Origin of the sequence: Photobacterium rosenbergii, assembly GCF_003026455.1 — a bacterium.
Taxonomy (GTDB): domain Bacteria; phylum Pseudomonadota; class Gammaproteobacteria; order Enterobacterales; family Vibrionaceae; genus Photobacterium; species Photobacterium rosenbergii.
In genome coordinates, this window is sequence record NZ_PYMB01000027.1 from 1 (window position 1) to 53,262 (window position 53,262).

The following is a 53,262-nucleotide window of genomic DNA, read 5'->3' on the forward strand; positions in this document are numbered from 1 at the left end:
AGGTCGTCGGTTCAAATCCGGCCCCCGCAACCAATTCTCTTTAGAGAATATGCGACACTAGCTCAGTTGGTAGAGCGCAACCTTGCCAAGGTTGAGGTCACGAGTTCGAACCTCGTGTGTCGCTCCAGTTTACAGTTCTCACGGTACTTTAACGGTGACACAATACGGACGCGGGGTGGAGCAGCTTGGTAGCTCGTCGGGCTCATAACCCGAAGGTCGTCGGTTCAAATCCGGCCCCCGCAACCAATTCTCTTTAGAGAATATGCGACACTAGCTCAGTTGGTAGAGCGCAACCTTGCCAAGGTTGAGGTCACGAGTTCGAACCTCGTGTGTCGCTCCAATTTCATTGCTGCCGCTGCTATAGGCAGGGGAACGGCAAAGCTACTACTGTGAAGTATTAGTTCAACTGCAACATTCCTGGGTTAATCGATTCTCGATAATCTTGTGTGTTGTCCCAATGTTCCATAACCGAAGTGTTATTGGGAACCATTATGAAGCGATCAGCTTCGAAAACATCATCGTAGATATTGCCCCTGCAGCCTTATGGCTGTTTATTTTTATCCTGCAATATCCAGATGCTCTGTTTAGTGTCAAAAGGCGACACAAGCTCTTTGAATGGTTTGATACGGGTAATGTAAATTGCCAGCAGGGAGCTGTGAATCGTATCTATCTTAATTTATCCCGACCAGCTTATGCCTGAATGCCTTGTCGTTCGTGGGTTTGAGCCTGTGGCGGATAGAAAATACTGAGATCGTGCACAGAGTTATCCACAAATATATCTTGTGGGTAAGTCGGTTGATTACGTGTGCCGATACCGTGTGAACAAGTCTGTATTTATCTTTTTATTCTTCAATAAAACAATAATCGATAAAAAAATACCCACAGTGTAAGGTGTTGTTTTTTATGGTCTTGGTTTGAGTTATTCAAGACTTATATACAACTTGATCCACTCTGTGGATGTTTGGATAACTTTTTTTGAATAGCTGGATTTGGGCTGTGTTTAATATTGGGAATAGCAGATAAAGAGACAAAAATGAAAATGTTTTCCACATTAGTGCAGAAGCCTGATCAAGCTCTCACTATGTGTGGATAACGTTGCAATATGCTAGCCGGGCTATTTTTCCAGCTAGGCATCGCGTGGTAGGCCTTTTTCCACGATTCGCACCAGCCGTTTGGTGCTAGCAGGTAGTACGCTGACAGCATCTTGTTGGCGCTTCTCGTGCTGTTTATCCTTCGCCCAGCAGATATGTTCATCCAACAAAGCACTTTCACCCTCTCTGGACTCCAATGCCTCGATAATGTCTGGGCTGTAAGGGGCATTTCCCATCGCAATCGTCAAATTTCGTAACCATTGGATGTGGCCGATACGGCGAATGGCAGAGCCTTCGGTATTTTTAAGGAAGGTTGCTTCTGTCCAAGCATAGAGTGTAGTCAAAGGCTGCAACTTTAAGCTGTCACGGCAGTGATAATCCGCTTCTTTTGTCACTTCTGAAGAGCGGTTAAACGGGCAAACGAGTTGGCAATCATCACAGCCATACACCCGGTTACCGATGGCTTCTCGGAATTCTTCAGGTATCACACCATCAAACTCAATGGTCAGATAAGAAATACACCTTCTGGCATCAACTACACCTTCCTCGACAATGGCTTTGGTGGGGCAGCTTGTCATGCAGGCAATACACTTGCCGCACTGATTTTCTTCAGGCTTGTCGATAGGTAGAGGTAGGTCAATAAGCAGCTCGCCAAGAAAGAACCACGAGCCTGCCTGCTGGTTAAGTAACAAGGAGTGCTTGCCTGTCCATCCCAGCCCGGCCTTTTCAGCCAGTGGACGCTCCAGAATAGGGGCGGAGTCGACAAATGGGCGGTAGCCGAAGGGACCGACTTCCTGCTCAATCAGCTGGCCGAGACGCTTTAGCCGGTTTCTAATCAGCTTGTGGTAGTCGCGGCCAAGGGCATATCGGCTGACATAGGCCGTTTCTGGATGGCTGAGGCTATAGGCAAAGCCTGCTTCGGGAGGTAAGTAGTCCATCCTTGCACTGATCACACGGACCGTGCCTGGGTGCAATTCAGCCGGTCTTGCGCGCATCATGCCATGGCGGGCCATCCAGTCCATGTCACCATGGTAGCCAGCCTCAAGCCAGCGCTGAAGTTGGGCTTCATGCTCGCTAAGATCGACATCGCTGATCCCAACCTGCTGGAAGCCGAGTTCTAGGCCCCATTGCTTGATTTTTTTGGTCAGATCGCGATAGTCGATAGTCATACTGGCTGTACCGGGCTTAATTGGGGGCGGAAGTTTACCACAACCACAGCAAATGTTGAGAGGATCATCATGAAGATCTTTACCTGATATTCGTGCACAGTAAGGTTATCGTTAAAATGGACAGTATTAGGAAGGCTAAAACTCAGCAGGCCAAGCGGCGAAGGGGGAGTATGTCATGAGTGCGGAACAATGGTCTGGCAAATTATACCGGGCTGAGCAGGTCCGTCTTGGAGAACGTCAGGCGGCGGCCCAGCAATCGCTAGCCATGTACCAGTTGATGGAACGTGCCGGTACGGCGGTCTTTCAAGAGCTTAAGCAGGATTTTACCTGCCCGTGCTCGGTGCTGGTATGCTGTGGGGGCGGGAATAATGGTGGCGATGGGTATGTTGTTGCTCGTCTAGCCCGGGATGCGGGCTACCAAGTGACGCTCTGGCAGATGGGGGATGCCGCAAAATTGCAAGGCGATGCGGCATTGGCGAGGGATGCCTGGCTGGCTACTGGTGGGCAGATATTGCCGCCGGCGGCGGTGATCCCGTCGTCGATCGATGTGGTCATTGATGCCCTGTTGGGAACAGGCCTCAGTGGCGAGGTGCGGCCAGAAGGGAAACAGCTGATCTCAATGATCAATCAGATCGCGCTTCCTGTTATTGCGATCGACATTCCCTCAGGGCTTTGTGCCGATACCGGAAAAGTCTTGGGTGAAGCGGTAAAAGCGCAATCGACCGTGACCTTTATTGGGTCCAAGCAGGGATTGTGGACCGCACAGGCGGCAGAATATGTAGGGCTGGTAAAGTTTGCCGGCCTGCAGGTCGCTGATGACTTTGAACAGATTGAACCACCTTCCGCCTGCTTGATCCAAGCCGGTGATGTTGCATCTTGCTTGCCCCCGAGATCCCGCAGTGCCCACAAAGGCGATCATGGTAGGATCATTTTGGCCGGCGGTGATCACGGTATGGGGGGCGCGATCCGGATGGCTTCAGAAGCCGCAGCACGATCCGGGGCGGGTTTGACGGCCGTATTAACGCAACCTGACAATGTGTTGTCAATTGTGACGGCGAGACCTGAAATAATGGCAACAGGTTGGCAGCAAACGGATAAGTCGGTATTGGTGCAGCGCCTAAAATGGGCTGATGTACTGGTTTTAGGACCGGGTCTGGGCCAATCCGATTGGAGTGAAGCGTTGTACCGCCAATTGGCTGACTCGGAAAAAAGCCTAGTCGTCGATGCCGATGGATTGAACTTATTGGCGCGTTCACCAGACTATAAAAATAATCGTATAATTACTCCTCACCCTGGAGAAGCCGCGAGGTTGCTTGCTTGCTCGGTACAAGAGGTGGAAGCCGATCGCTTTCGTGCCGTAAGGGCCCTTCAGCAAAAGTATGGCGGAGTCGCTGTACTTAAAGGGGCCGGGACTCTAGTCGATGATGGTAACCAGTGCTGGGTGTGTGCTGCTGGCAACCCTGGTATGGCGACTGGTGGTATGGGTGATGTGCTATCCGGCATCATCGGGGCTTTGCTAGGCCAAGGTTTGTCCCTGGCGGCTGCGGCCCGATGTGGTGTTTGGATCCATAGTACGGCAGCCGACCGCTGCGCTGCTGAGGGAGAGCGTGGTATGCTTGCCGGTGATTTGTTTCCTCATATTAGACAATTAGTAAATCCAAGATAAGAAGATAATGCATAGTATTGAAATCCTGCTTGCCGATGAGCAGGCGACGGTAGATCTAGGCTACAAACTGGCACATGCCTGCCAGCGTCAGACCACCATTTATTTGCACGGTGATTTGGGGGCAGGAAAAACCACATTCAGTCGTGGTTTTATACGTTCCCTCGGCCATCAGGGCAATGTGAAAAGCCCAACGTATACATTGGTCGAACCTTATGAGCTACCGCCTTGGCAGGTCTATCATTTTGATTTGTACCGCCTTGCCGATCCTGAGGAACTAGAGTTCATGGGGATCCGTGATTATTTTGCCGCAGATGCTATTTGTTTGGTGGAATGGCCAGAGAAAGGGGCGGGTCTGTTGCCAGAAGCCGATCTTGAACTGGACATGCGCTATCACGGTGAACAACGCAAAGTCACCCTGACCGCGAATAACCAATACGGTAGTGAACTCATTAAGCGCTTGGAGTTGTGTTGATAGGATGTCGTTACGGGCTTTTTTTCATGCTGTAGTTTTAGGGGCCAGTCTGTTTAGTTCACTGGCGATGGCAAATGAGCTGAAGGGTATCCGGGTTTGGCCGGCACCGGACGAAACTCGCGTGGTGCTGGACCTTTCCGAGGATGCTGTTTTTAGTTACTTCACCTTGACCAAGCCCGATCGCTTGGTGGTGGATCTCAAGCAGACAACATTGAAAACCAAGCTGCCTGTGGTGGTGAAGGACAGTGCAATCCTGACCAAAATCCGCAACAGCGGAGCACCGGAGAAAGGCACTTACCGCCTGGTACTGGAAATGAAATCGGGCATGACCCCGAATCTATTCAAACTGGCACCGACACCGGATGGGACTTATAGCCACCGTCTGGTGATGGACTTGCCACATGGCAAAGCTGCAGCAGTAAAGAAGCCTGAACCGGCATCAAAACCAAGTGTAACCAACCAACAGGCAATCTTGCCTTATGGTACCGATGACATCATTGTTGCTATCGATCCCGGCCATGGTGGTGAAGATCCGGGCTCCATTGGCCCAAGCCGCTTGTATGAAAAGAAAGTGACGTTGGATATTGCCAAGAAGGTGGCAGCACGGATCAATGCGACACCGGGCATGAAGGCGGTGATGACCCGTCAGGGGGATTACTTCGTCAACCTCAACCGACGGACAGAAATTGCCCGCCAGAAACGTGCCCATCTATTGGTATCGATTCACGCTGATGGTTTCCATAAGCCACAGCCGCGCGGGGCATCGGTTTGGGTACTCAATACCCGCCGTGCTAATAGCGAGATCGGCCGTTGGATTGAGCAGCATGAGAAGCAGTCTGAGTTGCTCGGCGGCGGTGATGTACTGTCCGGCGGCAATGATGACCAGTACTTGAGTATGGCGGTACTCGACCTACAGTTTAGCCACTCGCAGAAAGAAGGCTATGACGTGGCCAGCCGGGTGCTGAAAGAAATGAGTAAGGTGACCACCTTGCACAAGAGCAAGCCGGAACATGCCAGCTTGGCAGTGCTTAAGTCACCTGATATCCCATCGTTGCTGGTTGAAACCGGTTTTATTACCAACCCGACCGAAGAGCGGCTGCTAAACTCGAAGTCACACCAGAATAAATTGGCGGATGCGGTGTTCCGCGGGGTACTGTCGTACTTCAACGAGAAGCCGCCGGAAGGGACCTTGTTTGCTTCTCGCAATCAGGGTATCAAGCATAAAGTGACCAGCGGCCAGTCGCTGAGCGTGATTGCCAATCGCTACGGTACGTCAGTCGCGGCGATCAAGCAGGCCAATAACCTCAAGTCAAATACCTTGAAGGTAGGGCAAGTGCTGGTGATCCCAGGTCAAGCACCCGTTACGGCTCCGGCCGCTGCAGCTGTGGCGACCACCACCAAAACGGTGACCCACACTGTTAAGCGTGGTGATTTCCTTGGCAAGATCGCTAACCAGTATGGGGTGACTGTTGCCAGCATTCGGCGTGACAACAACTTACGCTCCGATGAACTGGCGATTGGCCAAAAACTGAAAGTATCAGTGGCGGCGCCGGTAACGAGACCGGCCCCAGCCGTTGCCTCGACGACCACCACCAAAACGGTGACCCACACTGTTAAGCGGGGTGAGTTCCTTGGCAAGATTGCGGGCCAATATGGTGTTACCGTGGCCAGCATACGCAGTGCCAACAAGTTGCGTTCTGATGAGTTGGCCGTGGGGCAAAAGCTGAAAATTACGGTGAAGGCGCCGGCCTCGGTGATCCATACCGTGCAGCGTGGTGAGTTTCTCGGTAAAATTGCTGCCCGCTATGGTGTGACCGTGAGTCGCCTGCGTGAGGCAAACCAGTTACGCACCGATAAACTGGCGGTTGGACAAAAACTTACTATCCCGAGTAGTTGATTATGCCTATTCAGATCTTGCCAGCTCGGTTGGCGAACCAAATTGCGGCTGGCGAGGTTGTCGAGCGACCCGCATCGGTAGTCAAGGAGCTGGTTGAAAACAGTCTTGATGCTGGGGCAACTCGAATCGATATTGATATCGACAAGGGCGGCAGCCGGACTATCCGTATCCGTGATAACGGTAAGGGGATACCGAAAGACGAGCTCGGCTTGGCTTTGAGCCGCCACGCAACCTCGAAGATTGCGACCCTTGACGATCTCGAAGCCATTGCCAGCCTTGGCTTTCGTGGTGAGGCGCTGGCCAGTATCAGCTCGGTCTCGCGCCTGACTCTTACCTCTCGTACCGCTGACCAGGAAGAAGCTTGGGCTGCCTACGCCGAAGGGCGGGACATGGAGGTACAGCTCAAACCTGCAGCCCACCCGGTCGGTACTACGCTGGAAGTGCTGGATCTGTTTTTCAACACCCCGGCCCGGCGCAAGTTCCTCCGTACCGAAAAAACCGAATTCGGCCATATCGATGAGCTGTTGAAGCGTATTGCGCTGAGCCGGATGGATGTCACCATCAACCTACGCCACAACGGCAAGGTGGTGCGTCAGTACCGTGCGGCTAATACCCAAATTCAGAAAGAACGCCGCTTGGCCGCAGTATGCGGGCAGGCGTTCTTGGATCATGCGCTGGCGGTTGAGTTGTCCCATGGCGATCTCAAGCTGGGCGGTTGGATTTGCAGCCCGCAAGGTGCCCGGGCGCAGAATGACATCCAGTACTGCTACGTCAACGGCAGGATGATGAAGGATAAGCTGATCAACCATGCTATCCGCCAGGCCTACGAGAGCAGCTTGGCGCCTGATCAGTATGCCGCTTATGTGCTGTTTATCGATGTCGACCCGCATCAGGTCGATGTTAACGTTCACCCGGCCAAGCATGAAGTGCGTTTCCATCAGGCTCGTTTGGTGCACGATTTTATCTGCCAGGGTTTGCAAAGCGCGTTGATTGAAGGGGCGGCGGATGATCCCGAGCAAGTTATGAATATCCCTGCGCCAAGGGCCAGTGCCCATGCGCCGCAGACCGCCTATGCATCTCCTGCATCAGGTGCTTCTTCATCACATGAACAGGGCATTGCTGAGCCAGATGCTGCCTTAGCTGCTATTGCACGCACGCCAGACTATCCAAACAAGGCCCCCGCGCGCGATTGGCTGTCCAGTGGCGGCTCGGCAGGAAATACCGAAAGCCAAGAACCTCGTCCTCAGCGAACCGAGCCATCAGGCACTTCGGCATACCGTGAGCGCTCTACGCCAACTCGCCCCCAATCCCAGGAACAGCATATTTATCGTGATAGCGATTATTCCTCAGGTGGATCTGGGAGCACGGGACGTGGTGGTAGCCGTGCACGTTATCAGGAAGATGGGCCGAGCCCGGAAGAGGTTGAGGCCTACCAGCAGTTGATGCGCACCGTGGAACCATCCCCTCAGCCTACTTCAGCTGCGCAGGTACCGGCTCAACAGCAAATGGCCCCGGCTATCTCCCAGCCAGAGACTCGGCAGGATGCTATCGATACCGCCAATGGGGTTGGTTTGGGCAAGGCGTTGTCACTGGTCGCAAAACAATATTTGCTGCTCAGCCGGGATGATGGTTTGGCACTCCTTTCTCTGGCCCGGGCACAGGGCCTGCGAACCAAAGGCCAATTGCGTTTAGCTCAGACTGAAGGGTTGAAGCCCCAGCCGCTGCTGATCCCGCATTCCATCCCCGTTGAGCCGAATATGGTAGACTGCGCCGAGCAACATGCGATGCTGCTCAAGCAACTCGGTATCCAGCTCAAGGCTAAGAACAAACAGCAGCTTATTGTCTTGTCGGTATGCCAGCCACTGCGCCAGCAAAATTTGCAGCAATTGATCCCGGCGCTCCTGGCTTACTTGGCTGCAGTAGCCGAAGATCCAGAGTCGCAGGGCTGGGATAAGCTACTGGACTGGCTTTCTGGCCACCTGACCGTGGCCACTGAGGCCTACACCTTATCGCAGGGTATCCAGTTGGTCACCGAGCTTGAACAGCTGTGGGGCCCACAACTCGAACACTATTTTCCAGACTTGTTGCGTCCGGTTGACGTGAGCGCAGCAATAGAAGCTTTTAATTATGACTAAGCCACTACCTCAGGCAATTTTCCTGATGGGCCCGACTGCATCGGGCAAGACCGATTTGGCGATCCGATTACGCCAACAACTACCTGTAGAGTTGATAAGCGTTGATTCAGCCCTTATCTATAAAGATATGGACATTGGCACCGCCAAACCGGATGCCGATGAACTGGCGCAGGCACCCCATCGATTGATCGATATTCGTGATCCAGCGCAAAGTTATTCAGCTGCGGACTTTCGCGCTGATGCACTGAAAGAAATGGCTGATATAGTTGCACAAGGGCGCATTCCTTTATTGGTTGGTGGTACTATGTTGTACTACAAAGCATTATTGGAAGGTTTATCACCGTTGCCAGCGGCTGACCCGGCGATCCGAGCTCAGATAGAGCAGGAAGCGGCGGACAAAGGCTGGCAGGCGATGCATGAGGAGTTGGTACGGATTGACCCGGTTTCCGGGGCGCGGATCCACCCCAATGATCCTCAGCGCCTTTCACGCGCATTGGAAGTTTTTCGTATTTCGGGTAAAACTTTAACTGAGCTTACGAAAACTCAAGGTGATGCCTTGCCTTACAGGGTTCACCAGTTTGCAATAACTCCCACGGATAGGGCTGTGCTACATCGGCGGATCGAGCAACGTTTTGAAAAGATGATCGAAGCAGGTTTTGAACAGGAAGTTCGTGCTTTGTATGAGCGAGGTGATCTGCACCCAGATCTGCCTTCAATACGTTGTGTAGGCTACCGTCAGATGTGGGAATATTTGGACGGGCAGTGCTCTTTGGATGAAGCGGTATTCCGCGGCATTTGTGCCACCCGTCAATTGGCGAAGCGTCAGATCACCTGGCTGAGAAGCTGGAAAGACCTGACGTGGTTGGATAGCAGTGACCCAGAATCTGCGTTACAAACCGTCACAAACTCAGTTAGATGTGATGTTTGATTAGCGTGTATACTGATTACTGTTTTGCGTATTTTTAATTTTGTTCGTTGCTAACTACAACTACAAACAAATAAGGAAAAGAAATAATGGCTAAGGGGCAATCTTTGCAAGACCCATTTTTGAACGCTTTGCGTCGTGAAAGAATCCCAGTTTCAATCTACCTGGTTAACGGTATCAAGCTACAGGGCCAGATTGAGTCTTTTGATCAGTTTGTGATCCTACTGAAGAACACTGTTAACCAGATGGTATACAAGCACGCGATTTCTACTGTCGTGCCTGCACGTCCAGTTAATCACCACCACACAGGTGACCGCCCAGCTTCGGCAGACCGTTCACAAGAAAAAACCGAAGAATAATATTCTTCATTAAGGAGTTGATTGCTTGTTTGACCGTTATGAAACCGGTGAGCAGGCAATTCTTGTTCATATCAACTTCACTCAAGAAGGGGAGTGGGAAGACCTAAGCGAATTTGAAATGCTGGTCTCCTCAGCGGGAGTTAATACGCTACGGGTAGTAACTGGTAGTCGTAAAACTCCCCACCCTAAGTTCTATGTGGGTGAAGGTAAAGCACAGGAAATTGCCGAAGCGGTTCGGGCTGAAGACGCCGAAATCGTCATATTCAACCATTCACTTTCTCCAGCGCAAGAGCGTAACCTGGAGCAAATTTGCAAATGTAGGGTACTGGACCGCACCGGTCTGATCCTCGATATCTTTGCACAGCGCGCGCGTACCCATGAGGGTAAGCTACAGGTAGAACTGGCGCAGCTACGTCACATCTCAACCCGCTTGATCCGCGGTTGGACCCACCTTGAACGACAGAAAGGCGGGATCGGCTTGCGTGGACCGGGTGAAACCCAGTTGGAAACGGACCGCCGTTTGCTTCGCGACCGAATCAAGACGATATTGCGCCGTCTTGAGAAAGTAGCCAAGCAGCGCGATCAGGGACGCCGGGCACGTAACCGTGCTGAAATCCCAACGATTTCACTGGTTGGTTATACCAACGCCGGTAAGTCGACGTTGTTTAACCGGGTCACCGATGCCGGCGTTTATGCCGCTGACCAGCTGTTTGCCACCCTAGATCCAACCCTGCGTAAGATTGACGTGGCCGATGTCGGTACTTCAATCTTGGCCGACACGGTAGGTTTTATTCGTCACCTGCCTCACGACTTAGTTGCAGCCTTCAAAGCAACCCTGAAAGAAACCCAGGACGCCAGTTTGCTGTTGCATGTCGTCGATGCCAGCGATGATCGTTTCCGTGAAAATATCGAAGCGGTTGATGCGGTACTCGAAGAAATCGACGCCAACGAGGTACCAACCTTGGTGGTGATGAATAAGATCGATAATCTGGAAGGGGCTTCGCCGCGTATTGAACGTGATGATACCGGTGTACCCCAGAGAGTGTGGGTTTCGGCGATGGAAGGGCAGGGCATTGACCTGTTGTTCGACGCCCTGACCGAGCGCTTGTCGGGCACCATGGTGAAACATACCCTGCGATTACCACCGCAATTTATTGGTCGTTACCGCAGTAAATTTTACCAATTGGGCTGTATTGTCAGTGAGGAATACGACGACGATGGCAGCCTGAAAATCGACATTCGTTTGCCACTGGCAGAGTGGTCTAGGTTACAAAAAAGAGAAAGTACTTCGTTAGATGACTTTATCGTTGCTTAATGGACTGCTAGAGTAATAAAAAAACTGTCGTCATATCATATTGATGGAGTTCTATAATGGCGTGGAATGAGCCTGGTAACAACGGCGGCCGTGATAAAGACCCTTGGGGGAACAATAATCGCGGTGGTCGTGATCAAGGTCCGCCGGATCTCGATGAGGTTTTCTCAAAACTGAGTCGTAAATTCGGTGGCATTTTGGGGAATAAAAAGGGACCTTCGACTGGCGGCAGCGCTGCAGGTCTTGGGGTAATCGCAGTGCTGGCTGCAGCGGTATGGGGCTTTTCTGGTTTCTATACCATCGGCGAAGCGGAGCGCGGGGTTGTTCTGCGCTTCGGTAAATTCTACGAAATGGTAGATCCGGGTTTGAACTGGAAACCTACCTTTATCGATGAAGTCGAGCCAGTCAACGTACAGGCAATTCGTTCTTTGCGCAGCTCAGGCCTGATGCTGACCAAAGACGAAAACGTACTGAAAGTCGAAATGGACGTTCAGTACCGCGTGGCTGAGCCACAGAAATACCTGTTCAGCGTCACCAACGCGGATGACAGCTTGCGTCAGGCTACTGACTCTGCACTTCGTGCGGTGATCGGTGACTCGACCATGGATGAAGCCTTGACTACTGGTCGTCAGGTGATCCGTGCCAATACGCAAGAAGCTATCGATAGCATCATCCAGCGTTACGACATGGGTCTGTTGGTAGTTGACGTCAACTTCCAGTCTGCCCGTCCGCCAGAAGCGGTGAAAGACGCCTTCGATGATGCCATCGCTGCGCGAGAGGATGAGGAGCGTTTCGTTCGTGAAGCAGAAGCTTACAGTAATGACATCTTGCCGAAGGCAACTGGTCGTGCTGAGCGTTTGAAGAAAGAAGCGGAAGGTTACTCTGAGCGAGTGATTAACGGTGCACTCGGTGAAGTGGCACAGTTTGAAAAGCTGTTGCCTGAATACCTAGCTGCCACTGAAGTTACGCGTAACCGTCTGTACCTTGAGACAATGGAACGCGTTTACTCGAACACCAGCAAAGTGATGGTCGACTCGCAGTCAAGCGGCAACCTGCTTTACCTGCCATTGGACAAACTGGTTAACCCTGCCCAGCAGAGCAGCCAGCCAAAGAGTGGCTCGTCTAGCGATTACGGTATCGAACTTGAAAAAGTCGAGACCGCCCCAGTATCAACTGCTCCACGTAGTACCGATACTGGCCGTCAGGGGAGATTTTAATTATGCGTAAGTTAATGATCCCTGTGATTGTTGTCTTTATCGCGACATTGCTAATGTCAATGTTCGTGGTCCAAGAAGGCGAGCGCGGTATTGTGGTTCGTTTCGGCCGTATCCTTAAGGCGCCTGATTCGGATGTAGCAAAGATCTACGAGCCGGGCCTGCACTTCAAAGTGCCGGTGTTTGACCGTGTCCGTACTCTTGATGCCCGTATCCAGACCATGGATGACCAGGCTGACCGTTTCGTAACGTCTGAGAAAAAAGACGTGATCATCGATACCTACGTGAAGTGGCGTATTGAAGACTTCGGCCAGTACTACCTAACTACCGGTGGTGGTGATGTCTCAACGGCAGAAGCGCTATTGAAACGTAAGGTGGTCGACAGCCTACGTGCGGAGATCGGTTCTCGTGAAATCAAGCAAATTGTTTCTGGCCCGGATCGTGGTGGGCAGGTAGACAATAATGCTGTGGCTGAAGAAGATGACGCACCAGCGTCTGAAATCGTGGCTGAAGTCGCTCCTCGTAAAGAGGTTGAAGGCCAGCGTGATCAAATCATGGCCAATGTATTGGCCGACATCAAAGTCAGCGCGTTTAAAGACTTGGGTGTTGAGGTGGTGGACTTCCGAATGAAGAAAATCAACCTGCCAGATGAGATCAGTGAATCTATCTACCGCCGTATGCGCGCTGAGCGTGAGTCGGTTGCCCGTAAGCACCGTTCTCAAGGTCGTGAGAAAGCGGAAGTTATCCGTGCTCAGTCTGAGCTAGAAGTCGCGAAGATCATCGCGGATGCTGACCGCCAGGCGCGTGTTGTGCGTGGTGCTGCAGATGCAGAAACCGCTCAAATCTACGCAGGTGCGTTCAACAAGAATCCGGAGTTCTATAACTTCCTACGTTCTTTGAAGGCGTACGAGAATAGCTTCAACTCGAAGAACGACATCTTGGTGGTTGACCCGAATACGGAATTCTTCAAATACATGAAAGAGTCCAACGCGGTCGCTAACTAAGTACCATTAAGGTTGTGATTAAAAGGCAAGACTTCGGTCTTGCCTTTTTTATTGGGTATAATCCGGCCACCAACGCGAGGAGATGACAATGAGTAAGGCAATCTGGATGGCATTGGGGCTAGTGCTTGTGTTTGAAGGACTTGGCCCTTTACTGGCCCCGAGGGGTTGGCGAGAAATGGTGAGCCAATTGAGTCAGCAGGATGACAATTCCCTGCGCCGAATAGGTGGCTGCCTAGTGGTCGCCGGCAGTGTTATCGCCTATATGATGTACACTAGTATGTAAATTCCGCTAGCACGTTTGCGTGACAGCCTTCTTGCGGTTTTGTGGCTTATGGTCAAAAAATGACTGCAAGCCAACGTTGAAGGTGCTAGAATCCCTTTTTAACTACTGATAGACGAAGAAAGATGGCAAATAATGTAGTCGTTCTTGGCACCCAATGGGGTGACGAAGGTAAAGGTAAGATCGTAGATCTATTGACCGAAGATGCAAAATACGTAGTGCGCTACCAAGGTGGTCACAACGCTGGTCACACCCTAGTCATTGACGGTGAAAAAACTGTCCTTCACCTGATCCCATCAGGTATCCTACGTGACAACGTTAAATGTATCATCGGTAACGGTGTTGTACTTTCTCCAGACGCACTGATGAAAGAAATGGGCCCACTAGAAGAACGTGGTATCCCTGTTCGTGAACGTCTGTTCCTGTCAGAAGCTTGTCCGCTAATCCTTCCATACCACATCGCTCTTGACCAGGCGCGTGAAATCGCACGTGGTAAGAAAGCGATCGGTACAACTGGCCGTGGTATTGGTCCAGCTTACGAAGATAAAGTTGCTCGTCGTGGCCTACGTGTTGGCGACCTATTCGACAAAGAAGCATTTGCCGAGAAGCTTAAAGAAGTAATGGCTTACCACAACTTCCAGCTTGAGCATTACTACAATGCTGAGCCGGTAAGCTACGAAGAAGTTCTAGAAAACATCATGGCTCAGGCTGATATCCTGACTGCAATGGTTATCGACGTAACTAAAGAACTTGATGATGCACGTCTACGTGGCGACAAGATCATGTTCGAAGGTGCGCAGGGTACACTGCTTGATATCGACCACGGTACTTACCCGTACGTAACCTCTTCAAACACAACTGCTGGTGGTGTTGCTGCAGGTTCTGGCTTCGGTCCTCGTCACCTTGGTTACATCCTAGGTATTGCGAAAGCTTACTGCACCCGTGTTGGCGCAGGTCCTTTCCCGACTGAGCTTTATGACGGTCAAGACAAACAAGACCCTGTTGGTAAGCACCTAGGTGAAGTAGGTAACGAGTTTGGCGCAACGACGGGTCGTCTACGCCGTACCGGTTGGTTTGATGCAGTTGCTATGCGTCGTGCTATCCAGATCAACTCAATCACTGGCTTCTGCCTAACCAAGCTAGACGTACTAGATGGCCTGGAAGAGATCAAGATCTGTACTGGCTACAAGACGAAAGATGGCGAAATCCTAGAAGTTTCTCCAATGGCGGCTGACGCTTACGAGAACATCGAGCCAATCTACGAAACAGTACCTGGTTGGTCTGAAACAACATTCGGTGCTAAGTCTCTGGATGCACTGCCACAGACAGCGCTAGACTACATCGCTCGTATCGAAGAGCTAACTGGTGTTCCAGTTGACATCATCTCTACCGGTCCTGACCGTAACGAGACAATCATCAAGGTTCACCCATACGGTGAGTAATTGCTGATTGCAGTGCGTTAGTACTGTAGCGGTATTGATAGATACGAAAGCCAGCCCATCGGGCTGGCTTTTTTTATGGCTATCTTATTGATTACCTGCAGGAACATAACCCTTTAGAGATGCTGCTGATGTGGGGGTTAGTTCCAAAATTGACCTAACACGATTGCGTCAAAATCCTCTTTAGACTATGTCATAAAGCGTCGGTAAATTGCCGTTTTAGGTGTTTTTTCTCTAAAGTCTTCTGCTCTGCCGCCGATAACGTTAGCACGTTTGGAAAGAGATCTGTCCATGAGCTTACGCCCGTTAATCTTTGCTATTGCCTTGTGCAGCGCGATGCCTGCTTCCGCATTGGAAGAAGTGGGTGATGCTGTGCCTGTGTACAGCGAAAACGAGCTTAACCGGATGTTCGTTTCCAACAATCACTTGCAGCAGGTGCAGGCTGACGATTGCCAACTGGTCCAGGATATCGAGGCCAGGGCGATTCGGGTCGAGTCTCCCTCCTACCAGTTTCTCTATGGCGATATGCTTGCCTGGGGTGTGTGTGTTGAGCGTGATGTCGAGCTTGGTGTTCATTATATGCAGTCTGCGGCTCAGCAGGGCTCTCCAGCCGCGTTGGAGCAGCTCGGGCGGTATTACGCCCGTGGCACCTTGGTCCAGCAAGATCGGGAGCGGGCGATCCCCTACCTGCGTGAAGCGGCTGCGATGGGCAATGTTGATGCCCGTATCCAACTTGCCGAGTTACTGCTGAGTAATTACGGTAGCCCGCTCGATTTTGAAGACGCCTATCGCTGGTTGTATAACACGGTGACGGCAAGTCAAAGCAAACATAACAAGATAGCGAGCTTGCGCCGTGGGCTGGAAAACCGTATGCCAGCCAATGTGATTGCCAGGGCAAAACGACGGGACAGTTTCTGGTAGGAAATAGATTGGCTAGGGGCGAAGCCCTGGGGGAGATAAAAAAAGAGAGGCCGGGGCCTCTCTTTTTGCAATTAGATAACTTTGTGCGGGCCGAAGCATTCGTAGTGAAGTTGCTCCTCGGCAACGCCCATTTCCAGCAGTTGCTTGGCAACATGCTGCATGAAGCCAACCGGACCGCAGAAGTAATAGTGCATACCCGGTGTTACGACCAAGTCTTTGACTTTGCCAAGGTCCATCATACCGTCAAACTGGAAGTCCTCTGCTTGGCTGTCTGAGGCCAGTGGCTCACGGTACCAAGTATTGCTAGTAAAGTGATCATGCTCGGCAACCATGCGTGCGATGGTATGTTTGAAGGCATGGTGGCCACCGTTCTCGGCAGCGTGCAACCAGTGCACATTAGCCTGGTGACCTGTTAAGGTTTCAAGCATCGACAGGGTCGGCGTCAGCCCGACACCGGCAGAAATCAAGGCTACCGGAGTGGTTGCTTCGACATCAAGGAAGAAGTCACCGGCTGGTGGGGCAAGCTGGACTTTATCTCCCACTTTCAGGGTGTCATGTAGGTAGCTTGACACCTTGCCGCCTTCTTCTCGTTTGACCGAAATACGGTATTGATCGGCCTGTGGCGCAGAAGACAGGCTGTATTGGCGGATTTCTTGGAACTCGAAGCCTTCAGGCTGGAGATAGATCCCAAGATATTGGCCTGGCTGGTAGCCGGCAACTTCACCGCCGTCGGCAGGTTTGAAGGTGAAGCTAGTGATCACTGCGCTCTCTTGGGTTTTCTCAGTCAAGATGAACTCTCGGGTGCCACGCCAACCCCCCGACTTGCCTTCGTTTTCCTGGTAGATCTCTTCTTCACGCTTAATAAAGATATCTGCAAGTAGGCCGTAGGCCTCTGCCCATGCATCCAACACCTCTTGGCCTGGGGATAGTAGATCGTCAATGGTACCTAGCAGGTGGCTACCAACAATCGCATACTGCTCGGCGGTAATCATAAAGCTGGTGTGTTTATGGGCAATTTTCTCAACGGCAGGCAGCAGGGCCGGTAGGTTTTCAATATTGTTGGCGTAGGCACAGATTGCATTGAATAGCGCTTCGCGTTGATCGCCGTTGCGCTGGTTGCTCATGTTGAAAATATCTTTGAGTTCAGGGTTGTGGCTGAACATGCGATCGTAGAAATGTGCCGTTAAGGCTGGTCCAGTCTGGGCAATGACCGGGGCAGTCGCTTTGACAATATCGATAGTTTGGGAGCTGAGCATGACTTTACCTTTAATGGTGTATTTATAATATATGTTATAAGTTGTATCGTATCTGTATCTTTTAGTCAATAACCAGATTAAAATGTCGTCAGGAGGAGTTATTGTGCAACTGACGAGTTTTACCGATTACGGCCTACGTGCCCTTATATACTTAGCAACCCTGCCGCAGGGTGAGCTGGCGAGCATTACCAAAGTGACCGAGGTATACGGTGTGTCACGTAACCACATGGTGAAGATCATCAACAAGCTTGGACAGCTGGGCTATGTTGAAACCGTGCGCGGTAAAAATGGCGGGATCCGCCTTGGCATGCCGGCCGATAAAATTATAGTCGGTGATGTCGTGCGGGCTATTGAGCCGCTACAGATCGTCAATTGCAGTGAGGACTTTTGCCACATTACTCCAGCCTGCCGATTGAAAGGCATCCTGTTCGATGCACGCCAGGCGTTCCTCAACGAGCTGGATAACCACACCCTGTCAGAAATGATAGATGACAACCCGCCTTTGCGTGTCTTGTTGGACCAGCCTGAGCTGTAAAACAAAATCAATAACTTCAAATTCTCTCTGGGGAGCTAAATTTTCGACTTGGCTCCCGTCTGTTCACCTAGGGCGCGGATATACTTGAAGTATCTCTTCGCCAACTTGGATCTAATTATGTCAAAAGGTACTACCGATTTACCGGTCGATCCTTTTCGCGATCGCGAAGCATCAAACTACGAAAATCCTATTCCTAGCCGCGAAATGCTGCTGGAAGTGATTCGCGGTTATTCGACGCCAGTCAGCCGCGATCAGTTATTCGAAGAACTGAAACTTGAAGGCGAAGACCAATATGAAGGTCTGCGCCGTCGCCTGCGCGCTATGGAGCGTGATGGCCAGCTAATTTTTACCCGTCGTCAGTGCTATGCCTTGCCAGAGCGCCTCGATTTGATCAAAGGCCATGTGATTGGCCACCGGGACGGGTTTGGCTTCCTGCGCCCGGAAGGCACCCGCAGTAAGGAAGAAGACTTGCTGCTTCCCCACCACCAAATGCGTGGTGTGATCCACGGTGATTACATTCTGGCCCAGGTGGCTGGTACGGATAAACGTGGCCGCCGCGAAGGGCGCGTGGTCCGTGTACTGCAGCATTACGAAGGCCAGATTGTCGGCCGCTTCTTTATCGAAGACGGCATGGGCTATGTAGTGCCGGACGACTCCCGTATTGCCCAAGATATCGTGATCCCGAATGATCAGCGCATGGGTGCGCGAATGGGTAACGTGGTAGTGGTTGAAATCAACCAGCGAGCTACCCGCCAGTACAATGCCGTAGGTAAGGTCGTTGAGGTATTGGGCGAGAACATGGCGCCGGGGATGGAAATCGAAATTGCCCTGCGTACCCACGATATCCCCCATGAATGGCCGGCGGAAGTTGAGAAACAGATCCAGGGGCTCGGCGAAGAAGTTCCTGAGGAGGCCAAGCAGGGCCGTGTTGACTTGCGTAAGCTGCCATTGGTGACGATTGATGGCGAAGATGCCCGTGATTTCGATGATGCGGTCTACTGTGAGCGCAAGAAGTCTGGTGGCTGGCGCCTGTGGGTTGCGATTGCCGATGTCTCCCACTATGTCCGCCCGGATTCAGCACTGGATACCGAAGCCGTGCGCCGTGGTAACTCGGTGTATTTCCCTTCTCAAGTGATCCCGATGTTGCCAGAAGTCCTGTCCAACGGCCTGTGCTCGCTTAACCCGCAGGTTGACCGCCTGTGTATGGTGTGTGAGATGACTATCTCGGCATCCGGTAAGCTCTCTGGCTATAAGCACTATGAAGCGGTGATGAACTCCCATGCACGTCTGACTTACACTAAGGTCAGCAAGATGCTGGAAGGCGATGAGGAGTTGCGCGAGCGCTATGCACCGCTGGTGCCGCATCTTGAAGAGCTATATGGCATGTATAAAGTGCTCAAGACTGCACGTGAAGAGCGTGGGGCCATTGAGTTCGAAACTATAGAAACCCAGTTTATCTTCAATGCCGATCGTAAGATTGACCGCATTGTGCCGGCAGAGCGTAACGATGCCCACAAGATCATTGAAGAGTGTATGATCCTAGCCAACATTGCTTCGGCCTCGTTTGTCGAGAAGGCCAAAGAGCCGGCGCTGTACCGGGTACACGATACCCCGGGTGAAGAGCGCCTGACAGGTTTCCGCGACTTCCTTGGCGAGCTCGGTCTGCAGCTTTCTGGTGGCCTAGAGCCCGCGCCGAAGGACTATGCTGCCTTGGCGGCAATGATCCAGAGCCGCCCGGACCATGAGCTGATCCAGACCATGCTGCTGCGTTCGATGAAACAAGCGGTTTATCAGGCGGATAATATTGGCCACTTTGGTCTGGCCCTGAAGCGCTATGCCCACTTCACTTCGCCGATCCGCCGTTATCCGGACTTGACCTTGCACCGTGCGATCAAATACTTGGTGGCCAAGCAGGAAGGGACCAACAAGGACCGCTGGACACCGACCGGAGGTTACCATTACTCCTTCGATGATATGGATACCCTGGGTGAGCAGTGCTCGATGACCGAGCGCCGTGCCGATGACGCGACCCGCGATGTGGCTGACTGGTTGAAGTGTGAGTACATGCAGGACCATGTCGGTGACGAGTTCGAGGGGGTGATTGCCAATGTGACCGGTTTTGGTTTCTTTGTTCGCCTCAACGAGCTGAATATCGATGGCCTTGTCCATATCTCCAACCTGGCCAATGATTACTACCAGTATGATCCAATTGGCCAGCGCCTAATTGGTGATAGCTCCGGCCAGGTATATCGCCTCGGTGATACGGTGAAGGTCAAAGTGGCGTCGATTAATCTTAATGACCGCCAGATAGACTTTGATATCGTAGGCAGTAACCGCAAGCCGCGTGGGGCTGGCAAAACCGCCAAGAACCGAGAGAAAAAGCAACGCATGCGAAAAGCCGAGGGCATGCAGCGCCAGAGCATGAAGGTATACCGCGTTAAAGGTGGTGAGGCCGAACAAGAGTCGCGTTCGAAGTCGAAGAAAGAACGTAGCTCAGTGCGCCAGAAGCTAAAAGCCGGTGCTATCCCGAAACTTGAAGGCGACAAGGCACCGGAAGGCAAAGGCGGTAAGCAGGGCGGCAAGGGTAAGCCGTCCGCAAAGAAAAAATCGACCAAGGTACGCAAGAAGAAACAGCGTGCCGGGAAGAAAGAACGAGCAGCTAAGAAGAATTAATCCATGAGTAATAACATGATTTTCGGCATTCATGCCGTTAAAGCCGTTTTGGCGGCAGACCCTTCTCGCTTCATCGAAGTTTTTGTATTGAAGGGCCGTGAAGATGACCGTTTGTTGCCGGTGATCAACGAGCTACAAATGCTGGGGATCACTATCCAGCAGGCAGGGCGTAAGGCTCTTGATGATAAAGCCCAAGGCGCATCGCACCAGGGCATTATCGCCCGTGTCCGCCCTGGCAAGCAGTACAACGAGAATGATATCGATGACGTGTTGGCGGGCAAAGAAAACCCACTGTTGTTGGTACTCGATGGCGTAACCGACCCGCATAACCTAGGCGCCTGCCTGCGTAACGCGGATGCTGCGGGCGCGGTAGCCGTAATTGTGCCGAAGGACCGCTCGGCACAGCTTAACGCGACAGCAAGCAAGGTCGCTTGTGGTGCAGCTGAAGTGGTACCGCTTATCCGTGTGACCAACCTGGCCCGTACTCTACGTGCGCTACAGGACAAAGGTGTATGGGTCGTAGGTACCGCCGGTGAGGCCACTCACGACCTTTACCAAAGCAAGCTGACCGGTCCGCTGGCAATTGTGATGGGCGCCGAAGGCGAAGGCATGCGTCGCCTGACCCGTGAAACCTGTGATGACCTGATCAAAATCCCAATGGCAGGCTCGGTCTCAAGCTTGAACGTATCGGTAGCAACGGGTATCTGCCTGTTCGAAGCGGTACGCCAGAGGCAGTAAGCCAAATGTTCCTGTGGTGCTATGGCACTGTGGGGCTATGGTAAAGGAGCGGGAAGGCATCTACTCGCTTCCTTAACACGAAACCCTGTGAGTTAGAGAGTAAGCTAAGGTGCTTACTTGCCTAACTCATGGGGTTTGTTATTTTTCGAACCACAGAACCACAGAACCACAGAACCACAGAACCACAGAACCACAGAACCACATTTCATCACAAATTTCTCTTGCTTCAATTGTCCATTCTCTGTACTATTCTGCCTCCAAATTCTCGGTTATTTATTTTAGTTCCTTGCTTCTCTTGGTTAACCGAGCCAATCCGAGAAGCTGATTAATCCGTAAGGAGCAACCCATGCGTCATTACGAAATCGTATTCATGGTGCACCCAGATCAGAGCGAGCAGGTTGCTGGCATGGTCGAGCGTTACACTGGTGCAATCAAAGATTCTGGTGGTCAGATTCACCGTCTAGAAGATTGGGGCCGTCGTCAACTGGCTTACCCAATCAACAAACTGCACAAAGCACACTACGTTCTAATGAACGTTGAAGCTGAGCAGTCTGTAATTGACGAGCTAGAGTCTAACTTCCGCTTCAACGACGCTGTGATCCGTAACATGATCATGCGCACTAAAGGCGCTATCACTGAGCCATCTCCAATGATGAAGGCTAAAGAAGAGCGTGCCCCACGTCGTGAAGAGCGTGCAGAGCAACCTGCACAGTCTGAAGGCGAAGCTGCAGCTGAGTAATTGTTAAATGACCAATCGTCTGGAGTTATCTGGCGTTATTGCCAAAGACCCCAAACGAAGCCGGTCGCTGGCAGGTGTGCCTCATTGTCACTTTGTGCTTGAGCATCGCTCCTACCAGAAAGAAGCTGACCTACCACGCCAGGTGTATTGCTACATCAACGTGGTAGTAAGCGGGCAAGGTCAACAAGTTCTCACTCAAGATTTAGCTATCGGCAGCCACATTAAGGTAGGCGGTTTTGTCTCCTACCACACCGGACGTAATGGTCTAGGTAAATTAGTGTTGCATGCTGATCACATTGAAAAAATTTAGTTCAGGAGATAAGCCCATGGCACGTTTCTTCCGTCGTCGTAAGTTCTGCCGTTTCACTGCAGAAGGCGTACAAGAGATTGACTACAAAGACGTAGCAACTCTTAAAAACTACATCACTGAAGCTGGTAAAATTGTACCAAGCCGTATCACTGGTACTCGCGCTAAATACCAGCGTCAGCTAGCTCGCGCTATCAAGCGTTCTCGTTACCTAGCACTTCTACCATACACTGACAAGCATCAGTAATCGGTAGCGGTTTAATTAAGTTTAAGAGGACAAGATAATGCAAGTTATTCTACTTGATAAAATCGGTAACCTAGGTGGCCTTGGCGATCAGGTTAACGTTAAAGCGGGTTTTGCTCGTAACTTCCTTATCCCACAGGGCAAGGCAGTAATGGCTACTAAAGCTAACGTTGAAATGTTCGAAGCTCGTCGTGCTGAGCTAGAAGCTAAAGTTGCTGAGCAACTGACTGCTGCTGAAGCACGCGCTGAGAAAGTTAACGCGCTTGAAGCTGTAGTTATCGCATCTAAAGCTGGTGACGAAGGTAAACTATTCGGTTCTATCGGTACTCGTGACATCGCTGACGCAATCACTGCGGCTGGCGTTGAAGTAGCGAAGAGCGAAGTTCGCCTACCTGAAGGTGCACTACGTACGACTGGCGAATTCGAGATCAGCATCCAGCTGCACTCTGACGTATTCGCAACTGTTAACCTAAACGTTGTTGCTGAAGACTAATAACGTTTTGTGTTGATTGCTTAAAACCAGCCTCCGGGCTGGTTTTTTTATGCCTGAAAAATGGTGAAGAGGTGTATTGGGGAAGGGGGGACCTTGATGCTGAGCTTATGGGCCAAGCTGAAACGGTATTTTAGGCGTTACATCTTGAATAGCAGGTTGACCGTCATGGCCGAGTCACGTTTCTTCAGGCCATCTGGTACCCAGCTGTTAAGTTTCTGGTTGTTGCTGATTTTGATAGCAACAAAGTCACTGATGGCGGTGGTGAGGTTGAATTCTGCCTCCATGGTGCTGTTACTGTTACCGGCAATACCCGTAAGTCGTACACCCAATTCAACGGTTTTTGACGGCTTCCAAGTCATCTTGGCGTTGCCACGGAGGATCAGTTCGTCGACGGTTTCTTGCACGATAATATCATCGTCGTCGATTTCATCGAGGTTGGGTTCTTGGTGGCGGTAGCCCGGGCCGGCTTCCACTTCCATCTGGAAGGTTTCTCGCCTTACTAACTGGTAACCCAAACCGGTCGCGAAGGTAAAGTCGGTGAAGTAGGGACCATAGCGGTCATCAACGTAGTTGATGTTGCCCAGCACATAGGTCCGCTCATTGATCTTCATATCGCTCTGCAGTTCGACCTGTCCCTTGCGCTTGTCTTCCTCGCCGTCTTTTTCTGCCAGCAGGAACCTGAATTCACCGGTATGTCGATACTGGTTTTTGACATAGGTGCCCCCAAGGCGGGTATTGAGGGTTTGTGAGTCCGAGTTTCCCCCAAGAGACTGGTAACCAAGTTCAAGCTCGGTGCTCAGTGGTGGCGGGATCCGGGTTGGACGCTCATCACTGGTGGCGGCATTGGCATGGGTGCTGGCAAGCAGTACTAAAGCTAACAGGGTTCTTGCCAAGCGGCCTCCTCATTGGGTGAAACAGTAATTGACCAAACCCGGCATTCTAACCGATTTATGTCATCTTTTGGTCAGGAATCGTGGGTCGAATGTATCAAATTGCTCGCAGGGCTCTATTATGTCATTTCTGGAGGGAAAATCGCTATCAACGCTATATTGATAGATGGACTCGTTCTGAATTAAGGTATAATGCTCGGCTTAGTTTCCGGCAATCATTTCAATTCCTATGGCAGAGAATCGCAAACCGAACCCCAAAAAAGACTCCCAGATGGACGCGCTTAAGATGGCGCCGCACTCGCTGGAGGCTGAGCAGTCGGTCCTCGGCGGCTTGATGCTGGACAATGAGAAGTGGGATGTTGTTGCCGAGAAGGTGGTGGCCAAAGACTTCTACAGTCGCCCGCACCGCATTGTTTTCGAAGGGGCAGCAGCCTTGCTCGAAGCGGGTCAACCGCTTGACTTGATCACCTTGTCCGAGCACCTTGAGCGAGCAGACCAGCTCGAGGATGTCGGTGGTTTTGCTTATCTGGCAGAGCTTGCCAAGAACACCCCGTCAGCGGCCAACATTCTGGCCTATGCCGAGATTGTGCGTGAGCGGGCATTGATCCGAGACATGATCAGTGTGGCTAACGAAATCGCCGACGCAGGTTATGATCCCCAGGGCCGTGACAGTGAAGAATTGCTGGATATGGCCGAGAGTAAAGTTTTCGCCATTGCCGAGCAGCGTACTTCGGAAAACGAAGGCCCGCAGAATGTCGATACTATTCTGGAGAAAACCCTCGAGCGTATTGAACTGCTGTACCAGACACCGCAAGATGGCGTGACTGGGGTATCGACGGGCTTTACCGACCTGAACAAGAAAACCGCCGGCCTGCAGGGCTCGGATCTGATCATCGTTGCCGCCCGTCCTTCGATGGGTAAAACCACCTTTGCCATGAACCTGTGTGAAAACGCGGCCATGGAGCAGGAAAAGCCGGTGCTTATCTTCTCGTTGGAGATGCCATCAGAGCAGATCATGATGCGTATGTTGGCCTCCCTGTCACGGGTAGACCAGACCAAAATCCGTACCGGTCAGTTGGATGACGAGGACTGGGCGCGCATTTCGTCGACCATGGGTATTCTGATGGAAAAGAAGAATATGTATATCGACGATAGCTCGGGCCTGACGCCGACAGAAGTGCGCTCCCGTGCCCGCCGTATCGCCCGCGACCATGGCGGTCTCAGCCTTATCATGATTGACTACCTGCAGCTAATGCGGGTACCTGGCCTGCAAGATAACCGTACCTTGGAAATCGCCGAGATTTCACGCTCGCTCAAAGCGTTGGCCAAAGAGCTCAATGTGCCGGTGGTTGCCCTGTCGCAGCTTAACCGCTCGTTGGAGCAGCGTGCCGACAAACGCCCGGTTAACTCTGACTTGCGTGAATCGGGAGCGATCGAGCAGGATGCCGATTTGATCATGTTCATTTATCGTGACGAGGTTTACCACGAAGACAGTGCCCTTAAAGGCATTGCTGAAATTATTCTGGGTAAGCAGCGTAACGGTCCGATCGGTACGGTACGATTGACCTTCCAGGGCCAGTTCTCCCGGTTCGACAATTATGCCGGTCCGGCCTTCGATGACGAATAAGGCTATTTAAGCTTAAGATGCAGTACCGGTTTGCCGGGCAATAATGAGTAGGAACATAGATGAAAGCGGCAACAGCGTATATCAATACCGAGGCATTGACTCACAACCTGCAGCAAATTCGCAGCCAGGCGCCAAACAGCAAGATATTGGCTGTGGTAAAGGCGAATGGTTATGGCCATGGGCTGGAATATGTGGCGAAAAGCCTGCCTGATGTCGATGGCTTTGGTGTTGCCCGTATTGAAGAAGCCTTGACCTTGCGTGCAGGTGGCGTGGTTAAGCCGGTGTTGTTGCTGGAAGGCTTTTATGCCCCTTCTGATCTGCCCGTGTTAGTAACTAACAATATCCATACCGTGGTCCACTCGATTGAACAGTTGGAAGCTCTAGAGCGAGCGGAGTTGGATAGCCCTGTTGTAGTATGGCTGAAAATCGATACCGGTATGCATCGCTTGGGCGTACGTCCCGAGCAATATGCCGAATTCGTCGAGCGTCTCCATGCCTGCCCGAATGTGGCAAAACCGCTGCGTTATATGAGCCACTTTGGTTGTGCGGATGAACTGGCGAGTGATGTCACGCCACGCCAGATAGATGCTTTTATGGCGTTGACCGAGGGCTGTCGTGGCGAGCGATCGCTAGCAGCTTCTGCCGGGATATTGGCTTGGCCTGATAGCCACTTGGAATGGATCCGACCTGGGATCATTATGTACGGTGTATCGCCGTTTGCTGAACCGGCACGTGGTGCCGAATCCTATAACTTGAAACCGGTTATGACACTGACCTCAAGCCTGATCGCTGTTCGTGAGGTGAAGAAAGGTGAGTCAGTAGGGTATGGTGGGATTTGGACCAGCGAGCGTGATACTAAGGTTGGCGTTATCGCGATTGGCTATGGTGATGGCTATCCGCGCACTGCGCCTAATGGTACCCCGGTAATGGTCAATGGCCGTATTGTTCCAATGGCTGGCCGGGTATCAATGGATATGCTGACTGTTGATCTGGGGCCTGACTCTACGGATAAAGTCGGTGATGAAGCCATTTTATGGGGAGAAGGGTTACCTGCTGAGATTGTTGCCGAGCATATCGGAACTATTGCTTATGAGCTGGTGACTAAACTCACATCCAGAGTTGCCATGGCGTATCAGTAATTGGCTTACTTTTATCCAAAAACGACAAACGAATTAACTCATATACAATGACAAAAATTATCAAAGCCGCAGCAATGGTTGCGGCTTTTTCATGCTCAACGACTGCTTTGGCCGATAGTTGGCCGACATGGGATCCCGAGACAGCCTTCGTGCCTTTTGCGTTTTCGACGGATGCCATGGGGGTATCGGTTGGGATGGCCGGCTTGCTCAAAGGGGCTGGACAGCCTCAGGCGGCTTTACTGGGGGCAGGGGTATACAGTGAAAAGGGAACCTGGCTCACTTACCTTGGAGCCAGCAACTATATTATCAGCCAAGACAGCCGGTGGTTGTTTGGTGCTGAGTTGTTTGATGCCAGCTATAAACAGTTTGATTACTACCTTGGTGAAGCGTCGAGCAACGGGTCATCGGTTGATGACAAGGTGGTTGCGGATGCCAAAGAGTCGCAATATCGCTTGTCAATGAGGTACATCCTGCCATTGGGGGCCGGCGAGAGCCAGGGGATCAGAGCTGCATTGATGCCGGTCCGCAAACTGACTGGCCATACGCCGTGGGAAAGTGGTGTGAGTTCGTTGGAGTTTAGGCCGTTTTATCAGGGACGAGAGTTCGATGATTTGCCGACCTCCCAAATTGAGCCGGCTGACTTTAGTGAAGTTGAAGAAGTCTGGGGGCTAGAGACCCGTTTTGACTGGGATAACCGTAACAATACCCGTAACCCTACCGAAGGTAGCCAAAGCCAGTTTTCGGTGACCTATGATCCCGGTAGTAGTGATCGTCCAAGCTGGTGGAAATGGGAGTTTGAACAGAGCTGGTTCTGGTCATTCGGTAACCTCGGTGAGTTGTTTGACCAACAGATCCTCGCATTGAACATTTACACGGCTGATACCCCAAGCTGGAACAGTACCGAACAGGTCAATGGCACTGATACTTTCCGTCGGCCGCCGGCCTATGCCGGTAACCGTCTGGGGGGCTTGTACCGCCTGAGGAGTTTTTCCGGAGGCCGTTTCGTCGACAGGGCGGCGATGAGCTATAGCATGGAATACCGGGTGATGCCTGACTGGCAACCGCTGGAGGACTGGCCGGTATTTGAATGGTATGACGTACCCTGGTGGCAATGGGTGGCCTTCGTCGATGTCGGCAGGGTTGCCGACGAGTACGATTTGGCCGAGCTGCACAGTGACATGAAATGGAGTGTCGGTGGTGCGGTTCGATTCCAGGTTGAAGGGATCGTGGTGCGAACGGAAATGGCTTGGGGCAGCGAAGACAGCCTGTTCCGGGTAATGATCAACCAGCCTTTCTAGTTTTCCTTTCTTTTTTACAGGGCGGCGCAACTTGCGCCCCCTCTGTCCTATTCTCCCTGCAAGGTGATAACCAGGCGACGACTACCGCCATGGTCACGGTGCTCGCCAAGGTACACACCCTGCCAGGTACCCAATGCAAATCGACCGTTAGTGATGGGCATACTGATGCTGGTGCCAAGCATGGAGGCCTTGATATGGGCAGGCATATCATCATCCCCTTCGTAGGTATGTTGGTAGTAAGGGGCACGTTCCGGCACAGCCTGGTTGAAGTGGGCTTCCATATCACTGCGAACGGTAGGGTCAGCGTTTTCGTTAAGTGTCAGGCTGGCCGAGGTGTGCTGGATAAACAAGTGGGCAAGCCCGACGTTTATCTGAGCGAGCTCCGGAATTTGTTGTTCAATTTCATCGGTAATGAGGTGGAAGCCGCGGGCTCGCGGGCGTAGTTGGATTGTTTTTTGGTACCACATCGTTATTATTCCTTTTATTACACGAGCAAGAAACGTGTCATATAGTCAATATATGCCGGTTTCCTGAGCTTACCATTTACTCTCAAGTTTCGTGACCTGACGCAATGAAGGTAGGTATCCCTTCACGTCATAATTATTCATAAGTTGTAAAATTACAAAAATTTAGCTGACCTGTTAACTTGAGCTACACTAGGGTCAACAAAACGAACAACATTTACTAAGATCGGGGATCCATTGCTTGGATTATGCTGACAAGACTAATGGATTAACAATTAAAAATCAGGAACTTCATCATGTTGAAAAACATCAATCCGACTCACACTGAGGCGTGGAAAGCGCTAACTGCACACTTCGAAGACGCTCAGGACCTTCAGCTTAGCGAGCTGTTTGCCAATGACGGCGAGCGTTTCAACAAGTTCTCTGCCAACTTCGGCGATGACATCCTTCTGGATTACTCCAAGAACCTGATCACTGAAGAAACCATGAGCAAGTTGTTTGCTTTGGCTGAGCAGACTGAACTGAAAGCTGCGATTGCAGACCTGTTCAGCGGTGAGAAGATCAACCAGACAGAAGGCCGTGCAGTTCTGCACTCGGCACTGCGTAACCGCAGCAACACGCCAGTTATGGTTGACGGCGAAGACGTGATGCCAAACGTCAATGCGGTACTGGAAAAGATGAAAGGCTTCACTGCACGTATTGTTGACGGTGAATGGAAAGGTTACACCGGCAAAGAAATCACTGACGTGGTGAACATCGGTATCGGTGGTTCGGACCTTGGTCCTTACATGGTGACGGAAGCGCTGGCACCATACAAAACTCGCCTGAACATGCACTTTGTTTCTAACGTTGATGGTACTCACATCGCAGAGACACTGAAAGGCCTTAACCCAGAAACTACGCTGTTCCTGATCGCATCTAAGACCTTCACCACCCAGGAAACCATGACCAATGCCCACTCGGCGCGTGATTGGTTCTTGGCTTCTGCAAGTGATCAGGCTCACGTTGCGAAGCACTTCGCTGCACTTTCTACCAACGCGCAGTCTGTAGCGGATTTCGGTATCGATACTGACAACATGTTCGAGTTCTGGGACTGGGTTGGCGGTCGTTACTCGCTATGTTCGGCAATCGGCCTATCTATCAGCCTGGCTATCGGCTTCGACAACTTTGTTGAGTTGCTAGAAGGTGCCCACGCGATGGACCAGCACTTCACTGAAGCGCCGCTTGAGCAAAACCTGCCAGTAATCCTTGCCCTGATCGGCATTTGGTACAACAACTTCCACGGCGCAGAAACTGAGGCTATCTTGCCTTACGATCAGTACCTGCACCGTTTTGCGGCTTACTTCCAGCAAGGTAACATGGAATCGAACGGTAAGTGTGTTGACCGTGGCGGCAACCCAATTGATTACCAAACAGGTCCAATTATCTGGGGTGAACCAGGCACAAATGGCCAGCATGCGTTCTACCAGCTTATCCACCAAGGTACCAAGCTGATCCCTTGTGACTTCATTGCTCCGGCAATCAGCCACAACCCACTGAGCGATCACCATCCGAAATTGATGGCAAACTTCTTTGCCCAGACTGAAGCGTTGGCATTCGGTAAGAGCAAAGAGCAGGTTGAAGCAGAATTCCTGGCTGCTGGCAAAACGTTGGAAGAAGTGGCTGAGCTAGTACCGTTTAAGGTATTTGACGGTAACCGCCCAACTAACTCTATCCTGGTTAAGCAAGTAACACCGACGGTATTGGGTTCATTGATCGCGCTTTACGAGCACAAGATCTTCACCCAGGGCGTGATCTGGAATATCTTCAGCTTTGACCAGTGGGGTGTTGAGCTAGGCAAGCAACTAGCCAACAATATCCTGCCTGAACTAGGCGGTGCAGAGGCAGTAGCGAGCCATGATAGCTCGACCAACGGTCTGATCAATGCATTCAAACAGTGGCGCCAGTAATCGCTAGCTGATTGGAAGCAATAAAAAACGCCGCTTTGCGGCGTTTTTTTATGAAGGGCTTTTGGGCGGCATTAAGACAGCGCAACAACTTCGCTCGCTTGTGGACCTTTCTGACCATCTGTCACGATAAACTCGACATTTTGACCTTCATGTAGGGTGCGACGGCCCTGAGCCTGAATAGCACTGAAGTGAACGAATACATCTTTGCCATCAGCACCAGAGATGAAGCCAAAGCCCTTTTCATCGTTGAACCATTTTACGGTTCCAGTCAGTTTGTTCATGTTACGATCTTTCCTTTGAATGAGGGTATTTCCTTGCTTAGCCCCACGGGTAAGCAAAATGACGCGCGGGGGACATCAAATCTATAAGTGTCTTGATGCCTATCCAGCATATCGAGTCTAGATCGAATATATGACAGTTGGTAGTCTTTTATCTGAGATTTGTGGCAACTTCACATAAAAATCAAAGTGATAAGTTTGATGATAGGTTGCGGTAAGGACTTTCAACCAGCGAGGCCAGTTGAAAGCCTAAGGAATGGATGAAGTAAGATTATCCGTCAAAGCATATTTCGATAAAGGCTTTACCGTATTCGGAATCAAACGGCATGATAATTATCGCGCCATCACACTTGTGGGTAATAGTATGGCCGCGACCAGATACGACTGCCGGGGTAGCCATATCGAATTCGTAGCCTTTCTCTGCCAGGGTGCGCTTGGCTCCACCGGTCACCATGTTGGTGATTTCACCCACCATATCTGTGACCTCTTCATTGATGCTATGTGGGCGCTCACCCAGCATTCTTTGCATGATTTCTAGTGCAAGTCCCTCATCAAAGGTAATAGACATTGATCCTTTGGTTTTCGGGCCAACCATACCAATTAACCCCGATACATCGCCTCTGGCAATTTCATCTTTTTTGAGTCGGGGTTTCTGTGGAGCCAACTCCATCGACGCCATGGTTTTGAGAACATTCAAAAGTGACGCCAGGAAAGGGTTTACGAATTCTGCGCGCATAATCTAATAACGACTGTCTCTGTCTGAATAAAATAACTTACTTGTTTTTACACTGCTGGCAAACACCATGACTTTCAACAACATGGTTTGTGACTTCAAAGCCTCGTTGCTCTGCTCGCTGGCGAAGAAGCTTAGCAAGCTCTTCATCATGGCACTCTTCGACATTCCCGCACTGGCTACAGATGAGCAGCTGAGAACAATGATCAGCATGGCCTAGTAGACAACAGGCAATATAGCTGTTGGTTGACTCGACTTTGTGGACAAAGCCTTGGGCAAGGAGAAAATCTAGGGCTCGGTAGATTGTCGGAGGCTTCGCCTGGGGTTCGCTTTCACGTAGCAAATCCAACAGTTCGTAGGCACTGATCGAGCTATGATGCTCGATGATCAATGTCAGAACCTTCAGTCTTTGAGGCGTCAGTCTTACTCCTCGTTGCTCACAGAGCTGCTGGGCGGTTGCCAGCAACTGACCTTTATTTGCCATATAACCTCAAAATACAAGCGATAAGTACTCCATATTACCACACTCATTCCCAAAGTGACCTCTGTAATAACGTTTCCGTTATTTGTGCCGGAAAATTGTCGCCAAGAAGTGTTAGGTGTATCTATGATCACCATCTTGTCTTGCTTTTTGGTTTGTATGCAGCCTAAAGCTGTACGCTTTCTTTTTGTGGCTTTGGTTGCGCTTAAACTATTGATTTCATTTGTTTTTTGTTCTTGTTCAGCTTTTTGAGGTTTTTTCCGGCTGAGCTATTTTCATTTTTACTATGATGACCCAAAAGATAATCCGTTTTAAATCAATGGTTTATGTGTATTTCCAAAATGTTATTTTTCATTTGGCCTATCATGTTACTTAAGGTTATGCCAATTTGCTCATTATGTTCTTTTTGATGTTAGATTTTAGCCTGTGATGATCTATTTACCCAGGGTAATTGGCACATCATGATCTATTTAGTGGCTCTGTTTGGATCGTAATGATCTTTTTGCTTGTTTCTAAGTTGATGAGAACGCCAAGAAATGATGTACAGCGAAAGTGATTTTGTTCAGGGCTAAGCTGTTCGCACTTGTTGGTGTTTGGTGGTTGTAAATATATAGCTTTAAATATCAGTAATTTAAGTGCGTGTGCAGCTTTCTTGGTTTTATTTTGGGGTTGCTGGTACCCAAAAGCTTATTAAGCTGTACATTGAAATGGTGTTTGTAGTTAAGCCACTGTTTTTATTTTATTATTCTGTGTTATTAAAAATATACCTATGTTCTTTTTGCATTTGAGTGTTGCCGGATTCATGTTGATTTTTACAGTCTTGCTTGCCTAGAGTTACAGGCTAAATCAGATGCGATTTGGGATAGTGCTAGGAATAGGGTAGAATCCGCCTCCTTGCAGCGTTGTAAGATCCTTGGTTTGGGTGCAGCCCCTACCAGAAACGATAGATTTAGCGGTCGATAATGAGGTTTCCGATGACAGATACTGCTGTTGTAATGAACGAACAGTCTAACGATGAGCAAACACAGCTGGGCCAGTACCCGGATTGTCGTTTATCTATTGCGCCGATGCTCGATTGGACTGACCGCCATTGCCGCTATTTCCATCGCTTGATCAGTGAGCGTACCCAGCTTTATACCGAAATGGTGACAACAGGCGCCATTATCCACGGTAAGGGTGACTACCTGGCTTACAACGAAGAGGAGCACCCACTGGTACTGCAATTGGGTGGTTCAAACCCGGCGGAACTTGCACAGTGTGCCAAATTGGCCGCAGAGCGTGGTTACGATGAGATCAACCTCAATGTAGGGTGCCCTTCTGATCGTGTGCAAAATGGCCGTTTCGGCGCTTGCCTGATGGGGGAAGCAGAACTGGTGGCTCAGTGTGTTTCAGCCATGCGTGAAGTGGTAGACATTCCGGTATCGGTGAAGACCCGTATTGGTATTGATGAGCAGGACTCGTATGAATTCCTGACAGACTTTATCCGCATCGTCAGCGAAAAAGGCGGCTGTGAGGATTTTACTATCCACGCCCGTAAAGCATGGTTGAGCGGTTTGAGTCCTAAGGAAAACCGTGAGATCCCACCGCTGGACTACCCGCGTGTCTACCAATTGAAGAAAGACTTTTCACACCTGACCATGGGCATTAATGGTGGTGTGAAAACCATGGAAGAGATTGAAGCCCACCTTCAATATATGGATGGGGTAATGGTAGGCCGCGAAGCGTACCAAAACCCGTATTTGCTTGCTGAAGTGGACCAGCGCCTGTACGGCTTGGACAAGCCGGTGATAAAACGCCGTGAGATTGTTGAAGCCATGTTCCCGTATATTGAGCGTGAGTTGGCCAAAGGCACTTACCTCAACCACATCAGCCGCCATATGCTGGGTCTGTTCCAAAATATGCCGGGTGCACGTCAGTGGCGCCGCCACATCAGCGAGAATGCCCATAAGCCAGGTTCTGGTATTGAGGTGTTGGAGCAGGCAATGGCGAAGATCCCTGCTCACCTTGATGTCTAACCCTTAGAGGCCACAATGGTGAAAAAAGCCAAGTTGTTGGCGAAATAGACCAATATCTCGATGTTAAAGGCATACCGTTTTGCGGTATGCCTTTTTTAATATGCTGATATTTAAAGAGTAAACGCTATTTCAATAACTTGGTCCACTTTGTGCAGTACCTAAATCATTGGTGGCAGCGATATTGCCAATGACATTTATGGGATGCCAGAGGAGAAAGCGATGATCGAGTTTTTATTTTTGCTGGTTTTTGCCGTGGTACTGGTAGGTACTGGAGTGAGTATTTTGGGGCTGGCATTGGCGGTTGCCGCAGGGTTTGTAGTGATGGCGGTTGCTGGCATGATCGGGGTGATGTTTAAATTGCTGCCGTGGTTGTTGCTGATTGCCGTTGCAGTGTGGTTCTACCGTGAGCATAAGGCTGAACAAGCCCATAGAAAGCGCTATTACCGCTAACGGGCGCTTTCTCTATGGCCTAAAAATAGAATGTAAAAATTTGAAAAGAAAGTAGATGATTGACATTACAGGTGCAGTTTTCTTAACCGGCATCTGATATAGTCTGGCCGTTTTTTAATGTAATACTAATAAAGAGCGGAGACTCGAAATGAAAAAATTAGCGCTTTCTGCGGTAGCCGCTGCTGTCGCACTGTCTGCGGCAGTGCCTGCCCATGCAGCAACGCTTTTTGGGGTAAAAGCCGGTGCCGATGCTTGGTTTACCGATGCCAAAGTAAATGATAGCCGTAGCCAGTCTGACAGCAACACGTCGGGTTCTTACTACGTGGCGTTTGAGCACTTTGTACCATTGGTACCAAACTTCCGTCTACGTTACACCGATGTGGACAACGGTATTGTTTCCTTTGGCCAGACAGACTACACCGCTTACTACGAGATCCTAGATAACGATGCCGTAGCATTTGATATCGGTGTGACCATGAGCAAGTTCAACTCGGGCAAGTTCGATGGTCAGAGCTTCAGTGAGTGGCAGCCAAACATCTACGGTAATGTTGAGCTGGGTATTCCTATGACACCGTTGTCACTATTTGGTGATCTTAACTTCGGTAACTACGACAGCACTAGCACTGTAGATGGTCAAGCGGGCGTGAAGTGGAGCATTCCATTGGTTGCTGCTGATCTGAACCTACGTGCGGGCTACCGTGTGATGGACTACGATTTTGACTTCATCAAAGACGGCGGTGAATTCTTTGCCGATGGTTGGTTCCTAGGTGTAGAAATCGATATCTAAACGATTCTTTTAAAGCCTCGATTCCAAAGCCACGAGAAATCGTGGCTTTTTTGTTGCCTGTTTTCTCGGTTTTGTACCATTTTTATAAAAGGTGAAACTGGAAAGGGGCAGGGGCTTATGACGTTAACCGAGTTGCAGAACCTCTATACCAATAGCGAGATTGTGGAAGCCGTGATTGAACCATCTATCCAAGCGAATGGATGGATCGTTGAGTTCCGTCACCGTCGGGGCGGGTTTGTTCCCCTCACTGATGGCTCGGGCAGCGAAAAGTGCTACCACGATATCGACACCGCTACCGAGCGGGCATTCGAAGTCGGTTTTCACCAAGTGAGAATAGCCGATACCTTCTGAATTACTTAGAAAAACTGCAGCTGAGCCTGCAGTTTTTTTTACCCTTCACCCTTACAAATCGTTATAAAACATTCTTATCTATTCTTTCTTGTTATTTCCCTGAGTGGCTAATCTAACCCATACGCAATGTATAGGGATCGTCGTGTCATGTTACTTAAGGAACTTTCAGCTCTGGCCAGCCCGCTTAATGATCAGCAAATAGGTCAACTTCAGCAGGCTGCCGCCGAGTTATCGCCACAACAACTGGCGTGGATCAGTGGATATTTTTGGGGCCTCAGCCAAACACAGGTGGCTGGGCAAGCTCAGCCTTCTCAGGCACCGGCTCTTGCCGCTAGCGCACAGCCTGCCGGTAAGCTGACCATCATTTATGCTTCCCAGACTGGGAATGCTAAGGGGGTTGCCGAGCAACTGAAAGAAGAGGCCGATGCCAAAGGCATCAAGGCCGATATTTTTGCCGCTGGGGATTACAAGGGCAAGAACCTCGCCAAGGAAACCCATGTCATTATCGTGGCTTCCACCCATGGTGAAGGTGAAGCGCCGGATGATGCCATTGAGCTGCATGAATTCCTGCAGTCGAAAAAGGCACCGAAACTGCCGAATTTGCAATATGCCGTGGTGGGGCTGGGCGACTCCAGTTATGAGTTCTTCTGCCAGACCGCGAAAGATTTTGATGCCTTCCTTAGCAAACAGGGCGCGACCGCTTTCCACCCACGCCTAGATTGCGATGTGGATTATGAGTCTGCGGCAACAGCGTGGCGTGCCGAGGCGCTAGACAAGGTAGAGGAAGCCTTAAAATCAGAGCAGGGAGCTGCCGATGTGGTTCAGCTGCCGCTGGGCCAAGCTTCACCGACAGTATCAGCGTACAGTAAGAAGAACCCATACCCAGCAGCACTGCTAGCCAGCCAGAAAATTACCGGCCGACAGTCAGGCAAAGATGTCCGCCATGTGGAAATTGATCTTGAAGGCTCAGGGCTGACCTACCAACCGGGTGATGCGCTTGGCGTGTGGTATGACAATGATCCTGCCCTTGTTGAAGCAATTCTAGCTAAGACGGGGCTCGCCGCTGACCAGCAAGTCGATGTTGATGGTGAATCAATATCGCTGTGTGATGCCCTCATCAAACATTATGAGATCACGCTGTCTAATCCGCAGTTAGTCATCAAGTATGCTGAACTATCAGGCAGTAAAAAGCTGGCTAAGTTGGTCGAAGACAAAGACAAGCTGCGTGAATACGCCGGCAACACCCAAATTATTGATGTACTGGGTGAGAAAAAGGCTGCCTTGAGTGCTGAGCAGTTGCTGGGGTTGTTGCGCCGCCTCACCCCGCGTCTGTATTCGATTGCCTCAAGTCAAGAAGAGGTGGGCGAGGAAGTCCATTTGACTGTAGGGCTGGTGGAATACCACAAAGGCGAAGAAACCCGCCAGGGTGGAGCATCCGGTTACCTTGCTCAGCGCTTGGAGGAAGGCGACAGCGTCAGGGTCTTTGTCGAGCCGAATAACCACTTCAAACTGCCTGAAGATGATAATACCCCGGTGATCATGGTTGGCCCGGGAACCGGCATCGCGCCTTTTCGAGCTTTTGTCCAGGAGCGTGACAACCGTGATGCTGAAGGCAAGAACTGGTTGTTCTTTGGCGACCGTACCTTCACCGAAGACTTCCTGTATCAGGTTGAATGGCAGAAGTATTTGAAATCTGGCGTGGTGGACAGGATTGATGTGGCGTTTAGCCGTGATCAGGCCGAGAAGGTCTATGTCCAGCACCGCCTGTTAGAACATGCTGCCGAAGTGTGGCAGTGGTTGCAAGATGGCGCCCATATCTATGTGTGTGGGGATGCCACCCGTATGGCCAAAGATGTCCACGATGCGTTGGTGACGATCATCGAGCAGCAAGGTAAACAGAGCCGCGAACAGGCCGAGCAATACTTGAGTGAACTACGCAAGAGCAAGCGTTATCAAAAGGATGTGTACTAATGAGCGAGCAAAAACTGTCGGATAACGAACGCCTCAAGCGTGAAAGTAACTTCCTGCGTGGCACCATAGTTGAAGATTTGAATGATCGGATCACCGGTGGTTTTACCGCTGACAACTTCCAGTTGATCCGTTTCCACGGCATGTACCAGCAAGACGATCGTGATATCCGTGCCGAGCGTGCCAAGCAGAAACTCGAACCTCTGCATAATGTGATGCTGCGGGCGAGGATGCCGGGTGGGGTGATCACCCCCAAGCAGTGGTTGGCGATTGATAAGTTTGCCGAGGAGCACTCGCTGTATGGCAGCCTGCGTTTAACCACCCGTCAGACATTCCAGTTCCACGGTGTACTAAAACCGAATATCAAACTGATGCACCAGACATTGAACAAGATCGGTATCGACTCCATCGCCACAGCGGGGGATGTGAACCGTAATGTGTTGTGTACCACCAACCCGGTAGAGTCCGAGTTGCATCAGCAAGCCTATGAGTGGGCGAAGAAAATCAGTGAGCACCTGTTGCCGAAAACCCGTGCCTATGCCGAGATTTGGCTCGATGGTGAAAAGTTGGAGACCACAGACGAAGAGCCAATCCTAGGTAGCAATTATCTGCCGAGGAAGTTCAAGACAACCGTGGTGATCCCGCCGCAAAATGATGTCGATGTCCATGCCAATGACCTGAACTTCGTCGCGATCGCCGAAGAAGGCCAGTTGGTGGGCTTCAATGTACTGGTGGGCGGTGGCCTAGCGATGACCCACGGCGACAAGGCAACTTATCCACGCAAGGCCGATGACTTTGGCTTTGTGGCGCTGGAAAACACCTTGGATGTCGCGGCGGCGGTGGTGACCACCCAGCGTGATTGGGGTAACCGTTCTAACCGTAAGAACGCTAAAACCAAATACACCCTGGACCGAGTAGGGGTTGATGTCTTCAAGGCCGAGGTCGAGAAGCGGGCAGGGATCACCTTCGCCCCAAGCCGCCCTTATGAATTTACCGATCGCGGCGATCGTATTGGTTGGGTCGAAGGTATTGATGGCAAGCACCACCTGACGTTATTTATTGAAAATGGCCGTTTGCTCGATTATCCGGGTAAGCCGTTGAAAACAGGGGCTGCGGAAATTGCGAAAATCCACAAAGGTGATTTCCGTATGACCGCCAATCAGAATTTGATTGTGGCTGGGGTGCCTGTCAGTGAGAAAAGTAAGATCGAAAAGATCGCTCGCGATCACGGCCTGATCGATGATGGTGTGTCCGAGCAGCGGAAAAATGCCATGGCATGTGTCTCACTGCCAACCTGTCCATTGGCAATGGCCGAGGCTGAGCGCTTCCTGCCAGAGTTTGTCACCGACATCGAACAGTTGCTAGAAAAACACAGCCTGCCGAAGGATGACAATATCATCTTGCGTGTTACCGGTTGTCCGAATGGTTGTGGCCGGGCCATGTTGGCGGAAGTGGGGTTGGTTGGTAAGGCGCCAGGGCGCTACAACTTACACCTCGGTGGTAACCGTAACGGTACCCGAATCCCGAAAATGTACCGCGAGAATATCACGGTCGAGCAAATCCTGACTGAATTGGATAGCTTGGTTGGCCGTTGGGCCAAGGAGCGTGAAGCCGGGGAAGACTTCGGTGATTTCACTATTCGTGCCGGGATCATCGAACCGGTTCTGATATCAAAGAGGGATTTTTATGCCTGATAGCCAATACGCCGCGTTGCTGCAGGCCAGCAAGGTGGAACAAATCCTCAAGCTGGCTGAGATCAATGCCAAACTCGAAGCGATGTCTGCCCCGCAGCGTATTCGCTGGGCGCTGGATAACTTGCCACAGCAGTTTGCCCTTGCCTCAAGTTTTGGTATCCAGTCGGCGGTGATGCTCCATATGGTAACCCGGATCAAACCTGATATTCCGGTGATTCTAACCGATACCGGGTATCTTTTTTCGGAGACCTACCAGTTTGTCGATCAGTTGACCGAGCGGCTGAAGTTGAACTTGCATGTCTACCGCGCAGAGCTGAGTCCGAACTGGCAGGAAGCGCGATTCGGTAAACTGTGGGAACAAGGCCTGGACGGGATCAAGCAATACAACCGCATCAACAAGGTAGAGCCGATGCGCCGTGCCTTGGATGAGCTTGGGGTTTCTGCCTGGTTCTCCGGCCTGCGTCGTGAGCAGTCACAAAGCCGGGCTACTTTACCTGTGTTGGCGGTACAGAACGGTTTGTTCAAATTCCTGCCACTGATCGACTGGAGTGATAGCGATATTGAGCAGTATCTCGCCGAGCACCAGTTGCCCTATCATCCGCTCAAGGATGAAGGTTACCTGTCTGTCGGTGATACCCATACCAGCCAGAAATGGCAGCCGGGTATGAAGGAAGAGGAAACCCGCTTCTTTGGCCTCAAGCGCGAATGTGGCTTGCATGAGGATGATGTCGAAGCCGATGGCTCTGGTATTTAGCCAAACAGTGTGATTAATCAGAAAAAAGCCTTACCTATTGCTGGGTAAGGCTTTTTTACATCATGCTGACATCTAGGTCTTGCTTGCGCGGTATCTTTGCGCGCGATTTTTAGGGCTGTATCGTCTAGCCTGCGGCCTGCCAGATACTGCCAAGGTTATCGAGCAATCCGGCGCTGGCTCCCTGGTCGCCAAGGAATTGCATAACGACCGGAATAAACTGGCTCACCATACTAGGATCCATGCCGAGGGCACTGAATACCTGATTAATGGTGTCCATGTTCCCCAACAAGGCACTGGTACCCGGTGGTAGGCTGCCGGTCAGGGCATCAAGCCCCGGAATCATATTGGTCAATTCGGTTGCCTGATCACCGCCAAGTTGACTTGCTGCGATGGAAAGCAGAGCGCCTGCCCCACCTGCGGCTTGTTCACTTGAGACATCAAGTTGGCTGCTGAGTAAGTCGGTCAGTGGGTTGCTGATTGTCGAAGCCGCTTCTTCATCACCGCCGCCAAATAAGTCCGAAAGGCTGAAGGCATGGCTGGTTGTAGGCAAAATCAAACTGCCGACAAGCAGTAGTAGCCAGGTTTTGGCTCGGGCTTGGGTCAATAGGTACATCTTTCGCATTCCTCCGTGTAGGCGTCGACTATAGGGTGTCCCATTTAAGATTAGTCAGGAATGCGGGTGAGATACCAAATTCTGTGGCAAAAAATGAATTAAAAGATAAAAAAAGCCAAATTTTGGTTAGGATGGTCGTTAGATAAAGGGATTGCCGGATACAAAAAACGGTGCCGAAGCACCGTTTTTGTCATCAATCGCGGAGGCGATTAAAGGATGTCTAGTAGTTCTACTTCGAATACTAGAGCAGCATATGGAGGGATCGCTGCACCTGCGCCGCGCTCACCGTATGCTAGGTTCTGTGGGATGTATAGTTTCCACTTAGAACCAACAGGCATCATCTGTAGAGCTTCAACCCAACCAGCGATTACGCCAGTTACTGGGAACTCTGCAGGCTGGCCGCGAGAAACAGAGCTGTCGAATACAGTACCGTCAGTTAGCTGACCGTGGTAGTGAACACGAACTTGCTTGTCTGAAGTAGGGATTTCACCGTTACCTTCAACAAGAACTTCGTACTGAAGACCAGATTCAGTTACTGTAACTTCTGAGCGTAGTGCGTTATCTTTTAGGAACGCTTCGCCTTCTGCAGCAGCCGCTTGAGCTTGTTCTTGGCGAACAGCTTCTGCACGAGTGTGTAGATCGCGTAGTGCGTTGTTGATGTCGTCAACTTCGATTTCTGGCATGTCGCCAGTTAGAGAAGTCGCGATACCTTTAGCGATAGCAGCAACATTTAGGCCCTCTAGACCGCTTTGTGCTAGCTGCTGGCCCATTTGAAGACCGATACCGTAGCTTGCTTTAGTTTCAACTGTATCTAGTTTAACGTCAGACATGGTGTCATCTCTTTAGTAGAGTGAATAAAGCAGGCAGGATAACAGTTTCTCCCCCTAGGGGTAAACCATTGTAACAAGCTGTCGATGGATAGCGTGAATTTGATAGCGCTGGAGTGTTGTTTATGGGACAGGCCAAACGCCGTTCGAACAAAAAGAGTGAATTTACGTGGCCTCGTATCTCCTTGGATAAGGAGGCGTTGAAACAGGGAAGTACGGCTATCCGTGCTAAGTTTGCTCCGCTGGCAAGCAAATGGCAGCAGTTACCCAAATTGCACCGCCGTGCCTTGATGGTACTGGTGCCGGTGGTTGGAGTGTTGCTGATCCTACCCGGTGGTGGTGAAAAAGCTTCACAACCCACGTCTTCAGAGCCAGTTCGTCGTGAGCTGTCCCTGAACCTGGAAAGCAAGCAACCAGAGCGCGTTGCTGTGGGTGAAAGGGAAGAGCCGGTATCTCCGCCTCGCCCTTCCCGTATTACGCCGCTGGAGCCGGTCGAAAGTCAGCCTGTTGCTTCGAAGCCAACAGTCAAACCGGTGGAGAAAAACAGCACTTCCACGCAGTCGGCCAGTGCTGACTGGCAGCGCTATCAGGTGAAAAGCGGCGAGACCCTGGCTAACATTTTCCGGCAGCACAATTTACCGCTTAACGACCTCTATGCCGTCGCAGCCATCGAAGGGGACGACAAGCCCCTGAGCCGGATTAAGGCGGGTCAATGGATGCGTTATCGCCAGACTGCCCAAGGTGGCTTGGATGCGTTGCAAATTGAAGGGCGTAGTGGCGAGCCGATTTTGTTCTTCCGCCGCTCGGATGGCAGTTTTGTCCGCCGCACCCAATAAGCGAAAGACACAATCCTCAAAAAAGCCACTCCGGTGGCTTTTTTGCTATCTGGCTACTGTGGCTAATGTGGTCTTGGTTGCTCTGGCTACCAGGATTGTTATTTAGTGAGGCGCATATCGATATGTGGGATACCGTCTTCCAAGTACTCTTCTGAAAAAGCCTCGAAGCCATATCTTTGGTAATAATGCTGTAAATGCGATTGGGCGCCAATCTCGATGGTCTCTCCGGGCCACAATTGCTCGGTCATGGTGATGCCTTGTTCAAGCAGTTGGTTGCCAACTCCCTTACCTCGGGCCTCTGGGGCAGTAACGACTCGGCCGATACTCACAGCGTCATAGGTGGTACCTGCTGGTAACAGGCGGAGGTAGGCGACTAGTGTATTGTCTTGGTAGCCAAGTAAGTGGTGAGTACCAGCCTGTCTGTCATGGTCGTCCAGTTCTGGGTAGGCACATTCCTGCTCGACTACAAAGACATCGCAGCGCAGTTTGAGCAGGTCATAGAGTTGGTGGGTAGTCAGTTGGTCAAAGCTGAGGCACTGCCATTGCATGTCGTTCTCCTGATGGTACGTGTTATTCACTCTTCCCTGAGGATAAATTACCTCAAAGGCGTTGGCATTAACTTAAGGCAAGTTGGCTTAATTCGATTAACTTTCTTCGCTGAGCCTGGCGCGAATACGGCTCAGGCTGGTGGCGGTAATCCCTAGATACGAGGCAATCTGGTAGTCGGCAAGTTGTGCCTGCAATTCTGGGAAATGGCCGCAGAACAAGGTATAGCGCTCTTCTGGGGTATGGATAAGCATGAAGCGCTCTTTGTGCTCTTTAAATAGCAGTTGCCTTTCGAGCAACGCCATATAGAGGCCGGGACAATGGGTTTTCCACTGCTCGACGACTTCTAATGGTAGGGCGAGAATTTGGCTGGCCGACAAAGTTTCCAATAAGTACTCGGAAGGCTGCTTGGTCAGTAAGCTTTCAAAGCCAAGGATAAGTTCTTGCTCCCAATAGAACTCCTTGCTGAACTGGCGGCCCTCAGCCGTCAGGTAGCAAGCATGGCAGATCCCGTCGACAAGGAAGAAAGCATAGCTTGGCTGTTCCCCTTGATTAAGCAATATGTGGCGGGTCGGCAACTCCATCGGCTCTGCGAGTGAAAGGGATAGGTTGATAGTTTCCTCATCGGCACCATGGTCTTGTAGATATTGGGCTAGGGCTTTTTTCATTGTCTGCTCATAGGTTGTATCACATTGGCCGTGGTTTCATCATAACAAAAAAATACCGCAGCCGAGGCTGCGGTATGGTCAATGGTAATCAGCTAACTGACTTACTTTTGTAGGTCGATACGGTAAACCGCAAAGCCGATCTCGTCAGTACCGGTTTTCTCCATTGGGTACTGCGCCTTCTCCTTGATGAAGCTTGCCGCTTTGTCACCCGGAGACGTTTCGAATGTGATGTTTAGCGTTTTCTCACTCTTCAGTGGAGCGAAGTGCCAGTTGTTATCGGCACTTGGGGTGACTTCACCCTGCTCTTTGCTAACGCGGGTGATGTAGTCCGCCACAATCGTGCGGTTTTCATCTGGCGAGGCAAAGGCAATGAAGTCTTCACCGGTACCGGCAAACTTGCCGCTGTAAGCACGGTAGTTGTTGGTTGCGATGATAAATGGCTGCGCAGGATCTACCGGCTTACCGTTGAATGTTAGGTTCTGGATGCGTTCAGCCTTGTCGTTGATCAGTTTGCAGTCACCGTCATAACGGGCTGGCTGCGATACATCGATGCTGTAGTTCACGCCGTCGATCACATCGAAGTTATAGGTACGGAAACCGTCCCAGTTGATCAGACCTTGCTGCTTGTCGCTGTTGAGGTCAATTTGGTTGAACTGGCCAGCAGAACATTCAAGCCATTCTTTCACTTCTTTACCTGTGACTTTCAATGCCACTAGGGTGTTCGGGTACAGGTAGAGGTCTGCCGCATTACGGAAGGTCAACTGGCCGGATTCGACTTCAGTAAAGTTTGTTGGATCGTTACCACGGCCGCCGGCCTTGAACGGAGCTGCAGCAGACAGTACAGGAATACCGTCTAGGTCCGGGTCGCCCTGGATAAAGCGCTCAACATAATCCTGCTGGGCAAGGCTGACAATTTGGACTGTTGGGTCGTCCTGTACCAGTGCCAGGAAGCTGTACATGACATCGTTGGCTTTACCGATTGGTTGGTTGACGAACTCGCGGGTTCCGTCGTGCTCGGCTTTGACTGCCTCAACCATCTTCTCGTCGGCTTCTACGATAGCTTCGCCTTTGATCTTATCGAAGATAGGACGGGCTTCGGTCTGGGCGCTGGTAACCGTCCAGCTGTCGCCTTTTTGTTTCAGTACCAGATCAATCACACCTAGGTGATCGCCCCAGCGTCCAGGCATCACTGAAGGTACGCCGTTGATGGTGCCTTTTTCTACATCGGTATTTGGCAGGTTCGCAAACGCTTTGCTTGGGAACACCGCGTGAGAGTGGCCAAAGGCGATAGCATCGATGCCTTCTACTTCAGTGAGGTAGTATACCGAGTTTTCAGCCATCACCTTGTAAGGGTCAGCGGATACACCAGAGTGCGGGATCGCCACGATGATGTCGGCACCTTCTGCCTTCATTTGCGGCACAAACTTCTCAGCAGACTGTTTGATATCCTCAGCCTTGACCTTGCCTTCCAGGTGACGTTTGTCCCATACCATGATCTGCGGCGGAACAAAGCCGATGTAACCGATCTTAACTTCGTGTTCGGCACCGTCGGTGTCTTTGAAGGTGTGTGACTTAATCACATAAGGAGTGAACAGGTTTTTACCGGTTTTCAGATCGTAGACGTTGGCGTTGACGTATGGGAAGTTTGCACCAGCGATAGCTTTATCGAGGAAGTCCAAGCCGTAGTTGAATTCGTGGTTACCGATGTTACCTACTTCGTAGTTAAGTTGGTTCATCGCCTTGTAAACCGGGTGGATGTCACCGGCATCTAGCCCTTTGGCAGCCATGTAGTCACCCATTGGGCTACCTTGGATCAAATCACCGTTATCAACCAAAACACTGTTGGTTACTTCAGACTGGGCTTGCTTTACCAATGTTGCAGTACGGACTAGGCCGGTTTTCTTAGTCGGCTTGTCTTTGTAGTAGTCATAATCCATGACATTGGTATGGATATCCGTTGTTTCCAGGATGCGAAGCTTGATGGTGTCTGCTGTAGCCGGTCCTGCCATAGCCAGCATGCCACCCAAGATCGCTAGGGATAAGGGTTTGGCTGATAACTTCATAATTTTCTCCGTGAGTGTCGGTATAGGAAAGCGTGCATAAGGTAACAAAAACGCTCCCAAATTTGCGCAAAAGAATAGCTTTTATGTGTGATTAATCGCGTTTTTTTGCGCATTTTCTCATGTTGTCGAAAACGGTTGCCTCAGAAAGGAACATTTCAGCTACGCATAAGCCTAGGCCAAAAAGGTATAGCTTATGAGTAATTCGCCTATATCACTGTGATGAATGGTTTCATTCGTGACAATTGCAGGCTTTTGCCTAAATAAACTGATTTATTACTGTTTTTATCTAGGGGGCGAGAGATAAATTTGGGGGCGAACTTTTTGGAATAAAAAATGAAATTTAAGAATTTCAGGTAATAAATCACCGCAACTATAGTGCTTCTATCAATGGATTCTTAGGGGCACTCTCACATGGATTATCTGCCGATTTTTGCGGATTTAAAGCGCCGGCCGTGCTTGGTTGTCGGTGGCAATGATATTGCCTGGCGCAAAGCAAAGATGCTGCTCAAGGCAGGGGCTGACGTAAAGGTCATTAGCCCGGAACTGTCACCGCTTTTCCAACAAGCCGTCGATAACGGTCAGTTGACGCATGTGGCAGAGGAGTTTTCACCCCACCACCTAGACGGTGTCTTCTTGGCTATCGCAGCCACAGAGCGCAAGGCAGTGAATGCACTGGTTTATCAATCTGCCAATCAGCGTCAAGTATTAGTGAATGTGGTAGATGATACCCAGCGCTGCAGCTTCATTGTGCCATCTGTCATCGATCGCTCCCCAATAATCGTCGCGGTGTCGTCATCAGGGCAAGCGCCGGTGTTAGCTCGGTTGATCCGCGAAAAACTCGAAGCATTGCTGCCACAGCATCTAGGCAAGATGGCAACGATTGCCGGACGCTTCCGTTCCCGCCTAGCTCAAACCGTAACGTCTTTCTCTGCGCGCCGACGGTTCTGGGAGCAAGCCTTTAACGGACGCTTTGCATCTTTGGTCGCTGCAGGCCAGTTTGACTCGGCCGAAAAGGAGCTGGAGCAACTTAGTCAAGGTCAATCAAACCGTGGTGAAGTGGCCTTAATCGGTGCCGGCCCAGGAGATGCTGGCTTGCTGACACTCAGGGCATTGCAGTTATTGCAACAAGCCGATGTCGTGCTGTTTGATTATTTGGTTTCGGAAGAAGTGATGGAACTGGTTCGCCGTGATGCCGAACGGGTGTGTGTGGGTAAAAAAGCAGGCTTTCACAGTGTGCCCCAAGCCGAAACCAACCGTCTGCTGGTGGAATATGCCTCGCAAGGTAAGCGTGTGGTCCGTCTTAAAGGCGGTGACCCTTTTGTCTTCGGCCGTGGTGGCGAGGAGTTGGAAGTCTTGTTCGATCACAATATTCCATTTGAGGTCGTCCCTGGTATCACCGCCGCTGCTGGCGCGACAGCGTATGCCGGCATTCCTCTAACGCACAGGGATCACGCCCAGACTGCGATGTTCGTCACCGGGCATCTCAAGGCGGGCAGTGATCAACTTGATTGGCAAACCTTGGCGCGTGGCAACCAGACTCTAGTGATTTATATGGGCTTGATGAATGCCTCTGATATCAGGCTGCAACTCATCGAGCACGGCCGCGCAGCCTCTACCCCAGTTGCGATTATTGAACGCGGCACCCAACCCACCCAGAAAATATACAAAGGCCAACTCGATGAGTTGGACGAGTTAGCTCAACAGGCGGCTTCCCCAGCACTGATTGTGGTCGGTGAAGTGGTCAACCTATCAGAAAAATTACATTGGTTCGGAAAGCAACCACAACCTGCTCATCCTGAGATGGATCAGCAAGGTGCCGTGGTGAAACTGGCTTAGCATGGAGAGAGTAATGGACCCGAAACGATTTACCCACTTAAAGCAACTTGAAGCGGAGAGTATTCATATTATCCGTGAGGTTGCTGCCGAGTTTGATAACCCCGTCATGATGTACTCCATCGGTAAGGACTCCTCGGTCATGCTGCACCTTGCCCGAAAGGCGTTTTATCCGGGCAAGATCCCTTTCCCGCTGCTGCACGTCGATACCGACTGGAAGTTCCGGGAAATGATTGAGTTCCGTGACCGCACTGCTGAGAAGTACGGTTTTGATTTGCTGGTACACAAAAACCCCGAAGGGTTGGCGATGGGGGTTGGCCCGTTTACCCACGGTTCGTCCAAGCATACCGATATCATGAAGACCCAGGGCCTCAAGCAGGCATTGAACAAATACGGCTTCGATGCGGCCTTTGGTGGAGCACGTCGTGATGAGGAAAAGTCCCGGGCCAAAGAGCGGGTGTACTCCTTCCGAGACAAAAACCATACCTGGGATCCAAAAAACCAGCGCCCGGAGCTATGGAAAACGTATAACGGCCAGATTAACAAGGGTGAAAGTATCCGGGTATTCCCGCTGTCTAATTGGACCGAGTTGGATATCTGGCAATACATCTATTTAGAAGGTATCGAGATAGTTCCTTTGTATTTATCGGCAGTTCGCCCCGTTGTTGAGCGTGACGGTATGCTGATCATGGTCGACGATGACCGGATGAAGCTTGAGCCGGGTGAGAAGATCGAGCAAAAGAGTGTGCGGTTCAGAACCTTGGGGTGTTACCCATTGACCGGTGCCATTGAGTCCGAGGCCGATACGTTGCCGGGCATTATCGAAGAGATGCTGGTAGCGACTTCCAGTGAGCGACAAGGGCGGGCCATTGACCACGACCAGTCTGGCTCGATGGAACTCAAGAAACGTCAGGGATACTTCTAAGGAGAGAATAATGAATAGTGCAATTGAACAACAAGTGGCCGAGTTGGGGATTGAAGCCTACCTCGACCAGCACCAAAACAAATCCCTGCTGCGTTTTCTGACTTGTGGCTCAGTAGATGATGGTAAGAGTACCTTGATTGGCCGCCTGCTCCATGACTCCCAGCAGATTTATGAAGATCAGCTTGCCGCGATCCATGCCGATAGCCAGAAAGTCGGCACTACTGGTGATAAGCCTGACTTGGCTTTGCTGGTGGACGGTCTGCAGGCCGAGCGCGAGCAGGGGATCACCATTGATGTTGCTTATCGTTATTTCTCGACGAAAAAGCGCAAGTTCATTATTGCCGATACCCCAGGTCACGAGCAGTACACCCGGAATATGGCAACGGGCGCTTCGACTTGTGATGTCGCGGTTATCTTGATTGATGCCCGTAAAGGGGTGCTAGATCAGACCCGTCGCCATTCCTATATCGCCAGTTTGCTGGGGATCCGTCATTTCATCGTGGCAATCAATAAAATGGATCTGGTGGGCTTTGAGCAGTCGCGCTTCGAGTCTATCCGCGACGAGTACCTGACATTTGCCGAGCAGCTCAACCCGCAATTGAATATCAAACTGGTGCCGCTATCGGCGTTGGAAGGGGATAACGTGGTTGATCTCAGCGATCAAACGCCATGGTATCAAGGTGAATCCCTACTGGAGATGCTTGAATCGGTCGATATCAATGTCGATCGCCAGTCAGGCGACTTCCGTTTACCGGTTCAGTATGTCAACCGACCAAACCTGGACTTCCGTGGGTTTGCAGGTACCGTCGCCTCAGGCACAGTGAAGGTGGGTGATAGCGTTAAGGTACTGCCATCGGGTAAACAGTCACAGGTCGAGCGCATTGTCACCTTTGATGGTGATTTACCTGCCGCTTTTGCTGGTCAGGCAGTTACCCTGACGCTGGCCGATGAAATAGATATCAGCCGTGGCGATACATTGGTAGCCGCTGATAATGAGGCTGTACTGGGTAACCATCTGCTGGCTGATATTGTCTGGATGGCCGAGGCACCACTGGAGGTGGGGCGCCAATACGACATAAAAATCGCTGGCAAGAAAACCGTGGGTAACATCTCGGCCATTCGTCATCAGGTCGATATCAATAATCTCGGCCAGTTTGAAACCGCCAACCTGCCACTCAATGGTATCGGCCTGTGTGAAGTGACCTTGACCGAATCTATATCCGTTGACCCTTATCTCCATAGCCCGGATACCGGTGGTTTCATCGTTATCGATCGCTTAACCAATGTGACCGTGGGGGCAGGGATGGTACGCGAAGCGTTGGCTGGCGGACAAGATATTGCATCAACCTCGGTCTCTGCATTTGAAGTCGAGCTAAATGCCCTGATACGCAAACACTTCCCTCATTGGCAGGCGAAGGATATCAGTAAGTTGCTGGGGTAAGTGATGATGCAATGGGAACAAGGAATGGTTCTCGCCATGTTAATGGTGATAGTAACCTGCCTGCTGACAACAAGGATCAAGCCTGCTTATTTGTTTGCAGGGGCGGCCTTTATTGGCTTCCAGGCTGGGATGATTGACTTGCCAACTTTGGCTGGCAATTTTACTAATTCCTCATTGTTAACCTTGGTGTTACTGATCCTTGTTTCTATTGGCTTGGAAAAAACCCGTTTGATTAGTTGGGTTGGCAAGCAAATATCGAGTGGAGGGCAATCGACGGTAGTGGCAAAGCTGGGCCTGTCTACCGCTTTTCTCTCCTCCTTTACCAATAACACCGCCGTGGTGGTTTCTTTGATTGGTGCTATCAAACGAAATCAACGCCACGCCCCGTCACGCTTGCTGATCCCCTTGTCCTATACAGCAATCCTTGGGGGAACGTTAACCCTAATCGGTACTTCGACAAATTTGATTATTAATAGTTTTGTCGAAGACGCCGGATTACCCAGTTTAAGTTTCTTTGCCCCCACGACCATTGGGTTGGCAGTACTCGTGATCGGTTTGCTGATTCTGATCCCGTTAAGTTACCTCCTTCCTATTTATGACGAGAACTCACAAGACGACCTGCCCTACTTTTTAGAAGCCAAAGTGGTAGGTGGCTCACCGCTAGTCGGAAAAACGGTAGCCGAAAACGGGTTGAGGGCACTGCGTCGGTTGTTTTTGGCGGAAATTATCCGTGATGGAGAGACATTAGCGCCGGTATGCCCTGATACCCAGCTCAAAGCAGGGGACACGCTGCTATTTTGTGGTGACGTGGAAAGCGTAACGACTCTGCAGGAAATTAATGGCCTTCAGTTGTTTGGCCAGCATCATCTTAATGGTCAGTCAATGCTGGAAGTTATTGTCAGCCATTCAGCAGGGATCCGTGGCAAGACATTGAAGAGCGTTCAATTCCGTGAGCGTTTTGATGCGGTAGTGGTGGCAATTCGCCGAGGTCATGAAAGGCTGGCTGGTGGGCTTGGTAATATTGAGCTTCATGCCGGGGATACTCTGGTGATTGTGCCAGGAAAAACATTCAATAGTAAGAAGCAGCAGCTTAATCGTGAGTTTGTTCTGGTCAATGGCTTGGACTCCAGTGCCAGACTCGACAGTCAAAAGAGCTTCACGGTCCTGCTTGGCTTTATGATGGTGATTGCTGCCGCGTTACTGAATGTCCTGCCAATTATAAAGGGCTTGGCTGCGTATCTAGTCTTGCTGATAGCTTCTGGAGTGGTGACGTTTACTGAACTCAAACGCCGTTTTCCTATTGATATTGTCGTGATTGTTGGCTCAGCGTTGTCTTTGGCCCAGTTGATGCTCTCTAGCGGTCTCTCTGAGCGCATGGGTGAGATGTTAATGACGGGATTTGCCGATTGGGGAATGTATGGTGCATTGATAGCGGTATACCTATTGACCTTGGTATTAACCGAACTGGTCACCAATAATGCAGCAGCAGCTCTGGCCTTTCCCATTGCCTACAGTCTGTCTATTAGCTATGGCGTTGATCCTATGCCATTCATCATGGCTATTTTATTTGGTGCCAGTGCGAGTTTTATCTCTCCCTACGGATATCAGACCAACCTCTTGGTATATAGCGTAGGCAATTACAAACTGAAAGATTACTTGCGAATAGGGCTTCCTATCTCATTGGTTTACTCGGTTGTTGTATTAGCCTTGATTCCTCGTCTTTTCCCTTTTTAATCTAACTGTAAATGGAGTTATCTATGACGTCGGCTATTTCTACAGCCAACAATGACAACATCGTTTGGCATACACATAAAATCGACAAAGCCTACCGCGCAAAACAAAAGAACCAACAATCTTCTGTACTCTGGTTCACGGGGCTAAGCGGGGCAGGTAAGTCGACCATTGCAGGAGCATTGGAGCAGCGCTTGGCTGAGTTGGGTTATCATACCTATCTGCTCGATGGTGATAATGTTCGTCATGGCTTATGTCAGGATCTTGGTTTTTCTACTGAAGATCGCCGCGAAAATATCCGCCGAATCGGTGAAGTGGCAAAAATAATGGCGGATGCCGGGCTGATTGTGTTGAGTGCGTTTATTTCACCGCATCGTCATGAGCGCCAGTTGGTGCGGGATATGTTACCGTCGGGAGAGTTCTTGGAAGTGTTTGTTGATACTCCTTTGGATGAATGTGAAAGGCGGGACCCTAAAGGACTTTATAAAAAAGCTAGGGCAGGTGAGATCAAGCAGTTTACGGGTATTGATTCTGAATATGAGCAACCCTTGAATGCCGAAATCCACTTAGCGGCAGGTCATCATAGTGTCCAGCAACTTGTAGATCTCTGTGTGGATGCCCTCAAAGCTCGCAAGATAATTGAATGACAGAAGGAGTGAAGCGTGGGGAATCAGCTTGAGTCATTACATCAAATTGCCCTGGAGGCAGGTAAGGCAATCATGGCGCTTTACCATACACAGGTAGAAGTGACGGAAAAAGACGATCGCAGCCCAGTGACTGCTGCTGATTTAGCTGCGAATACGATTATCATGGAGAAGCTGGCACTACTGACTCCAGATATTCCTATCGTGTCTGAGGAGTCTGCACAAACCCCTTGGTCAGAGAGAAAAGACTGGCGGGCATTCTGGCTGGTGGACCCGTTAGATGGAACCAAAGAATACTTACGCAAGAATGGCGAGTTCACCGTAAATATCGCGCTGATTGAAAATGGACGTCCTGTGCTAGCGGTTGTCCATGCGCCTGCATTAGAGATAAGCTGGTTGGGGAATGGCAGTCAGGCATGGAGTGTAACTAATGATGAATGGAGCCCCATCAAGACTGAAGCAGCCCAGATACCGGTTATAGTAGGGAGTCGCTCTCACCCAAGTCCGCTGTTAGCTGACTATTTGGCGCAGTTCCCTCTATATAAGATGAAAGAAGCGGGGTCATCCCTAAAGTTCTGTCTTGTTGCAGAAGGAAAAGCGCAGTTCTACCCTCGCTTAGGGCCGACTATGATGTGGGATACCGCTGCCGGGCAATGTATCGCTGAAAGTGCTGGGGGCCAGGTTAAAACTCTTGATGGAGTCCCTTTGTCATATCATCGCGAAGATTTACTCAATCCATTCTTTGTCGTTAGCTACCTTTAATTTCCCAATCTGAAAAATTTCTTAAGGTTGTACCACTCTCCTATCATTTGTTGTCTACGCTTAACGGTACGCTGCAAAAAAGGAGGGTGACACCCACTGCTTGGCTGTTTTTTGTATTTATTCCGTTTTTACGCTCTTTTTGTCATCAGTTGGTAAAAAAAGTCAAAAAAAGCATTGCCAATAGTTCAAGCCTCCCTATAATGCCGCCTCACCAACGCAGTGACGGCTTATTAGTAAGCTATTCACAAATTGTGGATAACTTGTTGGTGAATGGCTCGGTAAATTTTATTGCCAATTTGGGGTTGACCTTGAGTTGGAAATCTTTAAAATTGCCTGCCTTGCTTGAGATGACGAGCTGAGTTCTTCAAAAGAACACGAATTGTTTTCTCAAGTGTTGTCAATAAAGGGTTTCGAAAAAATAATTTGAAATTTATTGTTGACATCAAAGGTTGCGCTGGTAAGATACGCAGCCTCGACCAACACAAGGTGTTGAGTCAACGTTCTTTAACAATTTGACCATGCAATCTGTGTGGGCACTCGTGAAATGATAGTCAACAAAAGAATTATCAATGAAACTGAGTGACCAAATCGAATCGTAAGATTCGGCACAGTCAATTCATTCATTA

General features: G+C 50.6%; 49 protein-coding genes and 3 tRNA genes. 40 read left to right on the forward strand and 12 right to left on the reverse strand.

Translation table 11 applies throughout. From position 1 onward, the window contains the following. Nucleotides 1-51 precede the first annotated feature (51 nt). The 3 genes from C9J01_RS25600 (at nt 52) to C9J01_RS25610 (ending at nt 340) form a co-directional block, all read left to right on the forward strand. Nucleotides 52-127 (forward strand) — tRNA-Gly (locus C9J01_RS25600). Between the two features lie 42 nt (nt 128-169). Then, nucleotides 170-246: transfer RNA gene (locus tag C9J01_RS25605), tRNA-Met, on the forward strand. 18 nt (nt 247-264) lie between these two features. Further along, nucleotides 265-340, forward strand: a tRNA-Gly gene (locus C9J01_RS25610). A 786-nt stretch (nt 341-1,126) separates the two neighbouring features. Here the strand turns inward: C9J01_RS25610 and queG are convergent. Beyond that, complete coding sequence (gene queG / locus C9J01_RS25620) at nt 1,127-2,254, reverse strand: tRNA epoxyqueuosine(34) reductase QueG (protein WP_170114935.1); 1,128 nt, start codon at nt 2,252-2,254, stop codon at nt 1,127-1,129. Nucleotides 2,255-2,435: 181 nt separating this feature from the next. On the opposite strand from queG, the gene C9J01_RS25625 reads away from it, so the two are divergent. The 12 genes from C9J01_RS25625 (at nt 2,436) to motX (ending at nt 15,884) form a co-directional block, all read left to right on the forward strand. Further along, nucleotides 2,436-3,926 carry an NAD(P)H-hydrate dehydratase gene (locus C9J01_RS25625; protein WP_107300929.1) on the forward strand — a complete coding sequence of 497 codons (1,491 nt, stop codon included), beginning with the start codon at nt 2,436-2,438 and terminating at the stop codon, nt 3,924-3,926. Between the two features lie 7 nt (nt 3,927-3,933). Beyond that, entirely contained in the window at nt 3,934-4,398 is a 465-nt protein-coding gene (gene tsaE, locus C9J01_RS25630) for a tRNA (adenosine(37)-N6)-threonylcarbamoyltransferase complex ATPase subunit type 1 TsaE (RefSeq protein WP_107300930.1), read from the forward strand. A 4-nt stretch (nt 4,399-4,402) separates the two neighbouring features. Beyond that, entirely contained in the window at nt 4,403-6,295 is a 1,893-nt protein-coding gene (locus C9J01_RS25635; protein ID WP_158264599.1) for a LysM peptidoglycan-binding domain-containing protein, read from the forward strand. A gap of 2 nt (nt 6,296-6,297) precedes the next feature. After that, nucleotides 6,298-8,430 carry a DNA mismatch repair endonuclease MutL gene (gene mutL, locus C9J01_RS25640; RefSeq protein ID WP_107300931.1) on the forward strand — a complete coding sequence of 711 codons (2,133 nt, stop codon included), beginning with the start codon at nt 6,298-6,300 and terminating at the stop codon, nt 8,428-8,430. Then, nucleotides 8,423-9,358, forward strand: a complete 936-nt coding sequence (miaA, locus tag C9J01_RS25645; protein WP_107300932.1) for a tRNA (adenosine(37)-N6)-dimethylallyltransferase MiaA — start codon at nt 8,423-8,425, stop codon at nt 9,356-9,358. The genes mutL and miaA overlap by 8 nt, the downstream gene beginning before the upstream one ends. 86 nt (nt 9,359-9,444) lie before the next feature. Next, nucleotides 9,445-9,714, forward strand: a complete 270-nt coding sequence (hfq, locus tag C9J01_RS25650; RefSeq protein WP_107300933.1) for an RNA chaperone Hfq — start codon at nt 9,445-9,447, stop codon at nt 9,712-9,714. A 25-nt stretch (nt 9,715-9,739) separates the two neighbouring features. Beyond that, nucleotides 9,740-11,029 (forward strand): ribosome rescue GTPase HflX, encoded by a 1,290-nt coding sequence (gene hflX, locus C9J01_RS25655; protein WP_107300934.1) that lies wholly within the window; start codon nt 9,740-9,742, stop codon nt 11,027-11,029. A 56-nt stretch (nt 11,030-11,085) separates the two neighbouring features. Next, a complete protein-coding gene (gene hflK / locus C9J01_RS25660; protein WP_107300935.1) occupies nt 11,086-12,243 on the forward strand; it encodes an FtsH protease activity modulator HflK in 1,158 nt (385 codons plus the stop codon). Between the two features lie 2 nt (nt 12,244-12,245). After that, entirely contained in the window at nt 12,246-13,244 is a 999-nt protein-coding gene (gene hflC / locus C9J01_RS25665; RefSeq protein WP_107300936.1) for a protease modulator HflC, read from the forward strand. Between the two features lie 88 nt (nt 13,245-13,332). Further along, entirely contained in the window at nt 13,333-13,527 is a 195-nt protein-coding gene (locus C9J01_RS25670) for a DUF2065 domain-containing protein (protein WP_107300937.1), read from the forward strand. A 122-nt stretch (nt 13,528-13,649) separates the two neighbouring features. Continuing rightward, on the forward strand, nt 13,650-14,966 hold the full coding sequence (locus C9J01_RS25675) for an adenylosuccinate synthase (protein ID WP_107300938.1): 1,317 nt from the start codon (nt 13,650-13,652) through the stop codon (nt 14,964-14,966). A 288-nt stretch (nt 14,967-15,254) separates the two neighbouring features. Then, nucleotides 15,255-15,884, forward strand: coding sequence for a flagellar protein MotX (gene motX / locus C9J01_RS25680; protein ID WP_107300939.1), 630 nt, complete (start codon nt 15,255-15,257; stop codon nt 15,882-15,884). A gap of 71 nt (nt 15,885-15,955) precedes the next feature. Here motX and hmpA read toward each other — a convergent pair whose 3' ends face one another. Beyond that, a complete protein-coding gene (gene hmpA, locus C9J01_RS25685; RefSeq protein ID WP_107300940.1) occupies nt 15,956-17,140 on the reverse strand; it encodes an NO-inducible flavohemoprotein in 1,185 nt (394 codons plus the stop codon). A gap of 103 nt (nt 17,141-17,243) precedes the next feature. Here hmpA and nsrR point away from each other — a divergent pair, with 103 nt between their 5' ends. The 7 genes from nsrR to rplI all read left to right on the forward strand — a co-directional run bounded on the left by nsrR (nt 17,244) and on the right by rplI (nt 22,869). After that, a complete protein-coding gene (nsrR, locus tag C9J01_RS25690) occupies nt 17,244-17,675 on the forward strand; it encodes a nitric oxide-sensing transcriptional repressor NsrR (protein WP_107300941.1) in 432 nt (143 codons plus the stop codon). 117 nt (nt 17,676-17,792) lie between these two features. Beyond that, nucleotides 17,793-20,348, forward strand: coding sequence for a ribonuclease R (gene rnr, locus C9J01_RS25695; protein WP_107300942.1), 2,556 nt, complete (start codon nt 17,793-17,795; stop codon nt 20,346-20,348). 3 nt (nt 20,349-20,351) lie between these two features. Continuing rightward, a complete protein-coding gene (gene rlmB, locus C9J01_RS25700) occupies nt 20,352-21,086 on the forward strand; it encodes a 23S rRNA (guanosine(2251)-2'-O)-methyltransferase RlmB (protein ID WP_107300943.1) in 735 nt (244 codons plus the stop codon). A gap of 346 nt (nt 21,087-21,432) precedes the next feature. Continuing rightward, the gene (gene rpsF / locus C9J01_RS25705; protein ID WP_107300944.1) at nt 21,433-21,825 is read left to right on the forward strand and encodes a 30S ribosomal protein S6; all 393 of its coding nucleotides are present in this window, start codon (nt 21,433-21,435) and stop codon (nt 21,823-21,825) included. Nucleotides 21,826-21,832: 7 nt separating this feature from the next. Next, the gene (gene priB / locus C9J01_RS25710) at nt 21,833-22,135 is read left to right on the forward strand and encodes a primosomal replication protein N (protein ID WP_107300945.1); all 303 of its coding nucleotides are present in this window, start codon (nt 21,833-21,835) and stop codon (nt 22,133-22,135) included. Between the two features lie 16 nt (nt 22,136-22,151). Further along, nucleotides 22,152-22,379: a 30S ribosomal protein S18 gene (rpsR, locus tag C9J01_RS25715; RefSeq protein WP_002539422.1), complete on the forward strand. Its 228-nt coding sequence runs from the start codon at nt 22,152-22,154 to the stop codon at nt 22,377-22,379. 37 nt (nt 22,380-22,416) lie between these two features. After that, nucleotides 22,417-22,869 carry a 50S ribosomal protein L9 gene (gene rplI, locus C9J01_RS25720; RefSeq protein ID WP_107300946.1) on the forward strand — a complete coding sequence of 151 codons (453 nt, stop codon included), beginning with the start codon at nt 22,417-22,419 and terminating at the stop codon, nt 22,867-22,869. Nucleotides 22,870-23,006: 137 nt separating this feature from the next. On the opposite strand, the gene C9J01_RS25725 is transcribed toward rplI, so the two are convergent. Continuing rightward, complete coding sequence (locus C9J01_RS25725; protein ID WP_107300947.1) at nt 23,007-23,762, reverse strand: DUF481 domain-containing protein; 756 nt, start codon at nt 23,760-23,762, stop codon at nt 23,007-23,009. Between the two features lie 226 nt (nt 23,763-23,988). Between C9J01_RS25725 and C9J01_RS25730 the strand changes: the two genes are divergently transcribed. Genes C9J01_RS25730 through C9J01_RS25740 form a run of 3 tightly spaced genes read left to right on the forward strand, consistent with a single transcriptional unit; the run spans nt 23,989 to nt 27,823 of the window. Then, complete coding sequence (locus C9J01_RS25730; protein WP_107300948.1) at nt 23,989-25,386, forward strand: replicative DNA helicase; 1,398 nt, start codon at nt 23,989-23,991, stop codon at nt 25,384-25,386. A gap of 59 nt (nt 25,387-25,445) precedes the next feature. Further along, nucleotides 25,446-26,525, forward strand: a complete 1,080-nt coding sequence (alr, locus tag C9J01_RS25735) for an alanine racemase (protein ID WP_107300949.1) — start codon at nt 25,446-25,448, stop codon at nt 26,523-26,525. Nucleotides 26,526-26,572: 47 nt separating this feature from the next. Then, nucleotides 26,573-27,823, forward strand: coding sequence for a BamA/TamA family outer membrane protein (locus tag C9J01_RS25740; RefSeq protein ID WP_107300950.1), 1,251 nt, complete (start codon nt 26,573-26,575; stop codon nt 27,821-27,823). A 47-nt stretch (nt 27,824-27,870) separates the two neighbouring features. Here the strand turns inward: C9J01_RS25740 and C9J01_RS25745 are convergent, their stop codons facing one another. Further along, nucleotides 27,871-28,290 carry a secondary thiamine-phosphate synthase enzyme YjbQ gene (locus tag C9J01_RS25745; protein ID WP_107300951.1) on the reverse strand — a complete coding sequence of 140 codons (420 nt, stop codon included), beginning with the start codon at nt 28,288-28,290 and terminating at the stop codon, nt 27,871-27,873. Between the two features lie 293 nt (nt 28,291-28,583). Here C9J01_RS25745 and pgi point away from each other — a divergent pair, with 293 nt between their 5' ends. Further along, nucleotides 28,584-30,236 (forward strand): glucose-6-phosphate isomerase, encoded by a 1,653-nt coding sequence (gene pgi / locus C9J01_RS25750; RefSeq protein WP_107300952.1) that lies wholly within the window; start codon nt 28,584-28,586, stop codon nt 30,234-30,236. Between the two features lie 71 nt (nt 30,237-30,307). Here the strand turns inward: pgi and C9J01_RS25755 are convergent, their stop codons facing one another. The 3 genes from C9J01_RS25755 to zur form a co-directional block, all read right to left on the reverse strand. Beyond that, nucleotides 30,308-30,517 carry a cold-shock protein gene (locus C9J01_RS25755; RefSeq protein ID WP_036822839.1) on the reverse strand — a complete coding sequence of 70 codons (210 nt, stop codon included), beginning with the start codon at nt 30,515-30,517 and terminating at the stop codon, nt 30,308-30,310. Nucleotides 30,518-30,785: 268 nt separating this feature from the next. Further along, nucleotides 30,786-31,250, reverse strand: coding sequence for a chemotaxis protein CheX (locus tag C9J01_RS25760; protein WP_107300953.1), 465 nt, complete (start codon nt 31,248-31,250; stop codon nt 30,786-30,788). A gap of 37 nt (nt 31,251-31,287) precedes the next feature. Next, nucleotides 31,288-31,731: a zinc uptake transcriptional repressor Zur gene (gene zur / locus C9J01_RS25765; protein ID WP_107300954.1), complete on the reverse strand. Its 444-nt coding sequence runs from the start codon at nt 31,729-31,731 to the stop codon at nt 31,288-31,290. 992 nt (nt 31,732-32,723) lie between these two features. Here zur and dusA point away from each other — a divergent pair. The 7 genes from dusA to C9J01_RS25800 all read left to right on the forward strand — a co-directional run bounded on the left by dusA (nt 32,724) and on the right by C9J01_RS25800 (nt 39,747). Further along, nucleotides 32,724-33,743 carry a tRNA dihydrouridine(20/20a) synthase DusA gene (gene dusA, locus C9J01_RS25770; protein ID WP_201797870.1) on the forward strand — a complete coding sequence of 340 codons (1,020 nt, stop codon included), beginning with the start codon at nt 32,724-32,726 and terminating at the stop codon, nt 33,741-33,743. A 219-nt stretch (nt 33,744-33,962) separates the two neighbouring features. Then, the gene (gene pspG, locus C9J01_RS25775) at nt 33,963-34,193 is read left to right on the forward strand and encodes an envelope stress response protein PspG (RefSeq protein WP_107300956.1); all 231 of its coding nucleotides are present in this window, start codon (nt 33,963-33,965) and stop codon (nt 34,191-34,193) included. A 148-nt stretch (nt 34,194-34,341) separates the two neighbouring features. Next, entirely contained in the window at nt 34,342-34,980 is a 639-nt protein-coding gene (locus C9J01_RS25780; RefSeq protein WP_107300957.1) for a TIGR04219 family outer membrane beta-barrel protein, read from the forward strand. Nucleotides 34,981-35,097: 117 nt separating this feature from the next. Next, on the forward strand, nt 35,098-35,331 hold the full coding sequence (locus C9J01_RS25785; RefSeq protein WP_107300958.1) for a thymidylate kinase: 234 nt from the start codon (nt 35,098-35,100) through the stop codon (nt 35,329-35,331). 147 nt (nt 35,332-35,478) lie between these two features. Next, nucleotides 35,479-37,302: an assimilatory sulfite reductase (NADPH) flavoprotein subunit gene (locus tag C9J01_RS25790; RefSeq protein ID WP_107300959.1), complete on the forward strand. Its 1,824-nt coding sequence runs from the start codon at nt 35,479-35,481 to the stop codon at nt 37,300-37,302. Further along, nucleotides 37,302-38,993, forward strand: coding sequence for an assimilatory sulfite reductase (NADPH) hemoprotein subunit (cysI, locus tag C9J01_RS25795; protein WP_107300960.1), 1,692 nt, complete (start codon nt 37,302-37,304; stop codon nt 38,991-38,993). Before C9J01_RS25790 ends, cysI begins: the two co-directional genes overlap by 1 nt. Continuing rightward, entirely contained in the window at nt 38,986-39,747 is a 762-nt protein-coding gene (locus C9J01_RS25800; protein ID WP_107300961.1) for a phosphoadenylyl-sulfate reductase, read from the forward strand. The genes cysI and C9J01_RS25800 overlap by 8 nt, the downstream gene beginning before the upstream one ends. Before the next feature lie 124 nt (nt 39,748-39,871). Here C9J01_RS25800 and C9J01_RS25805 read toward each other — a convergent pair whose 3' ends face one another. Then, entirely contained in the window at nt 39,872-40,360 is a 489-nt protein-coding gene (locus C9J01_RS25805) for a DUF2780 domain-containing protein (protein ID WP_107300962.1), read from the reverse strand. Nucleotides 40,361-40,569: 209 nt separating this feature from the next. After that, nucleotides 40,570-41,190 carry a BamJ family beta-barrel-assembly machinery protein gene (locus C9J01_RS25810; RefSeq protein ID WP_107300963.1) on the reverse strand — a complete coding sequence of 207 codons (621 nt, stop codon included), beginning with the start codon at nt 41,188-41,190 and terminating at the stop codon, nt 40,570-40,572. Nucleotides 41,191-41,312: 122 nt separating this feature from the next. On the opposite strand from C9J01_RS25810, the gene C9J01_RS25815 reads away from it, so the two are divergent. After that, on the forward strand, nt 41,313-42,023 hold the full coding sequence (locus C9J01_RS25815) for a LysM-like peptidoglycan-binding domain-containing protein (protein ID WP_107300964.1): 711 nt from the start codon (nt 41,313-41,315) through the stop codon (nt 42,021-42,023). Nucleotides 42,024-42,121: 98 nt separating this feature from the next. On the opposite strand, the gene C9J01_RS25820 is transcribed toward C9J01_RS25815, so the two are convergent. From C9J01_RS25820 to C9J01_RS25830, 3 genes are all read right to left on the reverse strand, one after another. After that, a complete protein-coding gene (locus C9J01_RS25820; protein ID WP_107300965.1) occupies nt 42,122-42,571 on the reverse strand; it encodes a GNAT family N-acetyltransferase in 450 nt (149 codons plus the stop codon). Between the two features lie 96 nt (nt 42,572-42,667). After that, nucleotides 42,668-43,237, reverse strand: a complete 570-nt coding sequence (locus tag C9J01_RS25825) for a Crp/Fnr family transcriptional regulator (protein ID WP_107300966.1) — start codon at nt 43,235-43,237, stop codon at nt 42,668-42,670. Nucleotides 43,238-43,338: 101 nt separating this feature from the next. Next, nucleotides 43,339-45,300: a bifunctional 2',3'-cyclic-nucleotide 2'-phosphodiesterase/3'-nucleotidase gene (locus C9J01_RS25830; RefSeq protein ID WP_107300967.1), complete on the reverse strand. Its 1,962-nt coding sequence runs from the start codon at nt 45,298-45,300 to the stop codon at nt 43,339-43,341. A 411-nt stretch (nt 45,301-45,711) separates the two neighbouring features. Here C9J01_RS25830 and cysG point away from each other — a divergent pair, with 411 nt between their 5' ends. Genes cysG through cysQ form a run of 6 tightly spaced genes read left to right on the forward strand, consistent with a single transcriptional unit; the run spans nt 45,712 to nt 52,636 of the window. Continuing rightward, nucleotides 45,712-47,136, forward strand: coding sequence for a siroheme synthase CysG (gene cysG, locus C9J01_RS25835; protein ID WP_107300968.1), 1,425 nt, complete (start codon nt 45,712-45,714; stop codon nt 47,134-47,136). A gap of 13 nt (nt 47,137-47,149) precedes the next feature. Continuing rightward, entirely contained in the window at nt 47,150-48,058 is a 909-nt protein-coding gene (gene cysD / locus C9J01_RS25840) for a sulfate adenylyltransferase subunit CysD (RefSeq protein ID WP_107300969.1), read from the forward strand. A 10-nt stretch (nt 48,059-48,068) separates the two neighbouring features. Beyond that, nucleotides 48,069-49,499 carry a sulfate adenylyltransferase subunit CysN gene (cysN, locus tag C9J01_RS25845; RefSeq protein WP_107300970.1) on the forward strand — a complete coding sequence of 477 codons (1,431 nt, stop codon included), beginning with the start codon at nt 48,069-48,071 and terminating at the stop codon, nt 49,497-49,499. A 6-nt stretch (nt 49,500-49,505) separates the two neighbouring features. Then, nucleotides 49,506-51,233 carry an SLC13 family permease gene (locus C9J01_RS25850; RefSeq protein WP_107300974.1) on the forward strand — a complete coding sequence of 576 codons (1,728 nt, stop codon included), beginning with the start codon at nt 49,506-49,508 and terminating at the stop codon, nt 51,231-51,233. A gap of 23 nt (nt 51,234-51,256) precedes the next feature. Beyond that, nucleotides 51,257-51,877 carry an adenylyl-sulfate kinase gene (cysC, locus tag C9J01_RS25855; RefSeq protein WP_107300971.1) on the forward strand — a complete coding sequence of 207 codons (621 nt, stop codon included), beginning with the start codon at nt 51,257-51,259 and terminating at the stop codon, nt 51,875-51,877. Nucleotides 51,878-51,892: 15 nt separating this feature from the next. Then, nucleotides 51,893-52,636, forward strand: coding sequence for a 3'(2'),5'-bisphosphate nucleotidase CysQ (gene cysQ / locus C9J01_RS25860; protein ID WP_107300972.1), 744 nt, complete (start codon nt 51,893-51,895; stop codon nt 52,634-52,636). Nucleotides 52,637-53,262: the final 626 nt, after the last annotated feature.

Coding starts and splice junctions, on each gene's coding strand:
- hflK (WP_107300935.1), top strand. CDS start 11,086: ATGGCGTGGAATGAGCCTGGTAACAACGGCGGCCGTGATAAAGACCCT.
- C9J01_RS25790 (WP_107300959.1), top strand. CDS start 35,479: ATGTTACTTAAGGAACTTTCAGCTCTGGCCAGCCCGCTTAATGATCAG.
- C9J01_RS25850 (WP_107300974.1), top strand. CDS start 49,506: ATGCAATGGGAACAAGGAATGGTTCTCGCCATGTTAATGGTGATAGTA.
- hflC (WP_107300936.1), top strand. CDS start 12,246: ATGCGTAAGTTAATGATCCCTGTGATTGTTGTCTTTATCGCGACATTG.
- dusA (WP_201797870.1), top strand. CDS start 32,724: ATGAACGAACAGTCTAACGATGAGCAAACACAGCTGGGCCAGTACCCG.
- rpsF (WP_107300944.1), top strand. CDS start 21,433: ATGCGTCATTACGAAATCGTATTCATGGTGCACCCAGATCAGAGCGAG.
- C9J01_RS25625 (WP_107300929.1), top strand. CDS start 2,436: ATGAGTGCGGAACAATGGTCTGGCAAATTATACCGGGCTGAGCAGGTC.
- zur (WP_107300954.1), bottom strand. CDS start 31,731: ATGGCAAATAAAGGTCAGTTGCTGGCAACCGCCCAGCAGCTCTGTGAG.
- C9J01_RS25745 (WP_107300951.1), bottom strand. CDS start 28,290: ATGTGGTACCAAAAAACAATCCAACTACGCCCGCGAGCCCGCGGCTTC.
- C9J01_RS25830 (WP_107300967.1), bottom strand. CDS start 45,300: ATGAAGTTATCAGCCAAACCCTTATCCCTAGCGATCTTGGGTGGCATG.
- priB (WP_107300945.1), top strand. CDS start 21,833: ATGACCAATCGTCTGGAGTTATCTGGCGTTATTGCCAAAGACCCCAAA.
- hmpA (WP_107300940.1), bottom strand. CDS start 17,140: ATGCTCAGCTCCCAAACTATCGATATTGTCAAAGCGACTGCCCCGGTC.
- C9J01_RS25675 (WP_107300938.1), top strand. CDS start 13,650: ATGGCAAATAATGTAGTCGTTCTTGGCACCCAATGGGGTGACGAAGGT.
- rplI (WP_107300946.1), top strand. CDS start 22,417: ATGCAAGTTATTCTACTTGATAAAATCGGTAACCTAGGTGGCCTTGGC.
- C9J01_RS25805 (WP_107300962.1), bottom strand. CDS start 40,360: ATGTACCTATTGACCCAAGCCCGAGCCAAAACCTGGCTACTACTGCTT.
- C9J01_RS25785 (WP_107300958.1), top strand. CDS start 35,098: ATGACGTTAACCGAGTTGCAGAACCTCTATACCAATAGCGAGATTGTG.
- rpsR (WP_002539422.1), top strand. CDS start 22,152: ATGGCACGTTTCTTCCGTCGTCGTAAGTTCTGCCGTTTCACTGCAGAA.
- cysI (WP_107300960.1), top strand. CDS start 37,302: ATGAGCGAGCAAAAACTGTCGGATAACGAACGCCTCAAGCGTGAAAGT.
- cysG (WP_107300968.1), top strand. CDS start 45,712: ATGGATTATCTGCCGATTTTTGCGGATTTAAAGCGCCGGCCGTGCTTG.
- cysD (WP_107300969.1), top strand. CDS start 47,150: ATGGACCCGAAACGATTTACCCACTTAAAGCAACTTGAAGCGGAGAGT.
- mutL (WP_107300931.1), top strand. CDS start 6,298: ATGCCTATTCAGATCTTGCCAGCTCGGTTGGCGAACCAAATTGCGGCT.
- motX (WP_107300939.1), top strand. CDS start 15,255: ATGAGCTTACGCCCGTTAATCTTTGCTATTGCCTTGTGCAGCGCGATG.
- pgi (WP_107300952.1), top strand. CDS start 28,584: ATGTTGAAAAACATCAATCCGACTCACACTGAGGCGTGGAAAGCGCTA.
- C9J01_RS25800 (WP_107300961.1), top strand. CDS start 38,986: ATGCCTGATAGCCAATACGCCGCGTTGCTGCAGGCCAGCAAGGTGGAA.
- hfq (WP_107300933.1), top strand. CDS start 9,445: ATGGCTAAGGGGCAATCTTTGCAAGACCCATTTTTGAACGCTTTGCGT.
- alr (WP_107300949.1), top strand. CDS start 25,446: ATGAAAGCGGCAACAGCGTATATCAATACCGAGGCATTGACTCACAAC.
- cysN (WP_107300970.1), top strand. CDS start 48,069: ATGAATAGTGCAATTGAACAACAAGTGGCCGAGTTGGGGATTGAAGCC.
- C9J01_RS25815 (WP_107300964.1), top strand. CDS start 41,313: ATGGGACAGGCCAAACGCCGTTCGAACAAAAAGAGTGAATTTACGTGG.
- C9J01_RS25810 (WP_107300963.1), bottom strand. CDS start 41,190: ATGTCTGACGTTAAACTAGATACAGTTGAAACTAAAGCAAGCTACGGT.
- C9J01_RS25760 (WP_107300953.1), bottom strand. CDS start 31,250: ATGCGCGCAGAATTCGTAAACCCTTTCCTGGCGTCACTTTTGAATGTT.
- C9J01_RS25755 (WP_036822839.1), bottom strand. CDS start 30,517: ATGAACAAACTGACTGGAACCGTAAAATGGTTCAACGATGAAAAGGGC.
- C9J01_RS25730 (WP_107300948.1), top strand. CDS start 23,989: ATGGCAGAGAATCGCAAACCGAACCCCAAAAAAGACTCCCAGATGGAC.
- C9J01_RS25635 (WP_158264599.1), top strand. CDS start 4,403: ATGTCGTTACGGGCTTTTTTTCATGCTGTAGTTTTAGGGGCCAGTCTG.
- C9J01_RS25670 (WP_107300937.1), top strand. CDS start 13,333: ATGAGTAAGGCAATCTGGATGGCATTGGGGCTAGTGCTTGTGTTTGAA.
- rlmB (WP_107300943.1), top strand. CDS start 20,352: ATGAGTAATAACATGATTTTCGGCATTCATGCCGTTAAAGCCGTTTTG.
- rnr (WP_107300942.1), top strand. CDS start 17,793: ATGTCAAAAGGTACTACCGATTTACCGGTCGATCCTTTTCGCGATCGC.
- C9J01_RS25780 (WP_107300957.1), top strand. CDS start 34,342: ATGAAAAAATTAGCGCTTTCTGCGGTAGCCGCTGCTGTCGCACTGTCT.
- C9J01_RS25740 (WP_107300950.1), top strand. CDS start 26,573: ATGACAAAAATTATCAAAGCCGCAGCAATGGTTGCGGCTTTTTCATGC.
- C9J01_RS25820 (WP_107300965.1), bottom strand. CDS start 42,571: ATGCAATGGCAGTGCCTCAGCTTTGACCAACTGACTACCCACCAACTC.
- miaA (WP_107300932.1), top strand. CDS start 8,423: ATGACTAAGCCACTACCTCAGGCAATTTTCCTGATGGGCCCGACTGCA.
- pspG (WP_107300956.1), top strand. CDS start 33,963: ATGATCGAGTTTTTATTTTTGCTGGTTTTTGCCGTGGTACTGGTAGGT.
- cysC (WP_107300971.1), top strand. CDS start 51,257: ATGACGTCGGCTATTTCTACAGCCAACAATGACAACATCGTTTGGCAT.
- C9J01_RS25825 (WP_107300966.1), bottom strand. CDS start 43,237: ATGAAAAAAGCCCTAGCCCAATATCTACAAGACCATGGTGCCGATGAG.
- tsaE (WP_107300930.1), top strand. CDS start 3,934: ATGCATAGTATTGAAATCCTGCTTGCCGATGAGCAGGCGACGGTAGAT.